General features: G+C 72.4%; 48 protein-coding genes and 1 pseudogene (1 of these 49 only partly in view). 26 read left to right on the top strand and 23 right to left on the bottom strand.

Going from position 1 to position 57223, the window contains the following annotated elements:
- Positions 1–25 precede the first annotated feature (25 nt).
- Entirely contained in the window at positions 26–1225 is a 1200-nt protein-coding gene (locus ACFYL4_RS13565; RefSeq protein ID WP_387518535.1) for an MFS transporter, read from the top strand.
- Between the two features lie 90 nt (positions 1226–1315).
- Here the strand turns inward: ACFYL4_RS13565 and ACFYL4_RS13560 are convergent, their stop codons facing one another.
- From ACFYL4_RS13560 to ACFYL4_RS13540, 5 genes are all read right to left on the bottom strand, one after another.
- Positions 1316–2098, bottom strand: a complete 783-nt coding sequence (locus tag ACFYL4_RS13560) for a hypothetical protein (protein ID WP_387518534.1) — start codon at positions 2096–2098, stop codon at positions 1316–1318.
- 29 nt (positions 2099–2127) lie between these two features.
- Entirely contained in the window at positions 2128–3603 is a 1476-nt protein-coding gene (locus ACFYL4_RS13555) for a hypothetical protein (protein ID WP_357764322.1), read from the bottom strand.
- Between the two features lie 387 nt (positions 3604–3990).
- On the bottom strand, positions 3991–4752 hold the full coding sequence (locus tag ACFYL4_RS13550; protein WP_387518533.1) for a hypothetical protein: 762 nt from the start codon (positions 4750–4752) through the stop codon (positions 3991–3993).
- The gene (locus ACFYL4_RS13545) at positions 4749–5582 is read right to left on the bottom strand and encodes a hypothetical protein (protein ID WP_387518532.1); all 834 of its coding nucleotides are present in this window, start codon (positions 5580–5582) and stop codon (positions 4749–4751) included. Before ACFYL4_RS13545 ends, ACFYL4_RS13550 begins: the two co-directional genes overlap by 4 nt.
- A 115-nt stretch (positions 5583–5697) precedes the next feature.
- The gene (locus ACFYL4_RS13540; RefSeq protein WP_357764331.1) at positions 5698–6699 is read right to left on the bottom strand and encodes a YihY/virulence factor BrkB family protein; all 1002 of its coding nucleotides are present in this window, start codon (positions 6697–6699) and stop codon (positions 5698–5700) included.
- Between the two features lie 117 nt (positions 6700–6816).
- On the opposite strand from ACFYL4_RS13540, the gene ACFYL4_RS13535 reads away from it, so the two are divergent.
- The 5 genes from ACFYL4_RS13535 to ACFYL4_RS13515 all read left to right on the top strand — a co-directional run bounded on the left by ACFYL4_RS13535 (position 6817) and on the right by ACFYL4_RS13515 (position 10559).
- The gene (locus ACFYL4_RS13535) at positions 6817–6906 is read left to right on the top strand and encodes a putative leader peptide (protein ID WP_338042027.1); all 90 of its coding nucleotides are present in this window, start codon (positions 6817–6819) and stop codon (positions 6904–6906) included.
- A 187-nt stretch (positions 6907–7093) separates the two neighbouring features.
- Positions 7094–8791, top strand: coding sequence for a nitrite/sulfite reductase (locus tag ACFYL4_RS13530; RefSeq protein WP_357764335.1), 1698 nt, complete (start codon positions 7094–7096; stop codon positions 8789–8791).
- Positions 8792–8887: 96 nt separating this feature from the next.
- On the top strand, positions 8888–9094 hold the full coding sequence (locus ACFYL4_RS13525) for a hypothetical protein (protein ID WP_357764338.1): 207 nt from the start codon (positions 8888–8890) through the stop codon (positions 9092–9094).
- On the top strand, positions 9091–9792 hold the full coding sequence (locus ACFYL4_RS13520) for a phosphoadenylyl-sulfate reductase (protein WP_387518531.1): 702 nt from the start codon (positions 9091–9093) through the stop codon (positions 9790–9792). Before ACFYL4_RS13525 ends, ACFYL4_RS13520 begins: the two co-directional genes overlap by 4 nt.
- Entirely contained in the window at positions 9789–10559 is a 771-nt protein-coding gene (locus ACFYL4_RS13515; RefSeq protein ID WP_357764344.1) for a sirohydrochlorin chelatase, read from the top strand. The genes ACFYL4_RS13520 and ACFYL4_RS13515 overlap by 4 nt, the downstream gene beginning before the upstream one ends.
- 77 nt (positions 10560–10636) lie before the next feature.
- On the opposite strand, the gene ACFYL4_RS13510 is transcribed toward ACFYL4_RS13515, so the two are convergent.
- Positions 10637–11818, bottom strand: coding sequence for an MFS transporter (locus ACFYL4_RS13510; RefSeq protein ID WP_387518530.1), 1182 nt, complete (start codon positions 11816–11818; stop codon positions 10637–10639).
- A 123-nt stretch (positions 11819–11941) separates the two neighbouring features.
- Complete coding sequence (locus ACFYL4_RS13505; RefSeq protein WP_387518529.1) at positions 11942–12283, bottom strand: DUF5713 family protein; 342 nt, start codon at positions 12281–12283, stop codon at positions 11942–11944.
- Positions 12284–12417: 134 nt separating this feature from the next.
- On the opposite strand from ACFYL4_RS13505, the gene ACFYL4_RS13500 reads away from it, so the two are divergent.
- The 5 genes from ACFYL4_RS13500 (at position 12418) to ACFYL4_RS13480 (ending at position 19116) form a co-directional block, all read left to right on the top strand.
- Positions 12418–13086: a pyridoxal 5'-phosphate synthase gene (locus ACFYL4_RS13500; RefSeq protein WP_387518528.1), complete on the top strand. Its 669-nt coding sequence runs from the start codon at positions 12418–12420 to the stop codon at positions 13084–13086.
- A gap of 158 nt (positions 13087–13244) precedes the next feature.
- Positions 13245–14876 carry an acyl-CoA dehydrogenase family protein gene (locus tag ACFYL4_RS13495; RefSeq protein ID WP_387518527.1) on the top strand — a complete coding sequence of 544 codons (1632 nt, stop codon included), beginning with the start codon at positions 13245–13247 and terminating at the stop codon, positions 14874–14876.
- Positions 14877–15082: 206 nt separating this feature from the next.
- Positions 15083–17227, top strand: coding sequence for a glycogen debranching protein GlgX (gene glgX, locus ACFYL4_RS13490; protein WP_387518526.1), 2145 nt, complete (start codon positions 15083–15085; stop codon positions 17225–17227).
- A 130-nt stretch (positions 17228–17357) separates the two neighbouring features.
- A complete protein-coding gene (locus ACFYL4_RS13485; RefSeq protein ID WP_387518525.1) occupies positions 17358–18161 on the top strand; it encodes a pyrimidine reductase family protein in 804 nt (267 codons plus the stop codon).
- A gap of 166 nt (positions 18162–18327) precedes the next feature.
- On the top strand, positions 18328–19116 hold the full coding sequence (locus tag ACFYL4_RS13480; RefSeq protein WP_387518524.1) for a GntR family transcriptional regulator: 789 nt from the start codon (positions 18328–18330) through the stop codon (positions 19114–19116).
- Between the two features lie 301 nt (positions 19117–19417).
- On the opposite strand, the pseudogene ACFYL4_RS13475 reads toward ACFYL4_RS13480, so the two are convergent.
- Positions 19418–19795, bottom strand: a pseudogene (locus ACFYL4_RS13475) (hypothetical protein); the annotation flags it as partial.
- A 261-nt stretch (positions 19796–20056) separates the two neighbouring features.
- On the opposite strand from ACFYL4_RS13475, the gene msrB reads away from it, so the two are divergent.
- The 3 genes from msrB (at position 20057) to ACFYL4_RS13460 (ending at position 22227) form a co-directional block, all read left to right on the top strand.
- Positions 20057–20503: a peptide-methionine (R)-S-oxide reductase MsrB gene (gene msrB / locus ACFYL4_RS13470; protein WP_387518523.1), complete on the top strand. Its 447-nt coding sequence runs from the start codon at positions 20057–20059 to the stop codon at positions 20501–20503.
- A 256-nt stretch (positions 20504–20759) separates the two neighbouring features.
- Positions 20760–21428, top strand: a complete 669-nt coding sequence (locus ACFYL4_RS13465) for a phosphatidylserine decarboxylase (protein WP_357764368.1) — start codon at positions 20760–20762, stop codon at positions 21426–21428.
- Positions 21415–22227, top strand: a complete 813-nt coding sequence (locus tag ACFYL4_RS13460; protein ID WP_387518522.1) for a CDP-alcohol phosphatidyltransferase family protein — start codon at positions 21415–21417, stop codon at positions 22225–22227. The genes ACFYL4_RS13465 and ACFYL4_RS13460 overlap by 14 nt, the downstream gene beginning before the upstream one ends.
- Positions 22228–22295: 68 nt before the next feature.
- Here the strand turns inward: ACFYL4_RS13460 and hemQ are convergent, their stop codons facing one another.
- Both hemQ and hemG read right to left on the bottom strand, forming a co-directional pair.
- Positions 22296–23006, bottom strand: a complete 711-nt coding sequence (gene hemQ, locus ACFYL4_RS13455; RefSeq protein WP_357764373.1) for a hydrogen peroxide-dependent heme synthase — start codon at positions 23004–23006, stop codon at positions 22296–22298.
- Positions 23003–24490, bottom strand: coding sequence for a protoporphyrinogen oxidase (gene hemG, locus ACFYL4_RS13450; RefSeq protein ID WP_387518521.1), 1488 nt, complete (start codon positions 24488–24490; stop codon positions 23003–23005). The genes hemQ and hemG overlap by 4 nt, the downstream gene beginning before the upstream one ends.
- Positions 24491–24620: 130 nt before the next feature.
- Here hemG and ACFYL4_RS13445 point away from each other — a divergent pair, with 130 nt between their 5' ends.
- Positions 24621–25661 carry a DUF4349 domain-containing protein gene (locus tag ACFYL4_RS13445; RefSeq protein ID WP_387518520.1) on the top strand — a complete coding sequence of 347 codons (1041 nt, stop codon included), beginning with the start codon at positions 24621–24623 and terminating at the stop codon, positions 25659–25661.
- An 85-nt stretch (positions 25662–25746) separates the two neighbouring features.
- On the opposite strand, the gene hemE is transcribed toward ACFYL4_RS13445, so the two are convergent.
- Entirely contained in the window at positions 25747–26715 is a 969-nt protein-coding gene (gene hemE / locus ACFYL4_RS13440; protein ID WP_387518630.1) for a uroporphyrinogen decarboxylase, read from the bottom strand.
- Positions 26716–27068: 353 nt separating this feature from the next.
- Here hemE and ACFYL4_RS13435 point away from each other — a divergent pair, with 353 nt between their 5' ends.
- The 4 genes from ACFYL4_RS13435 (at position 27069) to ACFYL4_RS13420 (ending at position 30918) form a co-directional block, all read left to right on the top strand.
- Positions 27069–27644 carry a DUF3000 domain-containing protein gene (locus ACFYL4_RS13435; protein WP_357764384.1) on the top strand — a complete coding sequence of 192 codons (576 nt, stop codon included), beginning with the start codon at positions 27069–27071 and terminating at the stop codon, positions 27642–27644.
- Positions 27645–27771: 127 nt separating this feature from the next.
- Positions 27772–29019, top strand: a complete 1248-nt coding sequence (locus tag ACFYL4_RS13430) for an HRDC domain-containing protein (protein WP_387518629.1) — start codon at positions 27772–27774, stop codon at positions 29017–29019.
- A gap of 209 nt (positions 29020–29228) precedes the next feature.
- A complete protein-coding gene (locus ACFYL4_RS13425; RefSeq protein ID WP_357764387.1) occupies positions 29229–30215 on the top strand; it encodes a tetratricopeptide repeat protein in 987 nt (328 codons plus the stop codon).
- 196 nt (positions 30216–30411) lie between these two features.
- The gene (locus tag ACFYL4_RS13420) at positions 30412–30918 is read left to right on the top strand and encodes an FBP domain-containing protein (protein ID WP_357764390.1); all 507 of its coding nucleotides are present in this window, start codon (positions 30412–30414) and stop codon (positions 30916–30918) included.
- Here ACFYL4_RS13420 and ACFYL4_RS13415 read toward each other — a convergent pair.
- The gene (locus ACFYL4_RS13415; RefSeq protein WP_387518519.1) at positions 30904–32772 is read right to left on the bottom strand and encodes an ABC transporter ATP-binding protein; all 1869 of its coding nucleotides are present in this window, start codon (positions 32770–32772) and stop codon (positions 30904–30906) included. The two genes, ACFYL4_RS13420 and ACFYL4_RS13415, sit on opposite strands and share 15 nt — an antisense overlap.
- Positions 32773–32986: 214 nt before the next feature.
- On the opposite strand from ACFYL4_RS13415, the gene ACFYL4_RS13410 reads away from it, so the two are divergent.
- The 4 genes from ACFYL4_RS13410 (at position 32987) to ACFYL4_RS13395 (ending at position 37801) form a co-directional block, all read left to right on the top strand.
- Positions 32987–34162, top strand: a complete 1176-nt coding sequence (locus ACFYL4_RS13410; protein ID WP_387518628.1) for a thiolase family protein — start codon at positions 32987–32989, stop codon at positions 34160–34162.
- Entirely contained in the window at positions 34159–36252 is a 2094-nt protein-coding gene (locus tag ACFYL4_RS13405; protein WP_387518518.1) for a 3-hydroxyacyl-CoA dehydrogenase NAD-binding domain-containing protein, read from the top strand. Before ACFYL4_RS13410 ends, ACFYL4_RS13405 begins: the two co-directional genes overlap by 4 nt.
- Positions 36253–36375: 123 nt before the next feature.
- A complete protein-coding gene (locus tag ACFYL4_RS13400) occupies positions 36376–37308 on the top strand; it encodes a hypothetical protein (protein ID WP_387518516.1) in 933 nt (310 codons plus the stop codon).
- Between the two features lie 31 nt (positions 37309–37339).
- Entirely contained in the window at positions 37340–37801 is a 462-nt protein-coding gene (locus ACFYL4_RS13395; RefSeq protein WP_357764400.1) for a MarR family transcriptional regulator, read from the top strand.
- On the opposite strand, the gene ACFYL4_RS13390 is transcribed toward ACFYL4_RS13395, so the two are convergent.
- Together ACFYL4_RS13390 and ACFYL4_RS13385 are read right to left on the bottom strand one after the other, a co-directional pair.
- Positions 37802–40000, bottom strand: a complete 2199-nt coding sequence (locus ACFYL4_RS13390; protein ID WP_387518515.1) for an MMPL family transporter — start codon at positions 39998–40000, stop codon at positions 37802–37804.
- A gap of 170 nt (positions 40001–40170) precedes the next feature.
- On the bottom strand, positions 40171–42393 hold the full coding sequence (locus ACFYL4_RS13385) for an MMPL family transporter (protein ID WP_387518514.1): 2223 nt from the start codon (positions 42391–42393) through the stop codon (positions 40171–40173).
- A 151-nt stretch (positions 42394–42544) separates the two neighbouring features.
- On the opposite strand from ACFYL4_RS13385, the gene ACFYL4_RS13380 reads away from it, so the two are divergent.
- Positions 42545–43318 carry a TetR/AcrR family transcriptional regulator gene (locus ACFYL4_RS13380; RefSeq protein WP_387518513.1) on the top strand — a complete coding sequence of 258 codons (774 nt, stop codon included), beginning with the start codon at positions 42545–42547 and terminating at the stop codon, positions 43316–43318.
- A gap of 1132 nt (positions 43319–44450) precedes the next feature.
- Complete coding sequence (locus tag ACFYL4_RS13375) at positions 44451–45296, top strand: neutral zinc metallopeptidase (protein WP_387518626.1); 846 nt, start codon at positions 44451–44453, stop codon at positions 45294–45296.
- Here the strand turns inward: ACFYL4_RS13375 and ACFYL4_RS13370 are convergent.
- The 8 genes from ACFYL4_RS13370 to ACFYL4_RS13335 all read right to left on the bottom strand — a co-directional run bounded on the left by ACFYL4_RS13370 (position 45289) and on the right by ACFYL4_RS13335 (position 56279).
- Positions 45289–46689, bottom strand: a complete 1401-nt coding sequence (locus tag ACFYL4_RS13370) for an FAD-dependent oxidoreductase (RefSeq protein WP_387518512.1) — start codon at positions 46687–46689, stop codon at positions 45289–45291. The two genes, ACFYL4_RS13375 and ACFYL4_RS13370, sit on opposite strands and share 8 nt — an antisense overlap.
- Before the next feature lie 52 nt (positions 46690–46741).
- Positions 46742–48670, bottom strand: a complete 1929-nt coding sequence (gene dxs, locus ACFYL4_RS13365) for a 1-deoxy-D-xylulose-5-phosphate synthase (protein ID WP_357764478.1) — start codon at positions 48668–48670, stop codon at positions 46742–46744.
- Positions 48671–48944: 274 nt separating this feature from the next.
- Positions 48945–49715, bottom strand: coding sequence for a sulfite exporter TauE/SafE family protein (locus ACFYL4_RS13360; RefSeq protein WP_357764415.1), 771 nt, complete (start codon positions 49713–49715; stop codon positions 48945–48947).
- Positions 49716–49754: 39 nt separating this feature from the next.
- Positions 49755–51014: a styrene monooxygenase/indole monooxygenase family protein gene (locus tag ACFYL4_RS13355; RefSeq protein ID WP_387518511.1), complete on the bottom strand. Its 1260-nt coding sequence runs from the start codon at positions 51012–51014 to the stop codon at positions 49755–49757.
- A 523-nt stretch (positions 51015–51537) separates the two neighbouring features.
- A complete protein-coding gene (locus tag ACFYL4_RS13350; RefSeq protein WP_387518509.1) occupies positions 51538–52815 on the bottom strand; it encodes a sugar ABC transporter permease in 1278 nt (425 codons plus the stop codon).
- Positions 52812–53612, bottom strand: a complete 801-nt coding sequence (locus ACFYL4_RS13345; protein WP_387518507.1) for an ATP-binding cassette domain-containing protein — start codon at positions 53610–53612, stop codon at positions 52812–52814. Before ACFYL4_RS13345 ends, ACFYL4_RS13350 begins: the two co-directional genes overlap by 4 nt.
- Positions 53613–53731: 119 nt before the next feature.
- Positions 53732–54871 (bottom strand): sugar ABC transporter substrate-binding protein, encoded by a 1140-nt coding sequence (locus ACFYL4_RS13340; RefSeq protein WP_387518506.1) that lies wholly within the window; start codon positions 54869–54871, stop codon positions 53732–53734.
- Between the two features lie 232 nt (positions 54872–55103).
- A complete protein-coding gene (locus tag ACFYL4_RS13335) occupies positions 55104–56279 on the bottom strand; it encodes an ROK family protein (RefSeq protein WP_387518505.1) in 1176 nt (391 codons plus the stop codon).
- 135 nt (positions 56280–56414) lie between these two features.
- On the opposite strand from ACFYL4_RS13335, the gene ACFYL4_RS13330 reads away from it, so the two are divergent.
- Entirely contained in the window at positions 56415–57014 is a 600-nt protein-coding gene (locus tag ACFYL4_RS13330) for an AAA family ATPase (protein ID WP_357764432.1), read from the top strand.
- Positions 57015–57073: 59 nt separating this feature from the next.
- Here the strand turns inward: ACFYL4_RS13330 and ACFYL4_RS13325 are convergent, their stop codons facing one another.
- On the bottom strand, positions 57074–57223 hold the final stretch of the coding sequence (locus ACFYL4_RS13325; RefSeq protein WP_357764435.1) for a serine/threonine-protein kinase. Its footprint extends 2019 nt past the window's final position; 150 of the gene's 2169 nt are visible here — the last part of the coding sequence; its start codon lies off the right edge, out of view; it ends in the stop codon at positions 57074–57076.

Raw genomic sequence — 57223 nt, 5'->3', positions numbered from 1 at the left:
ACCGCCACGACCCTTGGAGCCCTCCTTGCACCCGCAGACCGTCCCGTCCACCGAACCCCCGCCCGAGGCCAGGCGTGCCAGGGTCGCGGTGTCCACCCTGTTCTTCGTCAACGGGTTCACCTACACGAACGCCGTGCCGTGGCTGCCGGTGATCAAGGACTCCCTGGGGCTGACCAACGCCGAGCTGGGGCTGGCGATCGCGGCGATGCCGTTCGGGGCGATCCTGACCGGCATGCTCGCGGGTCCCCTGATCCACTGGTTCGGCAGCGGGAGGACCGCCGTCGGGACGAGCCTGATCTCACTGGGAGCGCTTCCCTTCATCGCTCTGGCCCAGAACTGGTGGATGCTCGCCGCCGCGCTGTTCGTGATGGGCTCCGCCGACGCCTGGACCGACTCGGCGCAGAACTCCCACGGCCTGCGCGTCCAGCGCCGCTACCGGCGGAGCATTATCAACACCTTCCACGCGGTGTGGAGCTTGGCGGCGGTCTCCGGCGGCCTGCTCGGGGCGGTCATGGCCGGTTCCGGCGTGCCGATCCTGTGGCACCTGGCCGGGGTGACGGCCGTGCTCGTCGTGGTCAACGTCGCGATCAGCCGCATGTTGTTGCCCGGGCCGGAGAACAGCGAGCGCGCGGACGGCGTCAACGGCCACGACGGCAGTCGGGCCCGCGTCCCCGCCCGGAGCGTCCTGCTGCTGGTGATGCTGGGCGTGCTGCTCATGGCCGCCGGAGGCATCGAGGACTCCGCCGCGTCCTGGGGCGCCGTGTACATGAGCACCGAACTGGGCGCTCCGCTGTTCCTCGCCGCCATGCCGTTCGTGGCGTGCCAGGCCATGATGACGGTGGGCCGCCTGGTCGGCGACCGGGTGACCGACCGGTTCGGCGCGGTGGCGGTGGGCCACGCCAGCGGTCTGCTCTCCGCCGGAGGACTGGCCTTCGCCCTGCTGCTTCCGCACCCGGTGACCACCGTCATCGGGTTCGGCGTGATGGGGCTCGGCGTGTCCACACTGTTCCCGCTGGCCCTGGCCGCCGCCGGAAACATCCCCGGGGTACGCACCGGTGACGGCGTGACGGTGGTGGGCTGGCTGGGCCGGGCCGGATTCCTGGCCTTCCCTCCGCTCGTGGGGTACCTGGCCGACACGCTGACGCTCGGCAGCGCGCTCTGGGCGATCGCCGCGGCGGGGGTGGCGGCGTTCCTGCTGGCCTCCGCGCTGCGCCCGCGCTCCTGAGGAAAGGAGAGGGGCCCCGCCCACCGATGGAGATCGGCGGGCGGGGCCCCCGGGTGTCAGAGCCGCCCGGAGGCGGCGACGGACACGGTACTACTCGGCCATGCCCGGACGGCGGCTCCCAGCCCACAGGGCCAGGGCACCGATACCGGCCACGACGGCGCCGCCGAGCACGAAGCCCGACATGTCGATACCCGTGGCGGCGAGCTCGCCGCCGGTGTCACCAGCGGCGGGGGCCGGACCGCTGGGGGTCTTGCTGCCGGGGGACTTGCCGCCGGGAGCGTTGGTGTTGGGCGGCTGGCTGTTGTCGCCGGGGCCGGAACCGAGGTCCGGGTTCTCCGGAGTCTCAGGACCACCGGGACCACCGGGGTTCTCCGGAGTCTCAGGACCACCGGGACCGCCGGGGTTCTCCGGGGTCTCGGGGGTTTCCGGAGTCTCGGGCACCTCAGGGACCTCGGGCACCTCGGGCACCTCAGGGACCTCGGGCACCTCGGGCACCTCAGGGACCTCGGGCACCTCAGGGACCTCAGGGACCTCGGGCACCTCGGGGTCGGGGTCCTCTCCGCCCGGGTCCTCACCGTCGTCATCACCTGGCGGCGGGAAGATCGGCGGCAGGTCGAGGTGCATCGGCAGGGCCGTGACCTCTTCGAAGGCCTGCTCCACGATCGGAGCGACCTCGACCACGGGGGCCGCGGCGGGGGCGGGAGCAGCGGCGGGGGCAGGGGCCGACTGCTGGGCCACCACGGGGGCGGCCTCGGGCGTGACATCGGGGACGGTCTCATCCGCGGTCTCGGCCGCGAAGGCCGGCGCCACCGAGAAGCCAGCCATGAAAAGGCCGGCTGCGGTGACGGTGAAGACCCGCTTCTTAAGGGACATCCCACTCCTCTCTTTCGCTTGCGAACTGTTTACTCAGGGGGGATGGCATACAGGTGGTCGTCGTCGACCACCACCGCGCGGTCGCCGAGAAGACCGCGCGGAGTCTGTGCGTCCCGGGGAACCTCGGACGGCTCGCCGGCGGCGTCCAACGCCACCCGTTCGCCGTCCAGGTCGCCGAAGACCTGGGAGCCGACCGTGATCTCCGGAGTGAAGCCCGGGACCACGGCAGTCTCACCGGTGGCGGGGGAGAACAGCACCGGCCCGTAGGCGACCAGTTCGGTACCGAACGGCGCGGAGAGGTGGCTGACCCCCTCCAGGGCGTCCTCCTCGATCTCCGCCGCGCCGAGCACGGCGCCGTCCTCGCGGTCGTGGAAGGCCAGGAGCGAGCCGTCGCCTCCCTCCGCCTCCCAGCGGACGATGACGTACTCGCGCAGAGCGGTGACGACGCCCTCCATGTCACCGGCGCCGTGCGGGCTCTCGGCGTGGACGTCCTCCTCGTCCCCGCCGGGTTCGACCCACTGCCAGGGGCCGTTGACCACGGCCGTCAGGGCCCGGTCGCCCGCCGCGAGCATCGGTTCCGAGAGTCCCGGAGCCTCGAACTCGGCCAGCTCGCCGTCGATGGGCAGATAGGCGGAGTCGACGGTGCGGACCAGGACGGAGTCGCCCGCGTACCGGGCGACACCGGACTCGGGGAGGGTGATGCTGGTGGGGCTCCCTCCCGCGACCGGCCAGAACCACAGGGTGTCGGCGGTCTCCATCACGACGCTGTCCTCGCCGCCGTACTGCACGAAGCGGGGGGCGCCGAGCCCGTTGCCCGCCTCGAAGGGCAGTTCCACGGACCACTCCCGGGAGCCCTCGGAGCCGAGGACGTTGAGCCGGTCGCCGGGATCGACGTAGGCCAGGTACGCGCCGTCACGGCTGATCCCGGGCTGGGTCTCCGGAGCCAGCTCCTCGCTGAAGTCGACGGTGTCCGCGTAGCCCGGCGGGGGCGGGAACTCCAGGGGGACGCCGGTGGCGTCGGGTTCCTCTTCCTCCTCCGCCGAAGGCGCGGCTCCGCCCAGCATGATGTGGGTGACGACCATCCCGCCGCCCGCGACGAGCAGCAGGGTGAGCGCGACCGCTCCCCCGATGAGGACCTTGCGGCCCGCACCGCCCTTCTTCCGGTCCTCCTGAGGCCGTGGCGGGGCCGGGCCGGAGGGTCCGCCCGGGTCGGGCTGTTGGGACCGGTCCGTCATCGCCTGGTCCGCCGCCTGGACGACGCCCGAGGGGGTCGCGACCAGACGCCAGTAACCGTTGGCGTCGCGGGCGTCGACGAGCACCGGCTGCCCGATGTGGGCCGCGTAGCCGGTGGCGACGTCCAGCGCGGCGCGGCGCGTCTCCTTGGGGGCCAAGCCGGTCACGACCTGGCGCTGTCCCTCGATGACGATCTCCGCGCTGCGCTCGTCGGGCGCGATGACGATGACTGCGGTGGGCCGGGGGTGCTCCGGACGGGACGCCCGGCTCATGGTGCCTCCGAAGGCATGGGGAACGTGAACCTGTTCGTGTACGGGAGCAGGGGGACGATCAGCGATGACGGTCGATCGCGGCGCGACGGGGTCCGCAGGCGGGGGTCAAACGGCACACGAGTAGTCAATGCTGCACGTGATGATACTGACCGTCTCAGAGGATGTTCACTCCGTTCCATCATCGAGGATTCGGACAACGGCCCCGCTCCCACCCCGCACCCACGGACACCACCAGGCTGACCAGCCACAACGCACGTGGGCGGAAGAACAAGGCCGTTGGAAAGACGTGCTGACGATGGAGAGGACACCCAAAAAGGCGATCAGGTTCACGCCGAAATTGGCCGCATCCGGCCAGACCGATTCCCGCCCCGCTCCGTGGTCCGCCGCTCACACGCGCGGAACGTACCGCCGTGGATCGTTGACGTCGGCCCGGGAGAGCTCCAGGGTCCGCCACCACTCGCTCCCCGCTGGCAGGGGACGGTAGCTCAGGTCGACGTGCGCGCTCTCACCCGGACGCAGGACCACCTCCAGCGGCGCCGAGCGTTGCAGCGACATGACCGCGCGGACACGGTGGCGCCCCGGCGGGAGGGCCACCGTCGCCCACTGCCCCGCCGCCAGGCTCACGACGCTCTCGCCGTCCACCTGGAACCGGGGGTTCAGCCGGTTCAGACCCGACTTGCGCTGGGTGGGGAAGCCCAGGCTCAGCACGGACCAGCCCGGCGGCGGCACCACGGGGGCTCCCCAGCCGACGACCATCGGCCCCGGTCCGGGCAGGGGCGCCTCCCGGGACTCGCGCACCTGGCAGGCGACCGCGAGGGCGTACAGGGGCAGGACGAAGAGGAGGAGGAAACCCACCTCCCAGGAGCCGCGCCAGACCATGACGACCACGGCGACCGACAGGAGCGGCGCGCACACGACGTGCGGCAGGACACCCAGGACCAGGCGGTGGAGTTCGGGGGCGGCCCGGCGCTCCCGTTCGAACTCCGCCGGGGAGACCAGTAGTGCCAGCCGGGTCAGGAACAGGCACACCCCACCGAGCAGGAAGCCGAAGTACTGGACGACGGGGAAGGGGGCGCCCCAGAACCCGAGGAAGAGCGCCGCCCCGAGGGAGAGCATGACGCCGAGCAGGAGGACGGAGGAGAGTCTCATCGAACCTCGTTCCGGGGAAGGGGAGCCGGTGCGCCGACGCGCTCCCGGAGGTGGGCGCGGTGGCCCAGGGCCGCGAGCGCCAGGGCCGCCAACGGGAACAGACCGAGCGGCCACCACACGCGCGGGTCCCCGGAACCGGCGAGGACCAGCGCGAAGGGCAGCGCCGACACCACCGACATCGCCCAGGACACGCCCACGAGGGGCCCGCTCGCCGTCGGCGGTCCCGTCCGCGCGTCGGACCGGTCCGACGGGAGCGGGACGACCGTCTGGAGGACGCCTGCCACCAGGAGGACCGCGACCAGGACGAGCAGGAGGAGGACGAACCAGGTCCGGCTCAGCCCCGTGTTGGTGAGGACCACGTACAGGACGAGGCTCACCAGGGCCAGGCCCGTGGCCCCCACGGAGAGGCTCTGCGAGGGGCTCGACCGGCGCGGAGCGAGCCGGGCGCGCGACGGACGCACGTGGGCCAGGGTGGCGAGCAGGACCAGCGCCAGCGCGCTCAGCGGAAGAGGAAGGATCGGCCACAGCCACGGGAGGAGCCCGGGCTCGGACAGCACCACCAGCGTGGAGACGGCGGCCAGCGGCCACGCCGACCAGACGAGGAGCGGGGGCAGCCCCTCCCCCGCGCCGGGACGACGGGGCAGGGCCGCCGCGCCGAGGACGCACAGGACGACGAGGACCAGGGCGAGGAGGTGGAACGCGGACCCCTCGCGAAGGGGGTGGCCCGTGGTGAGCGTGAACCAGAGGGACTGGCCGAGCACGGCGGCCATGCCGGCCGCGACGGCCAGACGCGTCGCCGTGGGGTGCGGGGACCCGGAGGGGGAGGGCACTGAGGGCCTTTCGGGGGATGGCGCCCGGGCTCGGGGCGACGGGTTCGCGGCCCTCCACCGGACACGTCGAAAATACCGAACTTCCGGACACCTCGACCCCTCTGGCCGTTTCCTGTCAGCGGCTGTTCAGCGTGTCGATGACCGCCTGTTCGCGGCGCTGGGCGAGCCGGTCGGCCCGCTCGAAGCGGCGGTTGGCGAGCTCCGCGCGGGCGGCGGCGGTACGCACCGTCGGCCACAGGGCGTCGATCTCGGAGTTGAGCGAGGACCCCACCAGCACCGCGATGGCCATCACGTACAGCCAGGCCAGGATCGCGATGGGGGCGGACAGCGACCCGTAGATGGACACCTGGCCGAAGGAGGCGTCCAGGTAGGCCCGCAGCCCCGCGGAACCGGCCAGGAGCACCAGGGTGGCCAGGAGCGCCCCCGGAAGGTGACGTCGGAGCGGGGTCCGCACGGGGACGCTGAGCGCGTACAGCAGCGTCACCGCCGCCGTCACGAGCAGACCCACCAGCGGCCAGTAGAACAGGTTGAGGCGCCCCACCGTGAGCGGCAGCAGCTCGTGGACGATGTCGGGACCGGCCACCATCACCGGCAGCACCACGACGGCGAACAGCAGCCCTCCCAGGTAGGCGAAGAAGGCCAGTACCCGCTGCCACAGCCACCCGCGCAGCTCGTCCAGACCGTAGGAGATGGTGATGGAGCGGATGAACACGTTCATCGCCCGCGAACCCGACCACAGGGAGACCAGGAAGGTCACCGAGAGGACCCCGCCCGGCACGCCGCCGAGGAAGTCGTCCACCAGGGGTTCCACCACGCTCTCGACGGTGGCGGGTGTGAGGATGCGTGCCGCCAGGTCCAGCAGCCACTCGCGGATCTCCTCCACGAGGCCCTGGCCGAACACCATCGCCAGCGGCCCCAGGGCGCCCAGCAGGCACAGGAGCAGGGCGGGCAGGGAGATCAGGGCGAAGAAGGCCGACTCCGCGGCCAGACCCACCACCCGTTCACGGGAGAGGGCGCGGACGGTGCGCGCGACGAGCAGCACGGCGTTGTGAACGACGGGACGACGGCGCTGCCAGGCGTCGACCATACGCCACAGGCCCTCCCAGAATCCCACCACAGGGAGAACGTTAGCGCTCCGCGGCACGACCGGGACACCGGGAGCATGACGTGACTCACATCGGAGCCCCTCCGGCCCGCCTGGACAAGGCCCGGACCCCCGTGACATTCTCGAGGTATGAACGCTGTTCTCGACCCCATGCTCCGCGTGCGCCGCCACGTGGACTTCCTGCGGGTCAGCAGCGCCATCTGTTGCAGCGTCGGATAACTTCTCGCCGCCTTTTGACGCACCCGTGACTCAGGGGTGCGCGCGGCCCCGGCGCTCCCCCCTCTCGCGAACTCCCACACACGGATTCCACCCGTGACACCCGCCACGACGACGTGCGGTGTCCACGGGCCTGTGGTGCGGGCGCCGGGTCCGTGAGCACCCCGCGACCCCAACGGAGACACCCGCGATGCCTCCCTCTTCCGCGCAGCCCGGCACATCCCCCACGGGAGCCGCCCCCCGGCGTCGCCGTGGCGAGGGCCAGTGGGCCCTCGGCTACCGCGAACCGCTGAACAAGAACGAGGAGAACAAGAAGAACGACGACGGGCTCAACGTCCGCGACCGGATCATCAACGTCTACGCCAAGGGCGGGTTCGACTCGATCGACCCGGCCGACCTGCGCGGGCGCTTCCGCTGGTTCGGGCTCTACACCCAGCGCGCCCCCGGCATCGACGGCGGCAAGACCGCCGTGCTGGAGCCCGAGGAGCTCGACGACCGGTACTTCATGCTGCGCGTGCGCATCGACGGCGGCCAGCTGACCGCCGCGCAGCTGCGCGCGGTCGCGGAGATCTCCCGCGACCACGGACGCGACACCGCCGACATCACCGACCGGCAGAACGTGCAGTACCACTGGATTCGTGTGGAGGACGTGCCCGCGATCTGGGAGAAGCTGGAGTCGGTGGGCCTGTCCACGACGGAGGCCTGTGGCGACACCCCGCGCGTGATCCTGGGGTGCCCCCTGGCGGGGGTGGCCGAGGACGAGGTCCTGGACCCCTCGGAGCAGATCGAGCAGATCTACACCGAGCACATCGGCAGCCCGCTCTTCTCGAACCTGCCCCGCAAGTTCAAGACGTCGCTGTCCGGGTGCAGCGTGCACTGCGTGAACCACGAGATCAACGACGTGGCGTTCGTGGGGGTGCGAAACGCGTCGGGTGAGGCCGGGTACGACCTGTTCGTGGGCGGCGGGCTGTCCACCAACCCGATGTTCGCCCAGCGTCTGGGCACGTTCGTGCGCCCGGACCAGGTGAGCGAGGTGTGGGCCGGGGTCTGCGGGATCTTCCGCGACTACGGCTTCCGCCGCCTGCGCACCCGGGCCCGGATCAAGTTCCTGATCAAGGAGTGGGGGCCGGAGCGGTTCCGGGAGGTCCTGGAGCGGGAGTACCTCGGCTACGCGCTGCCCGACGGCCCCGAACCGGTGCTGGACCCGGGGGTGCGCCGCGACCACGTGGGCGTGCGCCGCCAGCGCGACGGCCGCTTCTCCGTGGGTTTCGCCCCCCGGGTGGGGAGGGTCTCGGGCACCTCACTCCTGCGGGTGGCGGAGATCGCCGAGGAGCACGGGTCGGACCGCATCCGCACGACGGCCGACCAGAAGCTGGTCGTCCTCGACGTCGAGGAGGCGCGGGTCCCGTCGATCACGGCCGCGCTGGAGGCCGAGGACTTCCAGGTCCATCCGAGCGTGTTCCGCCGCCAGACGATGGCGTGCACCGGCATCGAGTTCTGCAAGCTGGCGATCGTGGAGACCAAGGACCGCGCCGCGACGCTCATCGACGAGCTGGAGAAGCGGCTCCCGGACTTCGAGGAACCGGTGACCATCAACGTCAACGGGTGCCCGAACTCCTGCGCGCGCATCCAGGTCGCCGACATCGGTCTCAAGGGCCAGCTGGTCATGAACGACCGGGGCGAGCAGGTGGAGGGCTACCAGATCCACCTCGGCGGCGGCATGGGACTGACTCAGGCCTTCGGCAAGAAGATCCGCGGTCTGAAGACCACGGCCGACGACCTGCCGGACTACGTCGAGCGGGTCCTTCGGCGCTTCCGGGCCCAGCGCGAGGACGGCGAGACCTTCGCCGCCTGGGCGGGCCGCGCCGACGACGCGGACCTGAAGTAGCGACCACCTGACACCCAGGGCCCGGGCGGTGCGCCGCCCGGGCCCGCCCGGCCCCCGTACCCCGGGGCCGGGTCGACCGGAAGAAAGGGGTGTGCCGTGTCCGAGAGGGCCGCACCCTACTACTGCCCCTACTGCGGCGACGAAGACCTGGTGCCCGAAGAGGGTGCCGCCGTCAGGGGAGAGGGCTACCCCTGGGCGTGCCTGTCGTGCGCCCGGGTGTTCCGGGTGAAGTACGTGGGCCTGCGCTCCGCCTCGTTCTCCGCGGGCGGAGCCCCCTCCAGACCGACGGAAGGCAACGAATGAACGCCACCATCACCACGACGGGCGGACCGGAGCTGGCCGAACGGGCCGCGCGCGAGCTGGAGGAGGCCTCGGCCCCGGAGATCATCGCGTGGGCCGCCCGGACCTTCGGCTCCCAGCTCTGCATGACGTCCTCCATGGCGGACGCGCTCATGGTGGACCTCGCGTCCAGGGCCGCGCCCGGGATCGACGTGATCTTCCTGGACACCGGGTACCACTTCCCCGAGACCATCGGCACCCGTGACGCCGTGGCCTCCGTCTACGACATCAACCTGATCAACGTGGAGCCCTCGCGGACCGTGGTCGAGCAGGACCTGGCCCTGGGCCCCCGGCTGCACGGACGCGACCCCGGGATCTGCTGCCACCTGCGCAAGGTGGAGCCCCTCCGGCGGGCGCTGGAGCCGTACTCGGCGTGGCTGACGGGGCTGCGCCGGGAGGACTCGCCGACCCGCCGCGACACCCCGGTCGTGCAGTGGGACCGACGGCGGCGGATGACCAAGGTCAATCCCATCGCCCGGTGGACCCGGGACGACGTGGACGCCTACATGGCCGAGCACGGGGTGATGGTGAACCCGCTCCAGTACGACGGCTACCCCTCGATCGGATGCGAGCCGTGCACCCGCCGGGTGGCTCCGGGCGAGGACCCTCGAAGCGGCCGGTGGGCGGGGACCGGCAAGACCGAGTGCGGAATCCACGTATGAGCGCGGCGACGGGGCCCCGACCGGGCGTCTCGGTGCCGCTGCTGGCCGTGGCGCACGGGAGCCGCGACCCGAGGTCGGCGCGGGCGGTCACCGCCCTCTTCGACCGGGTGCGCGCCCTGAGGCCCGGCCGGGACGTGCGGGTGGCCTTCCTGGACCACGCGGCCCCCGGGGTCGAGGAGGCCCTGGAAGGGCTGGCCTCGGGCGGCGCCGGCGCGGCGGTGGTCCTGCCCGCCCTGCTCACGGCCGCCTTCCACAGCAAGGTGGACCTGCCCTCGGTCCTCGACCGGGCCCGCGCACGGGGCCCCTGGCTGCGTCTGGGCTACGCGGACACGCTGGGTCCGCACCCGCTGCTGCTCGACGCGGTGGAACGGCGGCTGGCCGAGGCCGGGGCACGCGCCGATCCGGACACGGCGCTGGTGCTGGCGTCGGCGGGGTCGAGTGATGCCGGGGCCAACGCGGTGATCGCCTCGATGACCCGCGAACTGGCCGAGCGGGGCCCCTGGGGCGAGGTCGTGGCGGCCTACGCCTCGGCGGCCGAGCCGACCCCGGGCGATGCGGTGCGGGACCTGCTCGCGCGCGGCCACCGCCGGGTGGCGGTCAGCGGCTACCTGTTGGCCCCCGGGTTCTTCTCCGACCGGGTGCGGGCGCAGTCGGTGGCGGCCGGGGCCTCGGTGGTCGTCGACGCGCTCGGGGACGCGCCCGAGCTCGCCCACGTGGTGTGGGAGCGCTACGACGCGGCGGTGGCGGCCTGGCGGGCCCCCGTGTGAGGCCTCCCAGGAGGCGGGCGGTCCCGGTGGCCGCCCGCCTCTGGCCCGTCCCGGCCGCGGTCGGCCCGCGTGCGCGGTCAGGCCGCAGTGACGGCCGCGGCGAGCAGGATCGCGGCGGAGAACAGCAGCGCGCCCGGGGCGCCCACCGCTCCCGCGACCCCGGCCGCGGCGGCCGGGACGGCGACCTGCCCGAGACGGTTGCCCCAGATCCGCAGGGCCAGCGCCGCCCCACGGGCGCCGTCCGGGGCCAGGGTGGTGACCTGGGCCATGGTCAGGGGCTGCCCCAGGCCGAGCAGGAACCCGCCCACCAGGAGTACCGCCGCCAGGGTGGCGAACCCGCCCGCCGGCAGCGCCACCAGGACGAGCGCGGCGGCGGCCACGGAGGTGCTGGTGGTCACCAGGACCCTGCGCGACCACCGCCGCCGCATCCACGGCAGGGTGAGACGGGAGAGCAGGGAGGCCCCGGCGCGCAGACTCAGCAACACCCCGACGAGCATCGGCGACAGCCCCCGGCTCTCGGCGATGAGCGGCAGGTAGGCGGTCAGGATGTCCACCGCGGTCAGCAGCGCGAGGCTGGTGAACAGGGCGGAGGGCATCCCGGGGCGACGCAGGAGGTCGCGCGTGGGCACCGGGGGCGCGGCCCGCTCCTCGGCGGTGCGCCGCAGCGGGCGCAGCCGGGCCAGCGGGATCAGCGGCAGGACGCCCAGGGCGGCCACCGCCCCGGCCAACAGCAGCGCGGTGGAGGTGGCGGAGAGCAGTTCCGCGCCGGAGGCGTCCGCGAGCAGGGCACCGGAGACCAGGGGTCCGGCGAGCTGCCCGAGGGAGGCCGCGGCGGTGAACCAGCCGAAATCGCGGTCCAGGTGTTCGAGGCGCGAGTAGCGGGCGATGAGGGCCTGGGCCGCGACCATGCACAGCAGGTGCCCCACCCCCACGACCGTGCTGGCCAGGGCCAGCCCGACCAACCCCCCGGACGCGGCCAGGAGGAGGCTGCCCGCGGCCAGGACGACCGAGCCGAGCCCCGCGAGCCAGGCGATCCGGGGCGCGCGGTCGGTGAAGCGTCCCAGGGAGACCGCGACGACCAGTGGGAGCAGGGCGTAGGCGGCGGTGACCAGGCCGATCTCGACGGCGTCGCCGCCCACCGCGATGGTGCGGTAGGAGATGAGGGGACGCACCAGGTTGAGGGCGGTGTGGGTGAGGACCACGCTGCCCAACAGGCCCCACAGCCACCGTGTGTGTCCGGTCGGTGCCGCGTCAGCCATGTTCCCCCTCGTCGCGGGCCCGGTGCGCACCCGCCGTTCGCATCCCGTGACGGGTCCGGACCGCCACGGCCCGCGCATCGTACCGGGGGACGTTCGGTGCGAAACCGGGCGGGGCGCCCCCGGTCACCAGTCCCGGGGCGCGACGAGCTCCTCGGGGTCGGCGTCGGTGAAGCCGTATGCGGCCGCGACCAGCCAGAAGGAGCCGCCGATGTCCTCTCTGGCCACGGTCTCGATCTCGCTTCCGGCGGCGTCGAACTCCTCCTCCAAGGAGTTGAACTCCTCGGTGGCCGCGTGGGTGAGGACGTAGAGCTCCGCGAGGTCGGCCGGGCGGTCGGCCTCGATCCGGGCGCACAGGGCCAGCAGGATCGCCCGGCCGCGCTCGACGAGGTGGGCGGGGAAGTAGGGGTCGGACCGCATGTCGGCGAGCAGGGCGTCGGAGTCGGGTCCGGTGGCGTGGTGGCCCATGGTCTTCTCCTCGGGGATGGGGATGGGGGTGGGGGTGGGGGTGGGGCTGTGGGATCGGCACGGCCCATACTGCTGGACCGCACCGACGTTTCGGGGGTAGCTTCGGGGCCCGGACCGAGTGGACGGAGAAGTGGATGGCCGAGCGTGAGGGTATCCGGGACATGCTGCGCGGGCTGCGGGTCTTCGCGGGCCCGCTGGCCGCCTTCGACCCCGCCACCGCGCCGGACGACCCGGTGGAGCTGTTCGTGGAGTGGCTGGGCGAGGCGATCGCGGCAGGGGTGCCCGAGCCGCACGCGATGACGCTGGCCACGGCGGGCGCCGACGGGGCGCCGTCCGCGCGTGTGCTCATCCTGAAGGACCTCACCGACGAGGGCTGGTCCTTCGCGACCACCACGTCCTCGGTCAAGGGCCGCGAGCTCGCCGAGAACCCCCGGGCCGCGCTCCTCTTCTTCTGGGGGCCACAGGGCCGCCAGGTGCGGCTGCGCGGCCCCGTGGAGCTGGCGGGAGCCCGCGAGCGCGCCGCCGACTTCTCCGCGCGTCCCCTGGAGGGCCGGGTGGCGGGTCTGCACGGTCGCCAGAGCCAGCCCCTGGACTCTCTGGAGACCGTCCACGCGACCGCCGAGGAGAGCCGTGCCCGGTTGGAGGCCGACCCCGGACTGGTGCCCGACGACTGGGGCCTGTACCGGCTGGTGCCCACCGAGGTCGAGTTCTGGCAGGCGGACCCGGACCGGCGCCACACGCGCCTGCGCTACCGGCGCCGGGACACCGGCGCACCGTGGGAGCGCGGGCTCCTGTGGCCGTGACCCGCGCACCGGGGCGGGCGCGGACCCGGTGGGCGCGGGCACCGGCGCACACCGGCCCGAAGTGTTGCGGCGGCGTTACCGAACCGGGTTCGGTCGGGTGTTCCCGGCGGGGATAGGATTCCGGCACCCGCCCACCCCGAACCAGGATCGGAGCCGGAATGCCCGACACACACGAAGTGTTCAACCAGGCCACTCCGCTCGGCGACCACAGCGCCGCCGACGACCCCGCCCTTCTGGAGGGCCTGCGCCGCGAGGGCGCGGGATGGGCCGAGGCGGACGTGCGCGAGGTCGGCGACGCCGCGGGCTCGGAGCGGGTGCGCGCGTGGGGCGAGGCCGCCAACTCCTACCCTCCGGTCCTGCGCACCCACGACCGCTACGGCCACCGAGTGGACGAGGTCGACTACCAGCCCGCGTACCACGTGCTCATGGACCAGGCCGTGGAGCACGGGCTGCACGCCGCCCCCTGGGCCGACGACCGCGAGGGCGCCCACGTGGCCCGTGCGGCCAAGTTCTTCCTCTGGTCGCAGGCGGAGAGCGGCCACGGCTGCCCGATCTCCATGACCTACGCCTCCGTGCCCGCCCTGCGCCACTCCCCCGAGCTGGCCGAGCGGTACGAACCGCTGCTCACCGCGCGCACCTACGACTTCGGCCTGCGGTCGCCGCTCACCAAGCGCGGCCTGCTCGCGGGCATGTCGATGACCGAGAAGCAGGGCGGCTCCGACGTGCGCGCCAACACCACGCGCGCCGTGGCCACCGCCGAGGGCCACCACCTGCTGACCGGGCACAAGTGGTTCACCTCCGCCCCCATGAGCGACGTGTTCCTCACCCTGGCGCAGGCCCCCGAGGGGCTGACCTGTTTCCTGGTTCCGCGCGTGCTGCCCGACGGCTCCCGGAACCGGATGTTCGTCCAGCGGTTGAAGGACAAGCTCGGCAACCGGTCCAACGCCTCCGCCGAACTGGAGTACGACGGCGCGGTGGCCCATGTGGTCGGCGAACCCGGCCGGGGCGTGCCCACCATCATCGAGATGGTCAACAGCACCCGGTTGGACTGCGTGATCGGTTCCGCCTCGGGCATGCGCGCCGCCGTGGTGCAGGCGCTCCACCACGCGGAGACCAGGAGCGCCTTCGGCCGTGCGCTGGTCGATCAACCGCTGATGCGCAACGTCCTGGCCGACCTGGCCCTGGAGTCGGAGGCCGCCACGGCCCTCATGACGCGTCTGGCCGGGGCGGTGGACCGCGCGGTACGCGGCGACGAGGGCGAGGCCGCCTTCCGCCGCCTGGGCGTGGCCGTGGGCAAGTTCTGGGTGACCAAGCGCCAGCCGGCGCACGCGGCCGAGGCCCTGGAGTGCCTGGGCGGCAACGGGTACGTGGAGGAGTCGGGCATGCCGCGGCTGTTCCGGGACTCCCCGCTCAACTCCATCTGGGAGGGGTCGGGCAACGTCGCCGCGCTGGACGTGCTGCGGGCGATGGCGAGGGCCCCGGAGTCCGTGGAGGCCTTCCTCGCCGAGCTCGACACCGCCGCCGGGTCCGACGACCACTACGACGACGCCCTGAAGCGGTTGTCCGGTGTCCTGGCCGACCCCGAGGAGGCCCAGTACCGGGCCCGTGCGGTCGTGGAGCTGATGGCGCTGACCCTCCAGGCGTCGGTGTTGCTGCGCCACGCTCCCACACCGGTGGCGGAGGCGTTCACCGCGTCCCGGCTGGGCGGCGAGTGGGGGCACGTGTTCGGGACCCTGCCCCGGGGCGTGGACACGGACCTGATCCTGGACCGGGCCCGCCCCCGGCGCTGAACTCGAGCCCGGGTGCCACGGGCCCTCCCACCCTTTTCCCTTTCCCTTCCATTGACTGCACAAAAGCCGCAGAAAACGCGGAACGGGCGGCCGGGAACGAACATCGGCCCAGTTCGGCATACTTCCGCGGCCGAAGCGGAAGAAAGAAGTCGTCACCATCGAAAATCGCCCTTACGGGCCCCGAAACCTAGAGACTGACGACGCCTATGGTGGAAGTCTGGCCCGGTAGTTCCTATCCGCTCGGTGCGACCTACGACGGTTCCGGAACCAATTTCTCACTCTTCTCCGAGGCCGCCGAACAGGTGGTGCTGTGCCTGTTCGACGACGACGGCGAGGAGACCCGCGTACCACTGGCCGAGTACGACGGCTTCGTGTGGCACGGGTACCTGCCCGGGGTCGGCCCCGGGCAACGGTACGGGTACCGCGTGCACGGCCCGTACGCACCCGAGCAGGGGCTGCGCTGCAATCCGAACAAGCTCCTCACCGACCCCTACGCGAAGGCGCTCGACGGCGACCTGACCTGGCACGAGTCGCTGTTCAGCTACCACTTCGCCGACCCGGCCCGCAAGAACACGGCCGACAGCGCCGAACACGTACCCAAGTGCGTGGTGGTCAGCCCGTTCTTCGACTGGGGCAACGAGAAGCGTCCCAACACCCCGTACCACCAGACGGTGATCTACGAGACGCACGTGCGCGGGCTGACGATGCGCCACCCCGCCGTGCCCGAACACCAGAGGGGGACCTACTCGGGCCTGGCCCACCCCGAGGTCATCGGCTACCTCACCTCGTTGGGGGTGACCGCGGTCGAGCTGATGCCGGTCCACCACTTCGTGCCCGAGCACGCGATGGTGGCCCGGGGGCTCACCAACTACTGGGGCTACAACACCCTGGCCTTCCTGGCCCCGCACAGCGGGTACGCGGCACGCGGTTCGCGCGGGCAGCAGGTGCAGGAGTTCAAGGCCATGGTGAAGTCGCTGCACGAGGCGGGCATCGAGGTGCTCCTCGACGTGGTCTACAACCACACCGCCGAGGGCGACCACATGGGCCCCACCCTGTCCTGGCGGGGTATCGACAACCTGGGGTACTACCGGGTCAGCGACGAGGACCAGCGCTACTACCTCGACTACACCGGGTGCGGGAACAGCCTGAACGTGCGCCACCCGCACTCGTTGCAGCTCATCATGGACTCCCTGCGGTACTGGGTCCTGGAGATGCACGTGGACGGGTTCCGCTTCGACCTCGCCTCCGCCCTGGCCCGCGAGTTCCACGACGTCGACCGGCTCAGCACCTTCTTCGACATCGTGCAGCAGGACCCGGTGATCTCGCAGGTGAAGCTGATCGCCGAGCCCTGGGACGTGGGTCCGGGCGGCTACCAGGTGGGCAACTTCCCACCTCTGTGGACCGAGTGGAACGGCAAGTACCGCGACACCGTCCGCGACTTCTGGCGCGGCGAGCCGGTCAAGGGCGAACTGGCCTCGCGCCTGGCCGGTTCCAGCGACCTGTACCAGGACGACGGCCGCAGACCGGTGGCCTCGATCAACTTCATCACCTGCCACGACGGTTTCACCATGGCCGACCTGGTCTCCTACAACGACAAGCACAACGAGGCCAACGGCGAGAACAACCGGGACGGAACCGACGACAACCGCTCCTGGAACCACGGGGTGGAGGGCCCCACCGAGGACTCCGCGATCCTGGCCCTGCGCCGCAGGCAGGTCCGCAACTACCTCACCACCCTGTACCTGTCGCAGGGGGTGGTGATGCTCTCGCACGGCGACGAGATAGGGCGCACCCAGGGCGGCAACAACAACGCCTACTGCCAGGACAACGAGATCGCCTGGATCGACTGGGAGGGAGCGGGACTCACCGGCGAGTACCCGGGCAACGACCTGCTGGAGTACGTGCGCGAGCTGGCGCGGCTGCGCCGGGAGCACCCGGTGTTCCGGCGCCGCCGCTTCTTCCAGGGCGGCCCGGTGGGGGGCGCACGCGCGGGGTCGGGCGGCCTGCCGGACATCTCGTGGCTGCGCCCGGACGGGTCGACGATGGAGGGCGCCGACTGGAACAGCGGCGAGCGGGCGCTGGGGGTGTTCCTCAACGGGGACGCCATCACCGAACCCGACGAGCACGGGCGCCGTATCCGCGACGGCTCCTTCGTCCTCCTGCTCAACAGCGGCCCGGAGGCCGTGGAGTTCAAACTTCCCGGCACCGAGTACGGCATGGCGTGGGAGACCGTACTGGACACGGCTGATCCGGACGTACGGGAGCGTCCGTTCGTCACGGCGGGCGGCCCCTTGCGGGTGATCGACCGCGCCATGACGCTGTTGCGGCGGGCCTCGCACCGAGGCGGCTGACCGGCCGGGGCGCCGCGAACACCGCTCCCCACGGCGGTGGGGTCCGTGGGGAGCGCGAGGGGCCGGGGACCCGCCACGGGCCCCCGGCCCTGCGCCGCCCCGGAGTGCCGCACCCCTAACCTGGGTGACCATGTCGAGTACACACCGCCAGGGCTCAGCGCCCGAACCCCTCCGCTTCCGCGAACTCCTGCCCGTCCCCGGTGCCGAGGACGTCGACCTGGCGGAGGCCTACGCCTACCCGTTGGGCCTGGACCGGCCCTGGCTGCGCGCCAACATGGTGGCCAGCGCCGACGGCGGCGCGATCGGTCCCTCGGGACGCAGCCGCGACCTGTCCTCGGACCCGGACCGCAGGGTCATGGGGGTGCTCCGGGGCCTGTGCGACGTCGTCCTGGTCGGGGCCGCCACCGCGCGCAAGGAGGGCTACCGGCCGGTGCGGCCGCGCGAGGTGTGGGCGGACCTGCGCGAGGGACGCCCCGCCACGCCCCGCGTCGCGGTCGTGTCGCGCTCCCTGGAGCTCGACGCCGAACTGCTCACCGGCGCCCCCGACGACGCCCGCACGATCGTGTTCACCGTCGCGGACGCCCCCGCCGCGCTCCGGCGGTCCGTGGCCGAGCACGCCGACCTCGTGGTGGTCGACGGGGTCTCGGTGACCCCGGAGCACGTCGTGAACGCCCTGGCCGAACGCGGCCTGTACCGGGTTCTGACCGAGGGGGGTCCGCACCTGCTGGCCGAGTTCGTCGCGGCGGGCCTGCTGGACGAACTCTGCCTGACGGTGAGCCCGCACCTGTTGGGCGCCGGGTCGCCCCGGATCGTCGCCGGCGGCCCGGGAACACCCGGCGGACTGGAGCACGCCTCCGCCCTGAACACGCCCGTGCGGTTGGCGCGCCTCCTGGAGTCCGGGGGCCACCTGTTCACCCGCTACCTGCGCGACTAGGCGGCCGCACGGGTCCTCCCCATAACCGCTCGGTTTCGGCCGCCCCACAATGACGCATGAACCATCCCGCAACCGGACATACCCGTGGTGTGCCTTCCACGGAAGGCGCTGCGAATGGACACACCGCATCGGCGGGGCTCACCGGTGTGGTCCCCTGGGCGAGAGGATGAACGTGGTGCCGACGTCCGAAAACGGGTCCCCTCCCGTCTACCGGGAGATAGCCGAGGAGCTACGGGGACAGATCCGCTCCGGACGGTACGCCGACGGCGACCGCCTGCCCGGGGAGAACACCCTCATGGAGCGACACGGGGTCGCCCGGGCGACCGCCCGGCAGGCCCTGTCCGTCCTCATCAACGAGGGCCTGGCGGTGGCCGTGCGCGGGTCGGGCGTCTACGTGCGGGCGTTCCGACCGCTGCGCCGCCACGGGGCCCGGCGCCTGTCCAAGGAGCTGTGGGGAGCCGGACGGGCCATCTGGCAGACCGACGGCGACACGCGCGGGTACGAGGTGGAGGGCCTGGTCGTGGACGAGGTGACCCCCGGGGACCACGTCCTGCGGGCCCTCGGCCTGACAGCCGGCTCCACGGTGTTGCGGCGTTCCCGGCGCTACCTCGTGGACGGCCAACCGGTGCAGAGCGCCGTCTCCCACCTGTCCCCGCACCTGTGGGCGGGGCGGGAGGACTCCCCCGCCGCCCTGCGCATCCGCGCCGACGACACCGGCCCCGGGGGCGTCTACGCGCGGCTCGCGGAGCTCGGCCACGCCCCGGCCCACTTCACCGAGGAGATCCGCGTGCGCATGCCCACCCCCGAGGAGGCGGTGGAGCTGGCCCTGGGTCCGGGGACGCCCGTCCTGGAGGTCGCGCGCACCGCGCTGACCGCCGGACACCGGCCCGTGGAGTTCAACGAGATCACCATGGACGGTGCGGCGTACGTGCTGCAGTACGACTTCGACGCCTGACCGGGGGCCCTCGACCGGCCCGGGCCCTCTCGTCGTCTCCGGCCGGAAACGACGAGAGGGGTGCCCGTCCGGGCACCCCTCCTCCGCCGACGGACCGGCCTGGCCCCGCCGGTCGCTACCTCGGCACGCCCGCATCCGAACCCCGCGCGCTGGTCACCTCACCCGGAACCTCCGTGAACTGGCCCTCCACCCTCGGACGCACCACGCGGACGGCGGGCCCCTCCGAGGCCTCCCCGAACTCCCCGTGCCCGTGCGGGCGGTCGCGTTCGGCTTCCCGCCCCTGCCCTTCGGACGTGTTCCGGGGACGGCCCCGACGCGAGGCGAAGACCAGGTACGACAACGGGAGGAGGGCGAGTCCCACGGCGACGGCGCCCGCCGCCGCGAAGAACATGGCGTTGGACGACGTCATCGCCCACTGCGCCATGCCCATGCCCAACACGACCGCCACCGCCAGGGCGCCGACGGCGATCGCCGTCACCAGCCCGAACAGCTTGCGGTCCCCCCAGGGTTCCGGACGCGCGTACTCGATCCCGGCGACGGTGGACCGCAGACTGAGCTCGGCGGCCCAGAGCAGCTCCCGACCCACCGCGGCGGCACCGTCCCCGACGGTCCTCGCCCTCGACCGGGTGCCCGCGGTGGCCTGGCTCAGCCACCACAGGCCGTAACGCATCCTGCCCACGCGCAGAGGTCGTCTGTTCACTCCGAGTGCCCGTTCAGCCGTAACAGCCATGTCACCTGCCCCAGTGCACCTCGATCGCTGACCCCTCCATGAGCCCGTACCCGTGCGCTCGGACACCGAACGTCATGGAAGGTGAAGTTAGGGGTATGTGGCGCTTAAGGATGATTTACCTTGTGCGTTGGCATGCGTGACGAAGGTCCGATTTCTTCACTCCGTGTCCCGTGGCAGCACCGGAGCGCGTTTCCGGGTAGCGTCGTCACCATGGCTGACGCATCGGACCAGGCACCGGACACCAACGGCGGGGAGTCCCGCGACTTTCCCCGAACCGACCAGGAGTGGCGCGAGCGCCTCGACGAGCAGGAGTACGCCGTGCTCCGCCTGTCGGGCACCGAGCGCGCCTGGACCGGCGCCTACGTCGACACCACGACCACCGGTGTCTACCGCTGCCGGGGGTGCGGGAGCGTGCTCTTCCGCTCCGACGAGAAGTTCGACTCCCACTGCGGGTGGCCGAGCTTCTTCGACCCGGCCGACTCCGACGCCGTGACCCTGCACGAGGACGCCTCGCTCGGAATGGTGCGCACCGAGGTGCGATGCGCCACCTGCCACTCCCACCTGGGTCACGTCTTCCGAGGGGAGGGGTATGCCACCCCCACGGACGCCCGGTACTGCATCAACTCCGTCGCCCTCACCCTGGAGCCCTCGAAATAGTCGACATGGCATCCTGGTGAAGGGCCCTCCCTCCCACCGGGACGGACCAGGTCCCGAGCCGGACCGATCCCCGTTGCCTCGGGATCGGCGATAATCTCACCAGCGCACCGACGTTCGGCCAGAAGTCGACCGGAGGGCGCGCGCGGCGGGCCCCACCCGGTGACCGCGCACACGCGAACCCGGCCACCGCCGGGTTCACCCCTCACAGCGGTACCCGATGTGCGGGCGACCGACCGACCCGCGACGAAAGCTCTCGATGACCGACGACTCACCCACCTCCTCCGTCTCCCCTCGGCCCCCGGCCAGGCCACGCCTGGGCATGGCCCAGGGTTCGGCCCCCTGGCTGGTCCCGGCGCTCGGTGCGGCGGGAGCCGCCGCCCTGCTCGCCCGTCGATCCCGGGTCGGGGCCGTCGCCGCCGTACCGGTGGTCGCCCTGGCCGCGGGTATGACCTGGTTCTTCCGGGACCCCAACCGTGGTCCGGCGACCGGTCGGGTGCTGTCCGCGGCCGACGGCGTCGTCCAGAGCCTCGACCCCCAGCCCGACGGGCGCATCAGGGTCGCGGTGTTCATGAACCCCCTCAACGTGCACGTCAACCGTGCCCCCCTCGCCGGAGTCGTGACCGGCGTCGAGCACCGCCCCGGGGGCTTCCGCCCCGCCTTCGACAAGGACAGCGAGCGTAATGAGCGCGTCATCTGGACCCTTGAAACCGAGATCGGTGAGATCACGGTCGTTCAAATCGCCGGCGCGATGGTCCGGCGTATCGTCCCGTATCTCGCTGCGGGGCAGAAGGTCGAGCAAGGCGAGAGGATCGGCCTCATCCGGTTCGGGTCACGCGTCGACGTCTACCTTCCGCGTGGGATCGCCCCGGCGGTGGAGGTCGGCCAGAAGGTCCGCGCCGGAGAAACCCGTCTTGACGCCGACTGAGGCCGTCCCCGCCGCGCGGACCGCCTCCGACGCCCCCGGAGAGGCGCCCCGGCTCCGCCTCGGGGTCGCCGACTACCTGACGCTGGGCAACGCCCTGTGCGGGTTCCTCGCGGTGTGGGCGCTGGCCACGGCGCAGGCCGCGCACGTGGCGGGCGGCGCGGCCGGTCCCCTGCCGAAGTCCGCGATGGCCACGGCCGTGGGGCTGTTGATGGTCGCGGCCACCCTCGACGTCCTCGACGGCAGGGTCGCCCGCAAGCTGGGCGGCAGCGGTATGGGCGCCGAACTGGACAACCTCGCCGACGTGATCAGCTTCGGGTTCGCCCCGGCGTTCTTCTTCGTGGTCTGGGGCACCGTCTCGGGCGGCTCCGGGCTGCTGCCGGTGGTGGCGGGCGGCGCTGTGCTGCTCGCCGTGATCGTCCGGCTGGCGCGGTTCTCGTGCCAGGCCCCCGACGCGAACTACTTCACCGGGCTGCCGTGCCCGTTCGGCGCCATGGCCGTGGTGACGATCGTGCTGCTGGACCCGCCGCTGCTGGCCGGGGTCGGGGCCGTACTCCTCGTCTCCTGGCTGATGGTCAGCCGGATGGAGTACCCCAAGCCGCGCGGCAGGCGCGTCTACGCGGTACTGGGCATGCTCGCCACGGGCGTGGCCTTCATCGCCGCCTGGGGTCTGGGCCTGCCCGCCGGTGAGGCGCTGATCTACCTCATGAGCGCCCTGGTCCTGCTCACCATCGTCTCGCTGCCCTTCTACGTGGTCGCCACCCGCCGCGCGGTGCCGCCGCCCGCTCCGCACGCCGAGTAGCCCTCCCAGGAGGACGAGGACGGCCCCCCACCGATCGGTGCGGGGGCCGTCCTCGTCCTCGGCACCGCCTACGGCAGGGAGGCGACCAGCTCGGCCACGCTCTTGCGCCGCCCGGTGTAGAAGGGCAGTTCCTCACGGGTGTGCAGGCGGGCCTTGGCCCCGCGCAGGTGACGCATGAGGTCCACGATGCGGTACAGCTCGTCGGCCTCGAAGGCCAGCAGCCACTCGTAGTCGTTCAGGCCGAACGAGGAGACCGTGTTGGCCCGCACGTCCGGGTACGGGGCCGCCATACGGCCGTGCTCGGCGAGCATGGCGCGGCGCTCGTCGTCAGGCAGCAGGTACCACTCGTAGGAGCGCACGAACGGGTACACGCAGACGTTGTCCCGCGGCTCCTCCCCCGCCAGGAAGGCGGGCACGTGGCCCCGGTTGAACTCGGCCGGGCGGTGCAGGCCCATGACCGACCACACCGGCGTGCTGGCGCGGCCGACCCGGGTGCGCCGGAAGTCGGAGTAGACGCCCTGGAGCTGTTCGGGGGTGTCGGCGACCCACCAGAACATGAGGTCGGCGTCGGCCCGGAAGCCCTGGACGTCGTAGCTGCCCCGTGTGGTCACGCCCTGCTCTTCGGCCTTGTCGAGCAGGCCCTGGAGCTCCTCGGCGGCCGAGGCCCGGTCCACGCCCTCCAGGTCGTCGACCCGGAAGACCGACCACATGGTGTAGCGGATGAGTTGGTTGAGGTCGGTGCCGTCCTGGGCGACGGCCTGGTTCTGCTGCCCCGTCACGGGTTGACTCCTTGCTGGTTCGTTCCGGCGGCGCTCTGGTCGCCGCCGCTGGTACGGCTGTGGTCGGTGAGGGTGTCGGCCAGGCGTGCGGCCTCGTGGCCCGCGTCTGCGACGCACGCGGGGATGCCCACTCCCCCGTAGGCGGCGCCGCACACGCCCAGCCCGGGATGGCGCCGCACGTCGGCGCGGAGGCGTTCGACCCGGTCGGCGTGGCCGACCGCGTACTGCGGCAGGCCGTCGGCCCACCGGGTCACCCTGGTCTCCACCGGAGTCCCGCGCACGCCGGTGACGTGCGCGAGGTCGGCGAGCGCGGTCGCGGCCAGGTCGTCGTCGGAGCGGCTCAGCGCGCCCGCGTCGCCGAACCGGCCGATGGAGCAGCGCAGGACCAGCAGGTCCTCCCCCGGGTTGACCCTATCCAGCTCACGGGCCAGCCAGGGCCACTTGTTGCTGGAGAACGTGGCGGCCTTGATGGTGAGCCCCTCCCCCGCCGGGACCAGGAATCCGGTTCCGGTGAGCGGTCGGGGGAAGGCGGAGGCGGGCAGGGCGAGGGTCACCAGCGCCATGCTGGCGTACTCGATCCGGCGCAGCTCCCGGGTGGCGTCGGGCGCGGTGTCGGCGAGCAGGCGGGCGGCCTCGGCGGCGGGGCAGGCCAGCAGAACCGCGTCGCAGTCGATCGCCTCCCCCCTGGAAGCGTCGTCCGCGCCCTCCAGGCGCACTCTCCAGCCCGAGGGGAGCCGCTCGAGGGAGTGGGCCCGGGTCCCCGTGCGCAGGTCCTCCTGGCGCGCCGCGAGGGCGTCCACGAGGGAGGCGACCCCGCCGCGCAGGGAGGCGAAGACCGGCCCGGAGCTGGTGGGGGCGGCTCCGCGACCCCGCAGACTCGTGCGCACGGCGCTCATCAGGGAGCGGTCCCGCCGGGCCATGGGGGCGATCTGGGGCAGCGTCGAGTCCAGGGAGAGTTCGTCGGCCCTTCCCGCGTAGACGCCCCCCAGGAGGGGTTCGACCAGCCGGTCCACCACCTGGCGCCCCATCCGGGCTCCGACGTAGGCGGCCACCGGCACGTCGGAGCGCACCGGCGTGCGCGGCCACACCAGATCGAGGGCGGCGCGCAGCGTCCCGGCCGGGGAGAGGACCCCGCTGCGGGCCAGCGCGCCCAGGTCGCCGGGCACGCCCATGAGCTGGCCCTTGGGCAGCGGGCGAACCCGCCCGCGGCTGTAGATGGCCGCGCCTCCGGAACCGGGGTGCACCACACGGTCGTCGAGGCCGAGCTCGGTGAACAGGTCCAGGGCCTCGGGACGGCGGGCGAGCACCGCCTCGGCACCGGCGTCGACCGACACTCCGGCCACGGGTGAGGCCCGGAGCTTGCCCCCCGGGGCGTCGGCGGCCTCCACCACCGTGGTGGCGACCCCCCGGCCGTTGAGGCGGTGCGCGGCGGTGAGGCCGGAGACGCCGCCCCCGATCACGACGACATGCGGTGCTTCAGGCATGCCACCAGCTTCCCAGATGCCGCGGGTCACAGTGATCCGACCGCCCCGAAGGGGCCGTTGCGGTCCCGTTATCCGGCGGCGGAAACGGCGCCCGCTCGGGGCACGTCGAACCGGCATGGACACTTCAGCGTTGACACCGTCCCGCGGGGCGCGCACCACGGGTCTGGCCGTCGCCTCCGGGTTGGCCGTCCTGCTGTTGGCCTCCTGCGGGGCCTCCTCCAACAGCGGTGCCGTGCCGGACTCCGTCGGTGCGGCCGCGCCCGAACGGCAGGCGGTCGCCGAGTCGGGGGCCGAGTTCTCGGCCGAGGGGGCCGCCGCCGACACCGACCCGGCCGAGGGCGGTTCCGTCGGATCGGAAGTGGAGGTGGGCGAGCGACAGCTGGTCCACACCGCCGACATGACCGTGCGCGTCGACGACGTCGCCGAGGCCTCCGACCTGGCGAAGCGACACACACTGGACCTCGGCGGCTATGTGGAGTCCGAGAGCCTGTCCACGCCCCGGGACGACCACCCCGAGGGCCTGCTGACCCTGCGCGTGCCCAGCGAGGACTACGAGGACGCGTTGGAGGAGCTGGCCGCCCTGGGCGACCGCTCCATGCTGGACCGGAACGTGCTGGACGTCACCGAGGAGGTGGCCGACGTCGAGAGCCGGGTCGCGTCGTCCGAGACCGCCGTGGAGACCCTGCGCGGCTACCTGGAGCAGGCCGAGGACGTCGACGACCTGCTGCGCGTGGAGAGTGAGCTCCAGCGCCGCCAGGAGGAGCTGGAAGCGCTCCAGGCCCGGCAGCGGGTGCTGGAGAACCAGACCTCGTTCTCGACGGTGCGCCTCACCCTCCAACCCCCCGCCACCTACCTGGAGGAACCGGTCCGGGACTCGGTCGGGTTCCTGGGCGGCCTCGAACGCGGGTGGCGCGCGCTGGTCGGCCTGGGGCAGGGGCTGGCCGTGGCCGCGGGGTGGCTGCTGCCCTTCGCCGTGGTGGTCGCCGTGCTCGGCGCCTGGCCTCTGTGGGTCTGGCGCGGGCGGCGCCGGGCCCGCCGAGCCGAGTCGGCGGAGCCCGTCACGAGCGGGACGGAGCCGGTGCCGGAGACGAAGGGGCGGGAGGAGTCCGAGGAAGCCGCACCGGAGGACGGCCCGGAGGAGTCGCCGCAGGACGCCTCGGAGCGACCGTGACCCGACGCCCCGCGCACACGCGCCGGGGCCCGGCACCCGTGGCGGGTGCCGGGCCCCGGCGCGTGCGGAGCCGACCGAAGGGGTCCTAAGAGGAAGTCTCCTCGTGCACGAAGGCGGTGAGCCGTTCGAGCATGGTCGGGTCGGTGGTGGGCAGCACGCCGTGGCCGAGGTTGAAGATGTGGCCGTCGGCGGCGCGGCCCCGGGCGAGGATGTCGCGCGTGCGGTCGGCGACCACCTCCCAGGGCGCGAAGAGGGTGGCCGGGTCCAGGTTGCCCTGGAGCGCCGTGCCCGGCTGGACCCGCTGGACGGCCTTGTCCAGGGGCACCCGCCAGTCCACGCCCACCACGTCGGCCCCGGCCTCGCTGAGCAGGCTCAGCAGCTCGCCGGTGCCCACGCCGAAGTGGATGCGCGGCACCTCGTACTCGGTCAGCTGTCCGAAGATCCACGAGGTGTAGGGCAGCACGGAGGCACGGTAGTCCTCGGCGCTGAGCGCCCCGACCCAGGAGTCGAAGAGCTGGACCGCGCTGGCCCCCGCCTCGATCTGGACCTTCAGGAAGCCCAGGGTGATGGTGGCCAGGCGGCGCATGAGCTCGTCCCACAGCTCGGGCTCGCCGTACATCAGCGCCTTGGTGTGCTCGTGGTTCTTCGACGGCCCGCCCTCGATGAGGTAGGAGGCCAGCGTGAACGGGGCTCCCGCGAAGCCGATCAGCGGCTTGTCGCCGAGCTCGCCCAGGAGCTGGCCGACCGCCTCGGTCACGTACGGGACGTCGCCGGGTTCGAGCTCGCGCAGGCGCTTGATCCCGCCCGCGTCACGGATCGGCTCCTCGACCACGGGGCCCACGCCCGGCTTGATGTCCAGGTCGATGCCGATGGCCTTGAGCGGCACCACGATGTCGCTGAAGAAGATCGCGGCGTCCACGTCGTAGCGGCGGACCGGCTGCATCGTGATCTCGGTGATCATGTCGGGTCGCGCACACGCCTCAAGCATCGGCACGTCGGCACGGACCCGTCGGTACTCGGGCAGGGAGCGCCCGGCCTGGCGCATGAACCACACCGGTGTGTGGGACACCGGGAGGCGCCGGCAGGCGCGAAGGAAGGGAGATTCTTGAAGCGTCACCCTTGAATCGTGCCATGCCCGTCCCGGTGGTCTCACTCGGATCGCCGAACCCGGGGGGCGGCGACCGCGGAACGATCCGGTCCGGGCGGGGCGAAGCGGACCGGGACGGGCGTCCGGGCGGTCCCAAGATCATCACAAAACACCGACACGCCGGGGGAACTGCGGCCCGGCGCGGTTCCGCCGTGCCACGGTCGGTTCCGTGCCCACCATCACACCATCGGCGGGGCACGTCCCCGACGCACCCCGCCAGGACGCGTGATCACCACCAAACGAAGGCTGACGTTTCCACCATGCCCGATGTCGGTAGCGCCGAGAACGCTCAAGAGACGTTCCGGCGAGCGGTCGAGGCCCTGCGCTCTCCCCTCATCCGCCCCGAGATCACCGTTCGGGAGATCCCCTCACCCCAGCGGCTGGCTCCCCACACAGCCGCCGTGTCCGCCGAGGTCGCGGTCCAGGGCGAGGAGATCGCCTGGGGGCGGCTGATCCTGCTGTACGACCCCGAGGGCACCCGCGACTGGCCCGGCCCCTTCCGCGTGGTCTGCCAGGCCAACTCCGAACTGGAGTCGGAGATCGCGACCGATCCCCTGCTGGGGCCGGTCGCGTGGAGCTGGCTCACCGACGCGCTGGAGGCCCACGGCGCCACCCACCACACCCTGAGCGGAACGGTCACCCGGGCCACCACCGAGGGGTTCGGCACCAAGGCGCACGAGGGTGCCACCACGGAGGTCGAGATGCGCGCCTCGTGGACTCCGGAGTCCGAGGACCTGTCCGGGCACATGAACGCCTGGCTGGCCCTGCTGGCCTCGGCCTCGGGGCTGCCTCCGCTCGACGTCGCCGACATCACACGGCAACGCTCACGCCCCTGACCCGCGCGCGGACGCTCTCCGCGCCCCGGCCCGGGGCGCGGGGAGCCGGTATCACCCGCCGATCCCGAAACGGCCCGTATCTGCGTTCGGTGGCGACAGCGCATACCGTAGTGGTGTGGCGAACGCGTTGAACTCCAAGACAGACCCCCGCGAACCCGACGACGACGCGGAGAGGGCGCCCCTCCTACGGGAACCGCGCGAGGGCCTGCCCGAGGTCACCTCCGACGCGGACGCGCTCGCCGGGGTCATAGCCGCCCTGAGGGCGGGCACGGGTCCCGTCGCCGTGGACGCCGAACGCGCCTCGGGCTACCGGTACGGGCAGCGCGCCTACCTGGTGCAGTTGCGTCGGGAGGGTTCCGGGTCGGCGCTGGTCGACCCGATCGCCTGCCCCGACCTGAGCGGGGTGAACGAGGCCGTGGGCGACACCGAGGTGGTGCTGCACGCCGCCCACCAGGACCTCCCCTGCCTGACCGAGGTCCACCTGCGCCCCCAGCGGCTGTTCGACACGGAGCTGGCGGGGAGGCTGCTGGGCTACCAGCGGGTCGGACTCGGGTTCATGGTGGAGCGCCTGCTGGACGTGCGCCTGGCCAAGGAGCACTCGGCGGTGGACTGGTCGCAGCGGCCCCTGCCCGAGGACTGGCTCCGGTACGCCGCACTGGACGTGGAGATCCTCATCGAGCTGCGGAACTCGTTGGAGACGGAGCTGACCGAGGCCGGAAAGCTGGAGTGGGCCCACGAGGAGTTCGAGTCCGTGCTGGCCGCCCCGCCCAAGGAGCCCCGCGCCGACCCGTGGCGCCGCACCTCCGGCATACACAAGGTGCGCAACCAGCGTGCGCTGGCCGCCGTGCGCGAGCTCTGGTACGAGCGCGACCGCATCGCCCAGGAGCGTGACATCTCGCCGGGCAGGGTGCTCCCGGACGCGGCGATCGTGGAGGCGGCGACGACCATGCCGCGCGGTACGACGGACCTGACCAAGATCCGCCAGTTCGGGATCAAGTTGGCGCGCCGGTACGTGACCACGTGGATCAAGGCGATCAACCGGGCCCGGGACATGCCCCAGGCGGAGCTGCCGCGCCCCAACGCCCCCGGGGACGGGCCGCCCCCGGTGAACCGCTGGGCCGACCGCGCGCCCGAGGCCGCGCGACGCCTGGAGGCGGCGCGGGCGACCGTGACGCGGATCGCCGAGGACGTCGTGATGCCGACGGAGAACCTTCTGCTGCCGGACGCCGTCAGAAGGTTGGCGTGGGCCCCGCCGACGACCGTGGACCCGGACTCGGTGGGTGAGTTCCTGAGGTCGAGGGGCGCGCGGAACTGGCAGATCGGTCTCACGGCGGAACCGCTGGCCACAGCGTTGCGGGACGCCGAAAAAGGGTGATCCCTACCCTCTTCATCCACTTTGAACCCAGACGTGACTGAACTCACCCCCACACAGGGGCGGTTCACGCCTGTTCCATAGCCCGCTGTCCGATTAAGTTATAGAAACGTGCCCTGAGAACTCGGGGCCGCTTCCTCAACGGGTGTGTACCGAACCGTGGGCCCACAAGGCTCCCGGCTCGTGTGATCAGGGAAATGTGGTGAGTCTGCTTGTCGTTCTGGCGTGCGTTGCTACGCGAGGCGGGGTTGACGCGTTCTGCCGAGGTCGAGTCGACCGAGGCCGCCATGCCCGTCTCCGAGGATCGGATCGACGAACCCGCCGCCGTGCCCCAGCAGGTGTCGGCTCCGGCGGGCGCGGCGGCCGAGGGCGTCGGGGAGCGGTCGATGCCCCAGCGCACGGCCACCGCCGCCAAGGCCCCCTCGGCCGGGATGCGCGCGGCGTCGCTGGAGCGCACCCTCCAGTCCCTGGTGGAGCGTCTGGGCACCGAGCACCCCGACACCATCACGGCCCGCAACAACCTGGCCACCAAGTACGCGCAGATGGGTCGCCGTCAGGCCGCCGTGCAGCAGTTCGAGTTGGCCCTGGGCGAGGCCGTGGCCGTGTACGGCGAGGACCACCCGCGCACCGAGATCATCCGGGAGAACCTGGCCTGGGCACTGGAGGACGTGGGCTGCCCCGCCGACGCCGCCTCCCAGTGGGAGATCCTGCTGGGCCAGCGCGAGAGCCAGTTCGGCCCGGCCGACGAGGACACGGTGGAGGCCCGTATGCGCCTGGCCGTGTGCTACCGGCGCAGCGGCCGGGTGGACGCCGCGGTGGCCCACTACGCGCGGGCCATCGAGGACGTCGCCTCGACCGAGCGTCGTGAGGAGCTGCGGCTGGGCATGAGCGCGGCGCAGAGCACGGCGGGCCGCTACGAGGAGGCCGTCTCCCAGCTGCGCATGGTGCTGGCCGGGCGCCGCCGTCGCCTGGGCAAGGGCCACCTGGACACCCTCGCGGTGCACCACCGGCTGGGCCGCGCCTACACGCAGGCGGGCCGCGCCGACGAGGCGGTCGAGGTGCTGCGCGAGGCCTACCGCGTGGCGCTCAACTCCTCGGGCGACCCCGAGGTGCGCCGACTCACCATGCGCCTGCGCCGCGACCTGGCGGGCGCCTACAACGCCGCCGGGCGCCACCGCGAGGCCAACGCGCTGCTCTGACCGAGGCGCGCACCGACACGGGGCGGGGCCGGGAACCCAAGCGGGGTTCTCCGGCCCCCTCGCGCGTCCGGGCCGGTCACGGGTGTGCGAGGGTCCCGCGGGGGAAGGAGCCCGCCGTGCGCGAAAACGGCTCGCGCGCGTCCGCGTGTCCTGGCAGTATCCGTCCGTCGTCCCCGCCGTCCCACCAGAGAGAGCCATGCGCGAACTGAGCCACGAGGAGATCCGCTCCTCGTTCGTCAACTGCCCCAAGGGCGAGACCCAACGGTTGACCCTCCCCACTCCCCTGCCGCCGCTGGACTGGGAGGACACCGACTTCCTCGGCTGGATCGACCCCAAGGCGCCGGGCCGCGCCTACCTGGTGGTCGACTCCGGGGAACACCCGCTCGGGATCGCCCTGCGGCTGCCGACGGGGAACCGCAAGGCGAACTTCTTCAAGTCGATGACCTGCTCGTTCTGCCTGACCGTGCACCCGGCCGGGGGCGTGCGGCTGTTCAGCGCGCCCAAGCCGGGCAGGGCGGGGAGGCAGGGCGACACGGTGGGCCTGTACGTGTGCGCGGACCTGGCCTGCCCGCTGTACGTCCGGGGCAAGCGTGAGTCCGCGCTGATCCAGCCCGCGGAGACCATCACGCGTGAGGAGCGTGTCCAGCGCCTGCGCCTGAACGTGCACCGCTTCGCCTCCTCCTTCCTCTCACTCGACGGCTGATCCCGGCGCGGGGGTGTCGGACGCCGTCGCCGCCACGGAGACGGCCGGGGGCTCCGGGCTCTCCGGACGCTCCAGGCTCTCCGGGCGCTCCGGGGCCAGGAGCTGCCCCGCGGCCAGGTCGCGGTAGAGGGAGTCGTTCTCGACCAGTTCGGCGTGGGTGCCCGCCGCGCGGACCCGCCCGGCCTCCAGGACCACGATCCGCTCCGCGCTGGTGACCGTGGACAGCCGGTGCGCGACCACGATCACGGTGGTCGTGCGGGCCGCCGCCAGCATCGCCTCCTTGAGGGCGCCCTCGTTGGCGGCGTCCAGCTGCGAGGTCGCCTCGTCCATGAGCAGGAGGCGGGGGCGGCGGAGCAGCGCGCGGGCGATGGCCACGCGCTGGCGCTCGCCGCCGGAGATGGTCACGCCCCGGTGGCCGATCGGGTGGTCCAGCCCCTCGGGCAACCGCTCGACCAGGTCGGTGAGGCGGGCGGTGCGCACGACCTCGGCCACCTCCTCCTCGGTCGCGTGCGGGGCCGCCATGGTGAGGTTGGTTCGCAGGGTGCCGTCCAGGACGGGCGCGTCCTGTTCGACGTAGCCGATCTGGGAGCGCAGCTCCTCCAGCGGCCAGTCGCGGACGTCCCTGCCGTCCAGGCGCACGCTGCCCGAGGTGGCGTCGTAGAAGCGCTCCACCAAGGAGAAGACGGTCGTCTTCCCTGATCCCGAGGGGCCGACCAGGGCGGTCAGACCCGGCCCGGAGGCCCCGAGGCTCACCCCGTGGTGTACCGGCGCCAGGTCGGGCCGGTAGCGGAAGGTGACGTCGGTGAGGGTCAGTTCGGCGGGACGGGCGGGGCGTGGACCGGCGGGGGCGGCCCCGGGGTCCTCCTGACCGAGGTCGGCGACCTCGTCGATCCGGCGGACGGCGGCCAGACCGGTCTGGAGTTCGGTGGCCGACTGCACCAGAGTGGTGATGGGGTCCATGAGGTAGAAGAGCAGCAGCAGGAAGGCGATGAGCGTGGACACGCTCAGGGTCCCCGCCGCCACCATGCCGCCGCCCACGCCCAGCACCACGAGGAAGCTGGTGTTGACCGCGAGCATGGCCAGGGTGCCGGACAGCGCCGTCCATCCGGCGACGGAGACGCCCCTGCGCCAGGCCTCCACGGCGGCCGCGTCCAGGCGGTCGATCTCGGCCCGTTCGGCCGAGGAGGCCTTGACGGTGCGGAAGGCTCCGAAGACGCGCTCCAGGAGCGAGCCCATCTCTCCCAGTGCGACCTGCGCGGCCTGGGTGGCGCGGCCGATCCTGGGCAGCACCACCCCCATGAGGAGACCGACCACCACGATCATCCCCAGAGTGATCAGGAGCAGTGTCGGGCTGAGCACGCCCATCACGACGATGCCTCCGACCAGCAGGACCGTACTGGTGAAGAGGTGGGTGATGCCGCTGGTGGCGACCGAGCGCAGCAGGGTGGTGTCGGCGGTGAGGCGGGAGACGAGGTCGCCCGGTCTGAGCCGGTCGAGCTCGCCCACGCGCAGGCGGACGAGGCGGCCCACCAGGGTGCGGCGCACGGCGAGCACGACACTCTGACCGGTGCGTTCGAGGACGAAGGAGCCCAGGGCCCCGACGACGGCCCCGACGAGCACCACCCCCAAGAGGAGGAGCACCGGACCGGTGACGCCGACGCCTTCGCCCAGGGCGTCGATCACGTACTTGGCCATGAGCGGCTGGACCAGGCCGGTCGCCCCGCCGAGGAAGGTGAGGAGGCCGCCGCCGACGAGCGTGCGCCAGTACGGCCGGGCGTACGCGCCCAGGCGCCGCAGCGGTGCCTTGGGCGCCCGCCGGAGCAGTTCGCGGTGGGCCGTGTCCGGTGCTGGCATCGTCTTCCCCGTGTTCCTCTCGCCGTACCTCCTTTGAGGGAACCGTGTCGACCGGTACGGTCACAAGCGCCGAAAGTAGGGCGCGCGTCCGACTTCGGACGTGATCGGCCCCGCCGCTCGCACTATTTGTTACCGGCGAGTAGCATGGGCGCATACAGTCCACCCAACGCTTGGAGAAGGAGGGGCCATCGTGTCGCGAACTGCCCGCGATGTCGTGTTTGTCGATGGGGTCCGCACCCCGTTCGGCAAGTCAGGCAAGGGCCTCTACGCCGAGACGCGCGCCGACGACCTGATCGTCCGCGTCATCCGCGAACTGATGCGCCGTAACCCGGGCCTGCCCCCGGAGCGCGTCGACGAGGTCGCCATCGCCGCCACCACCCAGATCGGCGACCAGGGCCTGACCCTCGGGCGCACCGCCGCGATCCTCGCCGGGCTGCCGCGCAGCGTCCCCGGTTACTCCATCGACCGCATGTGCGCCGGCGCGCTCACCGCCGCCACCACCGCGGGCGCGGGCATCGCCTTCGGCGCCTACGACGTCGTCATCGCGGGCGGCGTCGAGCACATGGGCCGCCACCCCATGGGCGAGGGCGTCGACCCCAACCCCCGCATCATCTCCGAGAAGCTGGTCGACCCGTCCGCGCTGGTCATGGGCAACACCGCCGAGAACCTGCACGACCGGTACCCGACCATCACCAAGGAGCGCGCCGACGCCTACGCGGTACGCAGCCAGGAGAAGGTCGCCAAGGCCTACGCCGACGGCAAGATCCAACCCGACCTCGTCGAGACCCTGGTCCGTTCCGCGGAGAAGGGCTTCGGCCTGGCCACGCAGGACGAGCCGCCCCGCCCCGGCACCACCATGGAGTCGCTCGCCGGGCTCAAGACCCCGTTCCGCGCGCACGGCAACGTCACCCCGGGCAACGCCGCCGGTCTCAACGACGGCGCCACCGGCACCCTGCTCATGGCCGAGGAGGTCGCCGAGGAGCTGGGCCTGGACGCCAGGATGCGCCTGGTCGACTTCTCCTTCACCGGTGTGGAGCCCGAGGTCATGGGCGTGGGCCCGGTCCCGGCCACCGAGAAGCTCTTCGCCCGCCAGGGCATCACCATCGACGACGTCGGCCTCATCGAGATCAACGAGGCCTTCGCCGTCCAGGTGCTCGCCTTCCTGGAGCACTTCGGCATCGCCGACGACGACGCCCGCGTCAACCCGTGGGGCGGCGCCATCGCCGTCGGCCACCCGCTGGCCTCCTCCGGCGGCCGCCTCATGATGCAGCTCGCGCGCCAGTTCGCCGAGCGCCCCGACGTCCGCTACGGCATCACCACCATGTGCGTGGGCCTGGGCATGGGCGGGACCATCCTGTGGGAGAACACCAACTACGAGGGGGGCAAGTGAGCACCGCCATCGACCAGGCCCGGGAACTGTTCAAGGACGAGGTCGTCACCAACGCGATCTCCCGTGACGTCGAGCTCCCCTACGGCGCGGGCACCGCTGTCCTGATCACCCTGGACAACGGGCACGACCACACCAAGCCCAACACCTTCGGCCCCGCCGGCCTGCTGAGCCTGGACGCCGCGATCGAGGCCGCCAAGGCGCGTACCGACATCGTGGCCGTGGCCGTCACCGGCAAGCCGTTCATCTTCGCGGTCGGTGCCGACCTCACCGGCGTCCCCGCGATCCGGACCCGCGAGCAGGCCGAGGCCATCGGCAAGCTGGGACACGACACCTTCCGCAAGCTCGGCGAGCTGGACGTGCCCACCTTCGCGCTGGTCAACGGCGCGGCCATGGGCGGCGGCGTCGAGGTGGCGCTGCACTGCACCTACCGCACCGTCTCCTCGGGCGTCCCCGCGTTCGCCCTCCCCGAGGCGTTCCTCGGCCTGGTCCCCGGCTGGGGCGGCACCTACCTGCTGCCCAACCTGATCGGCGCCGAGAAGGCCCTCAAGCTGATCGTCGACAACCCGCTCGCCCAGAACAAGATGATCAAGGGCAAGCAGGTCTTCGAGATGGGGATCGCCGACGCGATCTTCGAGCCCGCCGACTTCGTCGAGGAGTCCCTGCGCTGGGCCGCGAGGGTCGTCAAGGGCGACCTCACCGTGGAGCGCCCCGAGGTCGACAGGGGCGAGGCCTGGGACAACGCGGTCAACATGGCCCGCTTCGTGGTCGAGGGCAAGCTGCACGGCGCCGCCCCGGCCCCGGCCCGCGCCGTCGAGCTGGTCGCCGCCGCCAAGACCGCCACCCGTGACGAGGGCTTCGACGCCGAGGACCAGGCGCTCGCCGACCTCATCATGAGCGACGAGCTCAAGGCCGGACTCTACGCCTTCGACCTCGTCCAGAAGCGGGCCAAGCGGCCCGCGGGCGCCCCGGACAAGTCGTTGGCCCGCAAGGTCACCAAGGTCGGCGTCGTCGGCGCCGGTCTGATGGCCGGGCAGCTGGCCCTGCTGTTCGCGCGCCGCCTGGACGTGCCGGTCGTCATGACCGACCTGGACCAGGACCGCCTGAACAAGGGTGTGGACTACGTCCACGGCGAGGTCGACAAGCTCCTCAAGAAGGGGCGCGTCAACCAGGACAAGGCCAACCACCTCAAGGCCCTGGTCACCGGTTCCCTCACCAAGGACGCCTTCTCGGACGCCGACTTCGTCATCGAGGCCGTCTTCGAGAAGATGGAGGTCAAGCAGCAGGTGTTCGCCGAGGTGGAGGCCGTGGTCTCCCCCGAGGCGATCCTCGCCACGAACACCTCCTCGCTGTCCATCACCGAGATGGCGTCGAAGCTCCGGCACCCCGAGCGGGTCGTGGGCTTCCACTTCTTCAACCCCGTCGCCGTCCTGCCGCTGCTGGAGATCGTGCGCGGCGACCGGACCGACGACGCCTCCCTGGCCACCGCGTTCGCCACGGCCAGGAAGCTGAAGAAGACCTCGGTGCTGTGCAAGGACGCCCCGGCGTTCGTCGTCAACCGCCTGCTGACCCTGTTCATGGGTGAGGTCCTGGGCGCCGTGGGCGAGGGCACCGAGCCCGAGGCGGCCGACCGAGCGGTCGCGCCCCTGGGCCTGCCGATGTCGCCGCTCATGCTGCTCCAGCTGGTCGGTCCGGCGGTGGGTCTGCACGTCGCCGAGACCCTGCACGGGGCGTTCCCGGAGCGCTTCGCGGTCTCGCCGCAGCTGGAGGCCGTGGTCCGGGCGGGCAAGACGGCGATCTTCGCCCCGGACCTGACCATCGACCCCGAGGTGAAGGAGCTCCTCAAGGGCGGGGACTCCCCCTCCGAGGAGAAGGAGATCCTGGACCGGGCCCTGCGCGCCCTGGCCAAGGAGATCCGGATCATGCTGGACGAGGGCGTCGTGGCCGAGGCCGCCGACATCGACCTGTGCCTGATCACGGGTGCGGGCTGGCCCTTCCACACCGGTGGCATCACCCCGTACCTGGACAAGGTCGGTGTGTCCGTCGAGGTCAACGGCAAGCCGTTCCACGAGGGCGCACCGAAGGCGTTCTAGGTCCTCCGGCCGCCGAGGGCCCGGTCTCCTGTGCGGGGGCCGGGCCCTTGCGCGTGTTCACCCTCGGAGGATCTGTACCCGAACCGCGCGTACCGGTCGGTAACCCTCCGTAGCGTTCGATCCGTGGCCATCTCCCCTGAACACCAGATCTACTCCGAACTGTTCGCGGACGCCCCCGACATGGCGGCGGGCTTCCTGCGCGAGCTCGGAGTGGAGGTACCGGACTACGACCGCAGTGAACTGACCTCCTGCGACCTCGGACACGTCGACCCGGTCGAGCGTCGATCCGACGTCGCGATCCTGCTCCGGGGCCCCGCCGGAGACGACCCCCACGGCAAGCTCATGGGCATCGTCGTGGAGGTCCAAAGAGACGAGAAGGAGCGCAAGCGCTTCACCTGGCCCGAGTACGTGGCCGCACTCCGCTCCAAACACGAGTGCCCGGTGGCGCTGCTGGTCATCTGCCCACGGCAGAGAGTGGCCGACTGGTACACCGAACCGATCCCCCTGGGGCACCCCGGTTTCGTGCTCGACCCGATCGTTCTGGGGCCCCGGGGCATCCCCGTGGTCACCGACCCCGGGGACGTGGGGGAACGACCGACCCTGGGCGTCCTCTCCGCGGCCGCCCACGGAACCCGGGAGCCCGACGTCCTGACGGCCCTGCACAGCGGCCTCGACCACATCGACCGGGAAACGGCCGCGAAGTATATTGGATACGCGCTGCACCTGCTTTCCGGCGGCAAGGGCCAGGCGGCCCTGGAGGAGTTGATGATGACGGAGACCTACGCCTACACCAGTGAGTGGACCGAGCGCCTCAGGGCCGAGGGCGAAGCAAGGGGCGAGGCGCGGGGAGAGGCGCGGGGAGAGGCGCGGGGCCTGACCAAGGGCGCGGCCGCGGCCAGGGCCGAGGACATCCTGCGCATCCTCGAGGCACGGGGCGCGACCCCCACCGACGAGCAGCGGGAGCGCGTCGAGGGGTGCCGGGACCTGGCCCTGCTCGACGTCTGGTTCGACCGCGCCCTGCGCCTCACCCGGGTGGACGAGCTCTTCGAGGGCTGAGGGCCGGCCGGCCCGAACGTAGACTGCGGCCATGAACGAGGCGAGTACGTGGGTCTCCCCCCTGTGGGGGCTGACCGGGTTCCGACTGATCAAGCTCGGCGAACTCCTCCAGGCGACCACGGCGTCCGCCTTCGAGGAGCTGGAGGTCAGCCCGCGCCAGTTCCACGTGCTCGCCGCCACCGCTTCCATGGCCGACCCCTCCCAGCGGGAACTGAGCCGGGCCCTGGGCATCGACCCCAACGTGATGGTCGGCGTCATCGACGAACTGGAGCGGCTCGCGCTGGTCGAACGCGTGCGCAACCCCCGCGACCGCAGGCGCTACATCGTCACGCCCACCCCCAGGGCCAGGGAGGCCCTGGAACGGGCGCGCGCGGAGGCCGAACGGCTGGAGCGGGAGTTCTTCTCCGAACTGGACGACGGGGAGCGCGCCGCGCTGCACGAACTGTCCGGCCGCCTGGTGGCGGCGCACCCCCGGGTCACCAAGACCTCCTAGTCAGTGGCCCAGCCCCCACCGCTCGTGGACACGGCGCAGCGGCGCCGGGGCCCACCAGTTCGCGCGACCGGCCAGGCGCATGGCGGCCGGGACCAGTACGCCGCGGATCAGGGTGGCGTCGACCAGGATCACCGCCGCCATCCCCACCGCGAGCATGATCAGGTAGAACACGCTGGAGGTCGCGTACACCGCGAAGGAGGCGGCCAGCACCACGGCGGCGGCCGTGACGAGCGGGCCGCTGCGCTGGAGTCCGGCGGCGACCGCCGTCGTGGTGTCGCCGGACAGGTCGTACTCCTCCTTGATCCTGGCCAGCATGAACACCTCGTAGTCCATGGACAGGCCGAAGGCCACGCAGAACATCAGGATCGGGAAGGTCACCTCCAGCGTCCCGTTGGCGGTGAAGCCCAGAGCATCCGACAGGTTCCCCTCCTGGAACACCCAGACGATCACTCCGAACATCACCGCGAGGCTGAGCACGTTGAGCACGATCGCCTTGAGCGGGAGCAGCAGGCTCCCCGTCATGAGGAACAGCAGCGCGAACGTGACCGCCAGGACGGTTCCCACCACGAGGGGCACCCGTTCCAGGAGGGCGTCGCCGAAGTCGGTGAGATCGGCGGGGTAACCGCCGATCCGCGTGTCGCCGGGCGCGGGCACGTCGCGCAGGCGGTCGACGAACCCGGACGCGTCGTCCAGCGCGGCCGTCGTGGGCACCACCGAGAACCAGGTGGCCCCGCGCGCGCCGAAGCGCTCCGCCGCCGCGCCGGGCGGGGCCGTGTGCCGGCCGTCCTGGTAGGTGCCGGTGCGCGCGTCGACCTGGGCGGAACCCGCCACCCGTGAGAGGGCGGCCGCGTACGCGGCGACCTCCTCCGCCGAGGGGTCCGGGGCGTCGACCAACACGTGCACGGCGTCCATCTCCTCCTGGGAGAACCCCGCCTCGATCTGTTCCTGGACGTCACGACTGGAGTGGCCTTCGGGAAGGACGCGCGCGTCGGGGAGCCCGATCCGGGCTCCGAGGGCGGGCAGGGCCAGCAGCAGCACCAGGCCGAGCGCGGGGGCACCGTACAGGAGCGGGCGCCGTGTCACGCGCAGCGAGGCGGTGTGCCACCAGCCCCGGTCGGCCCGGGGTTCCCTCCGGGGGCGCACCCGGTGGCCCACCAGTGCCAGGGCGGCGGGCAGGACGACCAGGGCGGCGACGACGGAGGTCAGGACCACGCCGACCCCCGCGTAGGCGAAGGACCGCAGGAACGGGAAGGGGAAGAGGACAAGGCTGGAGAGCGCGATGGCGACGGTGAGGCCGCTGAACACCACGGTGCGCCCGGCCCGGGCCACGGCGAGCTCCACCGCTTCGGGGACGGCCCGCCCCCGGGCCAGCTCCTCACGGAACCGGGTGATCACGAACAGGCCGTAGTCCACACCGAGGCCGATCCCCATGACGAGGGCGAGGTTGGCGGCGAAGGTCGACACCTCGGTGAGGGCGGCCGCCCCGCGCAGCAGGGCGAGGGTGGTGACCACCGAGAACACGCCCATGGCCAGGGTGAGGGCGGCCACCCACACTCTCCGGTAGAGCAGCAGTAGGAGGGTGAACACCAGCGGCAGGACGATGATCTCGGCGCGCACGAAGTCGCTCTGCGCCTGGGCCGCGGCCTGGCGGAAGATCTCGTCGCCTCCGCCGACCTCCACCCGGATCACGTCGTCGGAGCGCGTGAGGTCGGGTGAGATGTCGGCGAGCGCGGTGCGGGCCTCGGTGACCGTACCCGACATGCGGGCGGTGACCAGGGCCTGGGTGCCGTCGTCGGAGCGCATCGCGGGTGAGCTGTCGCGGGACCAGTAGGAGGCGGTCTCGGCGACGCCCTCCCGGGCGGCGAGGTCCCGTTCGAGGGCGGTGGCGGCCGCCACGACGTCCGGGGAGTCGACGGTCCCCCGCTGTGCGGTGACCAGCAGCAGGAAGTGGTGCTTGCCCGTGCCGAACCCCTCCTCCAGGGCCTGTTCGACCCGGTGGGATTCGGAGCCAGGGCTCTCGAAGCGGCTGAGCTGGAGCCGGTCGAGGGTGCCCGCCGCCAGGACAGCGGAGACGACGCCGACGGCGGCGGCGAGCAGCAGCACGCGCCCGGCGAGCCGCGCCACCGCCCGGCCGAGCCGGGTCAGGAGCGGAGGGGGCGGGGGTGTGACAGGGGGCGTCGTGAGGGGTGGGGCGGCCAAGGCTTCTCCTGGAGAGTGCGTGTGGCGCCGGGTCAGGTGCACCGATCCCTATTGATAGAGCGAACATATCGTATGTCTTGAATACGATTCGCGAAAGGGGATCGGCGGCCGCACACGAGGGGCCCCGCCCGGCGCACGGCCGGGCGGGGCCCGAATCGGAGAGGTCGGGCTCAGACCCCCGCGGGCACCCGCTCCCGCTCCCCGTGGTCGGCCGCCGGCACGACCTCCTCGTCGTCACCGCCCTCCGAGATGCCGACCCTGTCGTGCAGCCACCGCAGCGGACGCGGCAGCCACCAGTTCCAGTCGCCGAGCAGGCGCATGGTGGCGGGCACCATCACCGCCCGGACCAGGGTGGCGTCCACCAGGACGGCGAGAGCCAGCCCGATGCCGATGATCTTCAGGAAGAGCAGACCCGAGGTGCCCATGGCCACCAGGACCACCCCCAGCAGCAGGGCCGCGCTGGTGATGATCCGGCCCGTGCGCTGGAGCCCCAGTGCCACCGACCGGGTGTTGTCTCCGCTGCGCAGGTACTCCTCCCTGACCCGGCTGAGCAGGAACAACTCGTAGTCCATCGCCAAACCGAAGGAGACGATGGTGATGAGCACGAGGTACGTGGGGTCGATGGTGCCGACCGCGTCGAATCCGAGGAGCCCGGAGAAGAACCCCTCCTGGAAACCCCAGACCACCACCCCCAGCGAGGCGCCCAGTGAGAGCGCGCCCATGAGCACCGCCTTGACCGGGAGCACCACGGAACCGAAGGCGAGGAAGAGCAGGACCAGGGTGGAGCCGATGATGAACGCCACCGTCTTCGGCGCCTCCTGCGTGATCGCGTCGAGGTTGTCCAGCTGCATGGCGGCCACACCGCCCACGAGGGTCTCATCGGCTCCCTCGGGGCCGGGTTCGGCCCGCACGTCGCGCACCAGCTCCTGCACCTCGGGGTCGTCGGTGGCGCCCTGGTAGGCGACCTCCACGTGCGCGACGTCCCCCTCGGCACGGGCGACACCGGTACGGACCGTGCCGGGCAGCGCGTCCAGGCGCTCCACGTACGCGTCGAGCGCGTCCTCTCCGACCTCGCCGAGGACGGCCACGTGCAGTCGGCCGACCTGCCCGGCGGGGAAGTCCCGCGCCATGGACTCGGTACCGATCCGGCTGGAGGCGTCGGCGGGCAGGTAGCGCTGGTCGGTGGCTCCGAACTGGGTCGAGGCCAACCCGGAGCTGAAGGCCACCAGGACGCAGCCGACCGCGACCAGGGACACGGCGGGTCCGCGCATCACGGTGCGGGCGAACCTCGCCCAGGCCCCGGCGTGCTCGTCGACCGCGCCGGTGACGGTGCGGCGGGGCAGCGGCAGCCGGAGCCGGTCGATCCGGCGTCCCACCACCGCCATCAGCGCGGGCAGGAACACGAGGGCCGCGATCAGGTCGAAGGCCACCACGGCGATTCCGCCGAAGCCGATGGACTTGAGGATGGGCTGGGGGAAGAACAGCAGGCCCGCGAAGGCGATACCGACCGTGACACCGGAGAACGCGACGGTCCGCCCCGCGGTGTCGACGGTGCGGCGGACCGCGTCGGGGACGGTGCGGCCGCGTCCCAGTTCCTCACGGAAGCGGCTGACCATGAACAGGCCGTAGTCGATGGCCAGCCCCAACCCCAGCAGGGTGGCGACGTTGATGGCGAAGACGGACACCTCGGTGACCGAGGTGAGGGCGCGGAGCACGGTGAGCGAACCCAGGATGGCCAGGCCTCCGACCGCGAGCGGCACCAGCCCGGCGACCAGGCCGCCGAAGATCAGGACCAGCAGCAGGAGCAGGACCGGAAGCGTGATCAGCTCGGCGCGGATGATGTCGCTCTCGGCGGTCTCGGAGAGTTCGTGCTCGACCGCGATCGGGCCGCCCAGGTGGGTCTCCAGGGGACCGGACTCCAGGGCCCGCGCCGCCTCCTCGTACTGGTGGAGCCGTTCCTCGTGGGTGTCCCCCGTAAGGGTGACCGGCACGTAGGTGGCGTGCATGTCCTCGGAGACGAGCATGCCGCGCTCGACGTCGGACAACTCCTCGTCCAGGTACAGGTCGTACCCGGCGACGACGTCCCCGGGCAGGACGTCGGTGATTCGTCGCACCGCCTGGGCGAACGTCGGGTTGTCCACACGCATCTCGTCGCTGCGGTAGACGGCGATGATGTCGATGTCGTCGTGACCCAGTTCCTCCTGGAGCACGTCCATGGCGCGGGAGGACTCCGAGTCCGGGTCCTCGAAACCGCTCTGGCTGACGTCCGAGAAGACGCCGAGTCCCCACACCACGGAGAAGGCGGCGAAGAGCCCCGTGAGTGCGAGTATCCACCACCTGCCCCGGTGGGCGCCGAGCCCCAGTCGGCCGAAGAACCCCGTGTGTGTCGGCATGGGCCGCCCCCTCAAGCGAACGGTCGTCATATCTGTGAACACTGTTTGCTAACGGTGTTCACTTAAGCGTGCAGGCATTACGATGTCAACGTCGCCGAGAGAACGAGAAGCGCCTCGACCCTGGCGCGTGAAACGGGGTGTACCGCAGCACATGACGAAACCGCCGGTCACAAGCGAGCCGCGGGCCGGGGGCACCCTGAGCCGCCGCGAACGTGTGCGCGAGGCCACACTCGCGGAGATCAAGGAGATCGCCCGCAGACATCTCGTCGAGTTCGGGGTGGTCGGGGTCTCCTTGCGTGCGATCGCCCGCGAGATGGGCATGACCGCGCCCGGACTGTACCGCTATGTTCCCGGCATCGACGCCCTGCTGGTGTCGATCACGGCGGACATGTACGAGGAACTGGCCGACGTGGTGGCCGCGGCGGACGCCGACGTGCCCGCCGCGGACACGGACGGGCGCATCCTGGCGTCCCTGCGCGCCTTCCGCACCTGGGCCATCACCCACCAGGCCGAGTTCTCGGTGATGTTCGGACCGAGGACCCGACTGGACCCCGAGGCCGACATCAGCCGCGCCCTGGAGGCGGGCCGCCGCTTCGGCTCCACGTTCTTCACCCTCTTCGACCACCTGGTCTCCGAGGAACGCTTCCCGGTCCCCCCGGACGAGGCCGTACCGGACGCGCTCCGCCCCGAGCTGCGCTCCTTCGCCGACACCGTCGGCTTCACCTCCCCGGACATCTCCGAAGGCGCCGTCATGGTGCTCACCGCGTGCTGGGTGCGCCTCTACGGTGTGGTCTGCATGGAAGTGTTCCAACATCTGAGTTTTGTCGTGCGCGACATGGAACCATTCTTCGAGTCCGAGCTTCAGAACATGGCGAAGGACCTCGGGGTTCGCTACGCACCGCCCGGGAGGCAGGAGGAGGCCTGACCGGGAGCCGCCCGCCCGAGCCCCATACTGGAGGTCTGCGGCATTTGCCGGATTCGTGGGTACGAATCCGACCATGCCGTTCCCGTACTGGCGCGAAGACGAGGACGATCCCGTGGAGAACCGAACCGGAGCCGGTCAGCCCGGGGAGACCCCGCCCCGACCGCCCGGGCACCCGGGTGCGTCCCGCGACGACGTCACTCCACCCGCTCCGAGCCCCTGGGCTCCGGAGGCCGAGTCGAGCCCGCCCGGACCCGGGGCCGCGCGGGCCGAGGACGCTCCGGACGCCCCCGTCGGCCCCGGTCACGGAGTGCGGGGCCCCCAGGACGCGCCGCGGTCCCCGTCGCACGGTCCGCCCCGCGCCCCACAGGGTCGGCGGGCACCCGCCGGGCAGCCGCCCTCCCCCGGGGCTCCCCCGCCGACGGGCCACCAGCAGGGTTCACCACGAGCGACACCCGAGCGGGGTCCTCAGGGCCAGTCGGCTCCGGGCGCCGCCCAGGCACGGTCGGCACCCGGTGCGTCCGTGCCCGGAGCCCGGGCGGGGACTCCCGCGCCCCAGGGACCGAAGAACGGTCCGCACCCGCAGGCTCCCGGCCCCCATGGGTCTCCCAGTGGTGGGCCCGAGGCACCCCGGGGTGCACAGTCGCCCCAGGGACCTCAACCGCCCTCACATGCCCAGCGGGCGCCAGGCCCCCAGAACCCCCAGGCGGCATCCGGGCCCCCACAGGGCAACCGGCCCCAGGGTTCCCCGGCACCACACGTCACCCCAGAGCAGGTCCCGCCTCCCGCGCCCCAGGGCGCCCACGCCCACGGCCTCCAGGCACCCCACGGTGCCCCACCGCCGCACGCACACCACAGACCCCAGGCGGCTCCACAGACCGGAACACCGCAGCATCCCGCCGCCGCGCCGAGACCGACGGGGGGCCAGGGCGCGCCCCCCGCACCGTTCCCGGCACCGAACGCCCCCCACGGTGGACCACACCCGGGACCGCCCCCCGCCGCCACCTGGGTGAACCCGCACGCACCGCAGGGCGGATGGTGGCCGCAGGGCCACCCCGGACACCACCCCCAGTGGCACCAGGCTCCCCACCAGTGGTCGGCTCCCCCGCGCCCGCCCCGTGACAAGGGCAGGGCGGTGCTCGTGGGCGCCCTCTCCGCGGCCTCGGTCGCCCTGGTCGCCCTCGTCGCCAGCACCGTCATCGTGGTGAACACCCCGCAGGAGGAGCCCCCGACCGGCGGCACCGACCTGACCGCGTTCTACGACAGCGCCCTCCACGCCCGGCCCCACCCCGCGGAGGTCGACATCGTGGACCACCCGCTCTACGACGTCGCCATGCCCGAACCCGTCGACTGCGAACTACCCGAGCTGCGGACCGGCTCGGACGACTCCTGGGAGGCCTTCGCCAACGAGGCCGGGACCTGCCTGAACGACCTGTGGGCGCCCGTCATGGACGAGCTCGGCCTCGACCCCGACCTGCCGGAGATCACGGTCACCAACGACGCCCTCGCAACGGACACCGACGACTCCTTCACCCTGGCCTACTACGAGAGCGACCGGGGTCTGATCACGGTGGTCCTGCCCAGCGTGCGCCAGGTCGGCGAGCAGATCCCCGACGACCACGAGGCACACGTGTGGCTCGCCCTGATGGGTCACGAGTACGCCCACCACGTGCAGTACGCCACCGGCATCCTCGGCATCTCGCACGACCTGCGCCGCCGCGCGGGCAGCGAGGCCGACGAGCTGGACACCCTCAGGCGCACGGAACTCCAGGCCGAGTGCATGGCCGGGGTGGGGCTGCGCGGCCTCACCGACCCGGACGGCGACGCCCTGGACGTGGTCAACGAGCACTTCAACGGCGGCGGCGACCTGGACACCCACGGCAGCGCGGCCAACCGGGCGTTCTGGCTGGAGTCCGGCTACACCAGCCCCACCGTGGGCGGGTGCAACACCTACGAGGCCTCCGACCGGGACGTCACCTGAGTCCCTCCCCCCGCAGAATCCTCCGGTAGGCGTCCCAGTCCCGGAACTTCACGCGCTCGCCCCGGCCCAGCTCGGCGGCGAGGTCCGCCTCGGCCCCGTCGATGCGCAGCCAGCCCTCGTAGTCGCTGTGCGCCAGCCCCCGGTCGTCCAGGACCCGCTCCAGGGGGACGGGGGCGGGGACGGCGCCGCGCAGTTCCGGGGAGTCCTGGAGGAGCGCACGCACGGTCGCGGCGGCGTCGGACTTGTTGGTACCGATCACCCCGGTGGCACCGCGTTTGATCCATCCCGCCACGTAGTCTCCCGGCACCGGTCGTCCCCGTGTGTCGAGGACGCGTCCGGCCTCGTGCGGGACCGTGTGCGCGCCGGTGTCGAAGGGCACCCCCTCCAGGGGCACGCCCGCGTACCCGACCGAGCGCAGCACCATTCCCACGTCCAGAACGGCCTGCTCGCCGGTGCCCTCGAGCCGACCCTCGGGGGTGAGCCTGGTGCGGCCCACGCGCAGCCCCTCCACGCGGTCCTCACCCAGGATCTCCTCGGGCCGGGTCCAGAAGTGGAGTTCGACGCGGCGCGGCCGCCCCTCGGGTTCCCGGCCCGCCTGTTCCCGCAGCAGCCTCAGGTTGGTGCGCGCGGCGCGGGAGACCTCGCGCAGGTCCGGGCGGTCACCACCGATCTCGGTGGGGTCGAGGTCCACCTGTTCGGGGCGCACGACCACGTCCGCTCCGGGCAGGGCCAGCAGGTCGCGGAGTTCGGGTGCGGTGAACTTGGCCTGGAGCGGGCCCCGTCGGGCCAGGAGGTGTACGGTGCGGACCCGGCTGGCGGCCAGCACGTCCAGGACGGTCTGGGGGATGTCCGTGTGGCGGAGCTCGTCGGCGGTCTTGGCCAGCACGCGCACGACGTCGAGGGCGACGTTGCCCGCCCCCACCACGGCGACCTCCTCCGCGTCCAGGGCGAAGTCGTCCCAGTCGTTGTCGGGGTGTCCGCAGTACCAGTTGACGAGGTCGGTGGCCGCGACGCTGCCGGGCAGGTCCTCGCCCGGCACGCCCATGCGCCGGTCGACGCTGGCGCCGGTCGCGTAGACGACGGCGTGGTGGGAGCGGGCCAGGTCGGCGCGGGTGAGGTCGGTGCCGAACTCGACACCGCCGACGAACCGCACGTGCGGGTGCTCCAGGACCCGGCGCAGGGTCCGCGCCACGCCCTTGATCTTCGTGTGGTCGGGGGCCACGCCGTAGCGGACCAGCCCGTAGGGGGTGGGGAGCCGGTCCAGGACGTCCACCCGGACGGGCACGCGCCGCTGGCGGGTGAGGGCGTCGGCGGTGTACACCCCGGCCGGTCCGGAACCGATCACGGCCACCCGGAGCGGGGTCTCGTCCTGGGGGTTGGGCTCGTCGCTCATGCGCCCATTCTGGCAGCACCGGAGCCGCCTCCGGTGCTGCCAGGCGCGGGGGTCAGGCCTTCTCGTCGGCCAGTTCGCGCTGGGAGCCGCCGTGGTCTCCGTGGCGGGAGACGGTCTCGGTGAGCTTGCGGGACAGCTCCTGGGGGGTCAGGCCCTGCTGCTGGAGGATGCGGTCGCGCTTGGCGTGGTCGAGGAACTCCTGCTCGATCCCGAAGGTCCGCACGGGCACGTCGACGTCGTGGTCGCGCAGGAGGCGCGCCACGGCGTCGCCGACCGCCCCGGTGCGGCCGTTGTCCTCGACGACCGCCACCACGGAGTGCTCGGCCGCCTCGGCCACCAGTGCCTCGTCCAGGGGCTTGACCCATCGGGGGTCGATGACGGTGACGCCGATGCCCTGGTCGGCCATGCGGTCGGCCACCTCGCAGGCGACCTGGGCCATGGTGCCCACGCCGACGATGAGCAGGTCCTTGCCGTGACCGCCGTCGGTGGCGCGGCGGAGCAGGTCCATGCTGCCGACCTTGCCGATCTCGGGCAGCTCCTCGGCGACGGCGCCCTTGGGGTAGCGCACGACGGTGGGGGCGTCCTCGACGGCCACGGCCTCACGCAGCAGGGCGCGCAGCCGGGCGGCGTCACGCGGGGCGGCCAGGCGCAGGCCGGGGACGACCTGCAGGATGGACATGTCCCACATGCCGTTGTGGCTGGCGCCGTCGTTGCCGGTGACACCGGCACGGTCCAGGCAGAAGGTGACCCCCTGGCGGTGCAGGGCGGCGTCCATGAGCACCTGGTCGAAACAGCGGTTGAGGAAGGTCGCGTAGACGGCGACCACCGGGTGCAGGCCGTTCATGGCCATGCCGGTGGCGGCGGTGGCGGCGTGCTGTTCGGCGATGCCCACGTCGAAGACGCGGTCGGGGTGGGCGTCGGCGAACTTGTTGAGGCCGGTGGGGTGGAGCATCGCCGCGGTGATGCCGACGATGTCGTCGCGCTCGGCGCCCAGTTCGACCATGGTGTCGGCGAAGACCGACGTCCACTTCTCGACCTTGGGGCCGGGTTTGGCCCTGCCGGTGTCGACGTCGAAGGGGCCGGGGGCGTGGAACTGGTCCTCGTCGTGGTTCTCGGCCGGGGCGTACCCCTTGCCCTTCTGGGTGATGACGTGGACGATCACCGGACCGCCGAAGTCACGGGCCCGGCGCAGGGCCTTCTCCACGGCGGGCTCGTCGTGCCCGTCGATGGGACCGAGGTACTTCAGACCCAGGTCCTCGAACATCATCTGCGGCTGGATGGTGTCCTTGAGCCCCTTCTTGAGGCCGTGCAGGGCCTCGTAGAGCGGCTGGCCGACCACGGGGGTGCGGTTGAGGGTGTTCTTGGCCAGGTCCAGCGCCTGCTCGTAGCCGGGGGTCATCCGCAGCGAGGACAGGTGGTCGGCCAGGCCTCCCATGGTGGGCGAGTAGGAGCGGCCGTTGTCGTTGACGACGACGACCAGGCGACGGTTCTTCCGCTCGGCGATGTTGTTGAGGGCCTCCCACGCCATGCCGCCGGTGAGGGCGCCGTCGCCGATGACGGCGACCACGGTCCGGTCGGTGCGGCCCTGGACCTCGTTGGCCTTGGCCATGCCGTCGGCGTAGGACAGCGCGGTGGAGGCGTGCGAGTTCTCGATGAAGTCGTGCTCGGACTCGGCGCGGGAGGGGTAGCCGGACAGGCCGCCCTCGGACTTCAGGTTGCTGAAGTCGTGGCGGCCGGTGAGGACCTTGTGCGCGTAGGCCTGGTGGCCGGTGTCGAAGAGGATGGGGTCCTTCGGTGAGTCGAAGACCCGGTGCAGCGCGATGCTCAGCTCGACGACGCCGAGGCTGGGGCCGAGGTGTCCCCCGGTCTGGGAGCAGGAGTCGACCAGGAAGTCCCTGATCTCCTGGGCCAGCGCAGGGAGCTGGTCGGCCGGGAGCTTCTTGAGCGCTTCCGGATTGTGTATCGACTCGAACAGTGCCACTGTCTCGTCAGTCCCCTCGTCCAGCGTGTCCACGTTACGTTTGCCCGGCCCGGCCCCTGACGTGGTCCGGACTTGGCTACCAGCAGGTATACATACCCGAGTTTATGGGCCTTCGCCCGCGGGTCACACCTTGTGGCCCCCCGAGGGTACGGCTTCGACGGTACCCACGGCATAAGGGCCCCGGCGAGCGCCCCGGGCCCGTGTCCCGCCTCGGACGTTTCGGCGTAGGTTACTCCCTCTTGGGATCGGGTTGACGCCGACCGCCCAGCTGAGGCTAGCCGAGTGCCGCCTGGGTCAGCAGGCCGATCGCGGAGATGGTCACCACACACAGCAGCGCCGCGCGCATCCGCCGCGGGTCGACCCACCGGCGGACCGCGTTCCCGGCCACGAACCCCAGTCCGACGAACGGGATGGCGGCGATCCCGGCGGAGACGGTGCGGGCGTCGAGCTGCCCGCCGACCGCCAGGCCCGCCAGGGAGAGCAGCCCGCCGAACAGGAAGAACGCGGCCAGGGTGGCACGCACCCGCGCGGGCGGTTCGTGCTGGTAGAGCAGGGCCATGGGCGGTCCCCCCACTGAGGTGGCGGTGCCCGCGAACCCGGAGAGGGCGCCCGCCGTGACCAGGGAGACCGGCGTGAGGGGGACACGGAAGGAGCGCACCGTGAGCGCGACGGCCACCAGCACCATGACACCGACGACCGCCGCCAGGGCGCGGGGTTCGAGGACGGCCACGACCCACACCGCCAGCACGGTTCCCGGCAGCCGGGCGGGCAGGCCCCAGGCCAGGCCCTTCCAGTCGACGTGGCGCCACTCCTGGACGAGTGTGAGCATCGGCAGGACGACCACGGTGGTCAGCAGTGCCCCGGGCATGAGCGTCGGATCGAGGAAGGAGATGACCGGGGCGGCGACCAGTCCGAGGCCGAGGCCGACCAGGCTCTGGACGGCGGCGCCGGCGAACACGGCGGTCGCCGCCACGAGGAGGAAGACCCACGCGTCGATGTGCCCGAAGAGGGCGTGCGGGGTGGGTGTGAGGAGATCAGCGAACATGAGGGGGCCGACGCTATATCCCCCTCTGCCCGATCGGGATTAGGAGATAGGGAGATGGGACGACACGGCCAGCGACCGCCGCACGCCGTCCGCGTAGGCGGTGGCCCGCTCGGGGTGCAGGAACCAGTCGATGAGCCCGGAGGGGTCGCCGAAGGAGTTCGCGAACCGGTCCGCGGTGGGCTGGTGCCGGTCCGCCAGCCGGTACAGCTCCCACACGTGGTGCGGACCGTTCAGCATCACCCTGCTCCACGCGGTGACCTGGCGGGCGTGCCGCCAGTAGGAGGCGAACGCCGCGCGCATGAAGGTCTCGTCGAAGGGGCGCGTCCCGTGGTCGACGATGGCCCTGCGGTAGACGTCGGCGCACAGGGAGGCCATGTTGGCGCCCTGGGCGGTGACGGGGTCGTTGCTCACCACGGTGTCGGCCATGCCCAGGACCGGGGTGCCGTCGGCGAGCCGGGCGACGGGTTCGCGCACCACGGGTGTGTGAGATCCGTGGAGCGCGCCCAGGGGGTCGGCCAGCCGGGCCCGGGCGAACCGCTCGTGCTCCCGGGGGGCGTGTCGGCGTAGTACGTCCAGCATTGCGGAGAGGACGTCCTCGCCGGTGGCGCCGGGGGGCCGCGGGTGGTCGAGCGGGCCCCCGGGGACCGCTTCGACCATGAGGGCCTGGCAGGGACCGTTGACGGACAGGGTGGGCAGGGTGAACAGCTCGCCCGCGCCTCGGACGGCCGTCCGTCCGAGCACGTCCCCGTCGGGGTGGTGATCGGCCCCGGTGACGTAGGCCAGGGACAGCACGCGCTGGGGTGCGGTGAAGGGTGAGCGTCGTTCGTCGCGGGGGAAGAGCCCCCCGAGCGCGCCCCGGCCGGCCGCGACGACGACCAGGTCGTGGCCTGGCGCCAGGTCCGCCAGGTCTTCGGGCGTGACCCGGTGACGCAGGACCCGGCCGCCGCCTCGGGCGAACAGGTCCGCCCACGCGGAGAGTGTGAGGCGCTGGTCCACGGACCGGGCGGGCTCGTCCAGGCGTCCCACCCAGTCGACCTCGGCGGGTCCACCGTCCGGCCCGGTGACCCGGACGCCCACCCCGGTGACGCGGGGCGCCCGGTCGCCCCAGAGGTCGAGCCCGTGGCGGCGTTCGCGGCGTAGCGCCGGTCCGAAGAGGCACTGGGTGGACATCACGCGTCCGCTCCGGATCTCTTCGGGACCCCGGGGGTCGACGAGGGTGACGTCGTAGTCCTCAGCGAGGAGCCCGAGGGCGAGCTGGAGCCCGGACGGTCCGGCTCCGACGACGAGGATGGTGCGCATGGTTCTCCTGGCTGGGGCCCGGGCACGGCGGGGGCGGGACGCGGGGGCCCGGTCTGGGTCGTGGGACGCGGCGAACCTAACAGCGTTCTCGGAGCCGCCCCCACCGCCCCTGACCTCGGGACCTTCGTCCCCACCGAGCCCGGGACCAAGGCCTCTGCGCATGGGCGTGGCCCGCGTCACGCGGGCGCCGACGGCCCGGGACGCGCCCGCCCCGGACCGGAACGGCGTCCCCGCAGGTCAGGCGGGATGGAGGCCGGGTTTCGCGAACCACGGGCACCGGCGGTCGCGGGCGGCGCCCTGAGACGACGCCGGACGCGCCCGTCGTCGACTCGCGCACCGATCCCGCCTCCTCCGGCGAAGCGACACACCTCACACCCGGACACGCCTCTCCCGGACACGCACCGCCGCGCGCCGCGGAACGCGCGGGTGGAAGGCCCGGGCCGGTGGGAGTGGTCCGGCCCGGGCCCGGCGGCGGCCTCGGGGACGGCCGCCGCGCCCCTTCTGTGAAGGAGCAGGGAGGGGTCTAGGCGCCGCCTCTGGCGTGGGTCCGACGGCCCCGGCGGGAGAGCGCGTCGAGCACCACCGCGATCAGCAGGACGGCCGCCGTGATCATGAAGCGCACCGAGGTGTCCATCTGGAGCAGCAGGAGCCCCGAGGTGATGGCGCCGAGCACCAGGCCTCCGAGCAGGGCCGAGTAGGCGTTGCCGCGACCGCCGAACAGGCTGGTACCGCCGATCACCGCCGCCGCGATGGCCATCATCAGCTCCGCGCCGCCACCGGTGGAGACACTGGCCCCGAAGTTGCGGGAGACCAGCATGACGCCGCCGAGCGCGGCCAGGGTGGACGCGATCCCGAACACGGAGATCCGGACCAGGTCCACGTTGATCCCGGCCCGGCGGGCCGCCTCGGAACTGCCGCCCACCGCGTAGACCATGCGCCCGTAGCGGGTCTTGCGCAGCACCAGGTCCAGTACGACGACGAAGCCCACGAAGATGAGGAAGGCCAGCGGTACGCCCTTGTACTGGTTGAGCACCCACACGCCGCCGACCAGCGGTAGGGCCAGCAGCAGGGTCCGGAACAGCACCTCGGCCAGCGGCTTGTACGACAGCCCCGCCGAACGGCGCCTGCGTTCGGCGGTCAGCACCGACAGCAGGTACAGGGCCAGGGTGGCCAGCACCAGGAACCAGCCCACCGCGGGGACGAAGTAGGTCTGGGTGAGCATCGCGATGGGGCCGCTGGAGCTGGTGTTGATGCTGCCGTCACCGGCCATGACGTACAGGTGCACGCCCTGCCACCCGAGCAGGCCCGCGAGGGTGACCACGAAGGCGGGCACGCCCATCTTCGCGAAGACGAACCCGTGGATCAGGCCCACGAGGAGGCCCACCCCCACGGCGGCGCCGATCGCCGCCCACTCCGACCAGCCGTGTCGGACCGCGAGGACGGCGAGCACCCCGGCGGACAGCCCGGAGACCGACCCGATGGACAGGTCGATCTCACCGAGCAGCAGGACCATGAGGACGCCGGTGGTCATGAGGCCGACCGCCGCGATCTGCACGGACAGGTTGGACAGGTTCTGCGGGGACAGGAACCGGTCGTTGGCCGTCTGGAAGACGACGGCGATCAGCAGGAGGCCGACGATGACCGGCGCCGCGCCCAGTTCGCCGCCCCGGAGGTTGCGGCGCAGGGCGCTGAGCCACCCGCCGGGTGAGGCGACCGTGGTGAGCAGGCGCGGGTCGCGCCGGGGGGCGCTCACCGGCGCGGCGGTGTCCCCGCCCTGGGTTGCGTGGGTCTGCTGGCTCATTCCTTGTCCTTCGTGGCCGTGGCGGACGAGCCGGTACGGGTGGAGCGACGGGACACCGGGTTGTCGGAGGCCCCGGTGATGGCGGCCACGATCTCCTCGTAGCTGGTCGTGGCGATGGGGAAGTCGCCCGCGTTCCGGCCCAGGCGGAGCACCGCCGCCCGGTCGGCGACGGCCCGGACGTCGGCCATGTTGTGGCTGATCAGGACCACCCCGAGCCCCTGGTCGCGCAACCGCTCGATGAGGTCGAGGACCTGGGCGGTCTGCGCGACGCCGAGCGCCGCGGTGGGTTCGTCGAGCATGACCAGGCGCGGTTGGCCCAGCAGCGACCTGGCGATGGCGATGATCTGGCGCTGTCCCCCGGACAGGGCCGCCACGGGTACGCGCAGGTCGGGGATGCTCACCGACAGGGAGTCGAGGAGTTCCACGGCCCGGCGCTCCATCTCGACCTCGTCGAGCGTGCCGGGGAAGTGCAGGCGCTCGTTGCCCAGGAAGAGGTTGCCGACGATGTCCAGGTTGTCGCAGAGTGCGAGGTCCTGGTAGATGGTGGCGATCCCGAGGCGCTGGGCGTCGGCGGGCGTACCGATGGTGACCGGTTCCCCCTCCCAGCGGACGGTACCGCCGCTGTCGGCCGGGTGGGCCCCGGCGATGACCTTGACGAGGGTCGACTTGCCCGCGCCGTTGTCGCCGAGCAGGGCGACGACCTCACCGGGGTCGACGCGGAGGTCGACCTCGGTGAGCGCCTTGACGGCCCCGAAGGTCTTGGAGATCCCGGACAGTTCCAGGACGGGTGTGCTCATGTGCCTGTTTCTCTCTCTCGCCCGGCGGGTCGGGGCGGACGGCCGCGCGCGGCCGGGCCCTCGGGGCGTCGGTCCCGGGCCGCCCCTCCGGTGGGGGGCGGCCCGGGCGCCGAGGCCGTCTAGAGGGCTTCCTTGCAGAAGTCGAAGTCGGCGTAGTCGTCGGTGCAGATCTGCTCGACGGTGTAGAAGCCGTCCGAGACCACGGTGTCGGCGATGTCGTCGACGGTGACGGCGACCGGGTCGAGCAGGACGGCGCTGACCTTCTCGCCTCCGGCGTCCTCGACCTCGGTGACCGTGTACTCACCGGCGTCCAGGTCGTCGCCGGTGGCCAGGGAGACGGCCATCGCGGCGGCGATCTCCGCCTCCGGGCGGATGGCCTTGTAGACCGTCATGTACTGCTCACCGGCGACGATGCGCTGGATGCCGTGGAGTTCGGCGTCCTGACCGGTGACGGGCGGCAGGTCCGCCACCGACACTCCGGCGCTGCGCAGCGCGGAGATCACACCGGCGGCCATGCCGTCGTTGGCGGCGTAGACGCCGACGATCTCGTCCAGGCCGAGGGAGGTGATGGCGCCCTCCATCTGGCTGTTGGCCTCGTCGGGCGACCAGTCGGGGGTGTCGAACTCCTGCCCGATCTCCACCTGCCCCTCGAAGATCTCGTGGGCGCCCGCCTTGAAGTCGCCCGCGTTGGGGTCGGTCGGCGATCCGTTGATCATGACGATCTGGCCGTCGCCCGCGGTTCCGGCCTGGTCGAGGGCGCCCAGCAGCGCCTCGGCCTGGACCTGTCCGACCCGGAAGTTGTCGAAGGAGACGTACATGTCGACGCCGCCCTGCGCGAGGCGGTCGTAGGCGACGACGGGCACGCCCTGCCCGCGCGCCTCGTTCACGGTTCCGGCGGCGGCCTCGGAGTCGACGGCGCCCAGGACGAGGACGTCGACTCCGGAGGTGAGCATCGCCTGGGCCTGGGTCTGCTGTTCGTCGACGTCCTGGTCGGCGTTGGCGTAGGAGAGCTCGCAGTTGGGGCAGAGGTTCTCCAGCGCCTCCTCGAAGTACGGCTTGTCGAAGGCCTCGTAGCGGGCGGTCTGGAGCTCGGGGAGCAGCAGCCCGACGTGGAAGCCTTCTTCCACCGTGTGCGTCTGGGCCTCTCCGGCCGAGTCGTCTGTGGTGAGTGAGCCGCAGGCGGTGGCGAACAGGGCCAGCGCGGCGACGGCGGCGGTTCCCGGAAGGGCGGAACGGCGGTGGGGGCGTCTTGTGGTCAACGCGGGGGCCTCTCTTGCGGTGCGAGCGCGGACGAGATCGCGCGATCGATGGTGTGAAGTAGAACCCCGCGTCCACCTTGCCGTCAACAGATGAACACATTACCGAAATATCACGAGTCTTGATTTCATGGCTTAAACGAAAGAGAAGCCCTGGCCAGAGGGCTCGCCACCGGGAGACGGCGCACCGGCACGGGGGCGGGCGACCGTGCGGCGCCGCGGAGGGCTCGTGCGTTCAGCGCAGACTGCGGGCAGCGGTGAGCAGCGCGCCACGGATCGGCGCGTCCTCGCCCAGGGCGCTGGTCACCAGGTCGAACCGGGCCAGGGCCGCGCCCAGCGTGCCCATCTCCATCGACCGGCGCATGGGCTCCAGCAACAGGTCGCCCGCCTCGGCCAGGTCACCGCTGACCACCACGCGGTCCGGGTTGAACAGGTTGGCCATGATCGCCACCCCCTGCCCGAGGGCGTCCCCGGCCTCCGCGATGATGCGGCGGCTGCCGGGGTCCTCGTCCAGGGCGGAGGCGACCACCTCCCGCAGCCGCGCACGGTCGGGCCCGGGCGCGAGGTCGTGGGTTCGGGGCAGCATGTTCAGCAGGTACCCGGTACCGACGAACGTCTCCAGGCACCCGCGGTTGCCGCAGCGGCACACCTGGCCGCGCGGGTCCAGACCGATGTGCCCGATCTCGCCCGCCGTCCCGCCCGCCCCGCGGAACAGCCGCCCGGACATGACGATGCCCGCCCCCACGCCTTCGCCGAGCACCAGCTGGATGACGTGGTCGGCCCCCCGCGCGGCGCCCAGGGCCCGTTCGGCCACCACCGCCAGGTTCGCGTCGTTCTCGGCCAGCACGGGGAGGCCCAGCCTCTCCCCCAGCGCCTCGGCCGGTCGGAAGCCCGCCCACCGGGCCAGACACGAGATGGCGCCCACCTCACCGCTGTCGGGGGCGATCGGACCCGGCACGGAGGCCACCACCGAGGCCACGGTGCCCAGGTCGATCCGGGCTCCCAGCAGGGCGGTCTCGACCAACCACGCGGCGCGGCGGACCGCCCGTCCGGCGTCGGCGGCCACGTCGTAGGCGATGGCCTCCCGGGCCAGCACGTTGCCGTCACTGTCACCGACGGCCACGCGGACGCGGTCGCCGCAAAAGTCCACGGCCACGACGGTGCCCGGCGGGCGCAGGAGGGTGACGGCGCGGGCCCGGCGGCCGTTCGAGGAGGTGTCGCGCACCGACACGGTACCGGCGGCCCGCAGCCCCCGCACGATGTTGGAGACGCTGGCGGCCGACAGTCCGGTGGCCCGGGCCAGCTCGGCCTGCGTGCGGGTGCCGTCCCGACGCAGTACGTCGACGACGCGCCGCTGGTTGGCCTCCCGCAGCGCGGACTGGGACCCGGGTGTCGTACCGGTCTCGGTCACCCCGCACCCCTTGTCCGTCGGTCCGCGTGTTCTGGTGTTGTTCCGTCGAATGCTACAAGCATTGAACGGGAGGCCGGACCCCGGAACCCCGTGCCCCTGGGCGGAACCGGAGCGTCGGTGCCCTACGTTCGTGGCATGACGAGGGTGAGCACCGACCGGCCTGGATGGGCGGAGCACGTGGCCGGGACCGTCCTGGACACCGTCCGGCGGGGCCCGTCGGTGCGCGTCGTGGCGGTGGAAGGGCGTTCGGGCTCGGGCAAGAGCACCGTGGCCGACCACCTGTGCCGGGCCTTGGCGAAGCGGGGCGAGCCGGTGGCCCTGCTGCCCATGGAGGACCTCTACCCCGGGTGGGACGGTCTGGCGGAGTCCTGCGTCCTGCTCCGGGAGTGGGTCCTGGACCCGCTGGGGCGCGGCCGCGCCCCGGCCTGGCACCGCTACGACTGGGAGAGCGGCTCCTTCGACACGGCGTGGACCGCTCTCCCCGACGACCTCCTCACCGGGGGCGGCACCCTGGTCGTGGAGGGGTGCGGCTCGGGCGCGGCCCCCGTACGCGGCGCCTGCGATCTCCTGGTGTGGGTGGAGGCCGCCGAGCCGACCCGGGCCCGCAGGCTGGACGCCCGACAGGACGCGCCGCAGTACGGGCCGCACCGAGCGCGCTGGGCCCGGCAGGAGGAGGCACTGTACGCGGTCGATCCGCCGTGGGAACGCGCCGACGTGCTGGTCGACAACGGGTGATCCGGCCCACTCCGACGCGCCGAGTGCGCGGATCGCGAGGACCCGGCCGGCGGCGACCCTCAGTAGTTCTGGCGGGGCGGACGGGAGCAGAGCTCGCGCGCCCGTTGGACGTCGGCGTCCATGGCCCTCAACCCCTCCGACAGGGCCCGCCCCTGGCTGGGGATGTTGCGCAGGCGCAGCTCGCGGGCCTCACGGACGGCGCTCCCGCC

Origin of the sequence: Nocardiopsis sp. NPDC006938 (genome assembly GCF_042869555.1) — a bacterium.
GTDB lineage: Bacteria > Actinomycetota > Actinomycetes > Streptosporangiales > Streptosporangiaceae > Nocardiopsis.
Note: the sequence above shows the minus strand (reverse complement) of the source record. Positions and strands in the feature narration are given on the sequence as shown.

Coding starts and splice junctions, on each gene's coding strand:
- ACFYL4_RS13345 (WP_387518507.1), bottom strand. CDS start 53,612: ATGAGCACACCCGTCCTGGAACTGTCCGGGATCTCCAAGACCTTCGGG.
- ACFYL4_RS13560 (WP_387518534.1), bottom strand. CDS start 2,098: ATGTCCCTTAAGAAGCGGGTCTTCACCGTCACCGCAGCCGGCCTTTTC.
- ACFYL4_RS13330 (WP_357764432.1), top strand. CDS start 56,415: ATGACGAGGGTGAGCACCGACCGGCCTGGATGGGCGGAGCACGTGGCC.
- ACFYL4_RS13495 (WP_387518527.1), top strand. CDS start 13,245: ATGCCCGACACACACGAAGTGTTCAACCAGGCCACTCCGCTCGGCGAC.
- ACFYL4_RS13510 (WP_387518530.1), bottom strand. CDS start 11,818: ATGGCTGACGCGGCACCGACCGGACACACACGGTGGCTGTGGGGCCTG.
- ACFYL4_RS13415 (WP_387518519.1), bottom strand. CDS start 32,772: ATGCCAGCACCGGACACGGCCCACCGCGAACTGCTCCGGCGGGCGCCC.
- ACFYL4_RS13505 (WP_387518529.1), bottom strand. CDS start 12,283: ATGGGCCACCACGCCACCGGACCCGACTCCGACGCCCTGCTCGCCGAC.
- ACFYL4_RS13555 (WP_357764322.1), bottom strand. CDS start 3,603: ATGAGCCGGGCGTCCCGTCCGGAGCACCCCCGGCCCACCGCAGTCATC.
- msrB (WP_387518523.1), top strand. CDS start 20,057: ATGGCTGACGCATCGGACCAGGCACCGGACACCAACGGCGGGGAGTCC.
- ACFYL4_RS13380 (WP_387518513.1), top strand. CDS start 42,545: ATGACGAAACCGCCGGTCACAAGCGAGCCGCGGGCCGGGGGCACCCTG.
- ACFYL4_RS13465 (WP_357764368.1), top strand. CDS start 20,760: ATGACCGACGACTCACCCACCTCCTCCGTCTCCCCTCGGCCCCCGGCC.
- ACFYL4_RS13350 (WP_387518509.1), bottom strand. CDS start 52,815: ATGAGCCAGCAGACCCACGCAACCCAGGGCGGGGACACCGCCGCGCCG.
- ACFYL4_RS13550 (WP_387518533.1), bottom strand. CDS start 4,752: ATGAGACTCTCCTCCGTCCTCCTGCTCGGCGTCATGCTCTCCCTCGGG.
- hemG (WP_387518521.1), bottom strand. CDS start 24,490: ATGCCTGAAGCACCGCATGTCGTCGTGATCGGGGGCGGCGTCTCCGGC.
- ACFYL4_RS13385 (WP_387518514.1), bottom strand. CDS start 42,393: ATGCCGACACACACGGGGTTCTTCGGCCGACTGGGGCTCGGCGCCCAC.
- ACFYL4_RS13420 (WP_357764390.1), top strand. CDS start 30,412: ATGCGCGAACTGAGCCACGAGGAGATCCGCTCCTCGTTCGTCAACTGC.
- ACFYL4_RS13355 (WP_387518511.1), bottom strand. CDS start 51,014: ATGCGCACCATCCTCGTCGTCGGAGCCGGACCGTCCGGGCTCCAGCTC.
- ACFYL4_RS13500 (WP_387518528.1), top strand. CDS start 12,418: ATGGCCGAGCGTGAGGGTATCCGGGACATGCTGCGCGGGCTGCGGGTC.
- ACFYL4_RS13530 (WP_357764335.1), top strand. CDS start 7,094: ATGCCTCCCTCTTCCGCGCAGCCCGGCACATCCCCCACGGGAGCCGCC.
- ACFYL4_RS13515 (WP_357764344.1), top strand. CDS start 9,789: ATGAGCGCGGCGACGGGGCCCCGACCGGGCGTCTCGGTGCCGCTGCTG.
- ACFYL4_RS13485 (WP_387518525.1), top strand. CDS start 17,358: ATGTCGAGTACACACCGCCAGGGCTCAGCGCCCGAACCCCTCCGCTTC.
- ACFYL4_RS13395 (WP_357764400.1), top strand. CDS start 37,340: ATGAACGAGGCGAGTACGTGGGTCTCCCCCCTGTGGGGGCTGACCGGG.
- ACFYL4_RS13480 (WP_387518524.1), top strand. CDS start 18,328: ATGAACGTGGTGCCGACGTCCGAAAACGGGTCCCCTCCCGTCTACCGG.
- ACFYL4_RS13435 (WP_357764384.1), top strand. CDS start 27,069: ATGCCCGATGTCGGTAGCGCCGAGAACGCTCAAGAGACGTTCCGGCGA.
- ACFYL4_RS13535 (WP_338042027.1), top strand. CDS start 6,817: ATGAACGCTGTTCTCGACCCCATGCTCCGCGTGCGCCGCCACGTGGAC.
- ACFYL4_RS13360 (WP_357764415.1), bottom strand. CDS start 49,715: ATGTTCGCTGATCTCCTCACACCCACCCCGCACGCCCTCTTCGGGCAC.
- ACFYL4_RS13370 (WP_387518512.1), bottom strand. CDS start 46,689: ATGAGCGACGAGCCCAACCCCCAGGACGAGACCCCGCTCCGGGTGGCC.
- glgX (WP_387518526.1), top strand. CDS start 15,083: ATGGTGGAAGTCTGGCCCGGTAGTTCCTATCCGCTCGGTGCGACCTAC.
- ACFYL4_RS13520 (WP_387518531.1), top strand. CDS start 9,091: ATGAACGCCACCATCACCACGACGGGCGGACCGGAGCTGGCCGAACGG.